The sequence below is a fragment of the Arthrobacter sp. NPDC058097 genome (assembly GCF_042884885.1).
GTDB lineage: Bacteria > Actinomycetota > Actinomycetes > Actinomycetales > Micrococcaceae > Arthrobacter.
In genome coordinates this window covers 1-56,385 of sequence record NZ_JBHVSZ010000012.1, presented here as the reverse complement: position 1 = coordinate 56,385, position 56,385 = coordinate 1, and the positions used below count along the sequence as shown (strand labels likewise).

The 56,385-nt window shown below is 65.3% G+C and carries 52 protein-coding genes and 2 pseudogenes (1 of these 54 only partly in view); 30 read left to right on the top strand and 24 right to left on the bottom strand.

All coding sequences use genetic code 11. The annotated features are described in order from the left end of the window. From ACFVTE_RS19440 to ACFVTE_RS19425, 4 genes are all read right to left on the bottom strand, one after another. Positions 1 to 180 carry the start of a phage tail protein gene (locus tag ACFVTE_RS19440; protein WP_387103208.1) on the bottom strand. The gene continues 285 nt to the left of window position 1, outside the view, so 180 of the gene's 465 nt are visible here — the first part of the coding sequence; the start codon lies at positions 178 to 180; its stop codon lies off the left edge, out of view. 91 nt (positions 181 to 271) lie between these two features. Next, positions 272 to 1,453 (bottom strand): M20 family metallopeptidase, encoded by a 1,182-nt coding sequence (locus ACFVTE_RS19435; protein WP_387103206.1) that lies wholly within the window; start codon positions 1,451 to 1,453, stop codon positions 272 to 274. A 6-nt stretch (positions 1,454 to 1,459) separates the two neighbouring features. Continuing rightward, the gene (locus tag ACFVTE_RS19430) at positions 1,460 to 2,806 is read right to left on the bottom strand and encodes a hypothetical protein (protein WP_387103203.1); all 1,347 of its coding nucleotides are present in this window, start codon (positions 2,804 to 2,806) and stop codon (positions 1,460 to 1,462) included. Positions 2,807 to 2,858: 52 nt separating this feature from the next. Continuing rightward, entirely contained in the window at positions 2,859 to 3,992 is a 1,134-nt protein-coding gene (locus ACFVTE_RS19425; protein ID WP_387103201.1) for an amidohydrolase family protein, read from the bottom strand. Between the two features lie 198 nt (positions 3,993 to 4,190). Between ACFVTE_RS19425 and ACFVTE_RS19420 the strand changes: the two are divergent. After that, positions 4,191 to 5,207 (top strand): annotated as a pseudogene (locus ACFVTE_RS19420) (aldehyde dehydrogenase family protein); the annotation flags it as partial. A 78-nt stretch (positions 5,208 to 5,285) separates the two neighbouring features. On the opposite strand, the gene ACFVTE_RS19415 reads toward ACFVTE_RS19420, so the two are convergent. Beyond that, positions 5,286 to 6,326, bottom strand: a complete 1,041-nt coding sequence (locus ACFVTE_RS19415; protein ID WP_387103200.1) for an LLM class flavin-dependent oxidoreductase — start codon at positions 6,324 to 6,326, stop codon at positions 5,286 to 5,288. A gap of 184 nt (positions 6,327 to 6,510) precedes the next feature. Here ACFVTE_RS19415 and bioB point away from each other — a divergent pair, with 184 nt between their 5' ends. The 6 genes from bioB to ACFVTE_RS19385 are packed head-to-tail and all read left to right on the top strand — an operon-like array spanning position 6,511 to position 12,229. Beyond that, the gene (gene bioB, locus ACFVTE_RS19410) at positions 6,511 to 7,560 is read left to right on the top strand and encodes a biotin synthase BioB (RefSeq protein ID WP_387103198.1); all 1,050 of its coding nucleotides are present in this window, start codon (positions 6,511 to 6,513) and stop codon (positions 7,558 to 7,560) included. A gap of 41 nt (positions 7,561 to 7,601) precedes the next feature. Further along, the gene (locus ACFVTE_RS19405) at positions 7,602 to 7,799 is read left to right on the top strand and encodes a hypothetical protein (RefSeq protein WP_387103195.1); all 198 of its coding nucleotides are present in this window, start codon (positions 7,602 to 7,604) and stop codon (positions 7,797 to 7,799) included. Positions 7,800 to 7,810: 11 nt separating this feature from the next. Next, on the top strand, positions 7,811 to 9,205 hold the full coding sequence (locus tag ACFVTE_RS19400) for an adenosylmethionine--8-amino-7-oxononanoate transaminase (protein ID WP_387103193.1): 1,395 nt from the start codon (positions 7,811 to 7,813) through the stop codon (positions 9,203 to 9,205). Positions 9,206 to 9,213: 8 nt separating this feature from the next. Further along, entirely contained in the window at positions 9,214 to 10,371 is a 1,158-nt protein-coding gene (locus ACFVTE_RS19395; RefSeq protein ID WP_387103409.1) for an 8-amino-7-oxononanoate synthase, read from the top strand. Beyond that, entirely contained in the window at positions 10,368 to 11,042 is a 675-nt protein-coding gene (gene bioD, locus ACFVTE_RS19390) for a dethiobiotin synthase (protein WP_387103190.1), read from the top strand. The genes ACFVTE_RS19395 and bioD overlap by 4 nt, the downstream gene beginning before the upstream one ends. After that, positions 11,039 to 12,229, top strand: a complete 1,191-nt coding sequence (locus ACFVTE_RS19385) for a cytochrome P450 (RefSeq protein ID WP_387103187.1) — start codon at positions 11,039 to 11,041, stop codon at positions 12,227 to 12,229. Before bioD ends, ACFVTE_RS19385 begins: the two co-directional genes overlap by 4 nt. A 40-nt stretch (positions 12,230 to 12,269) precedes the next feature. Here ACFVTE_RS19385 and ribA read toward each other — a convergent pair whose 3' ends face one another. The 3 genes from ribA to ACFVTE_RS19370 form a co-directional block, all read right to left on the bottom strand. Continuing rightward, positions 12,270 to 14,162 (bottom strand): GTP cyclohydrolase II RibA, encoded by a 1,893-nt coding sequence (gene ribA / locus ACFVTE_RS19380; RefSeq protein WP_387103185.1) that lies wholly within the window; start codon positions 14,160 to 14,162, stop codon positions 12,270 to 12,272. A gap of 70 nt (positions 14,163 to 14,232) precedes the next feature. After that, entirely contained in the window at positions 14,233 to 14,466 is a 234-nt protein-coding gene (locus ACFVTE_RS19375; protein ID WP_387103183.1) for a hypothetical protein, read from the bottom strand. A 27-nt stretch (positions 14,467 to 14,493) separates the two neighbouring features. Further along, positions 14,494 to 15,372 carry a LysR family transcriptional regulator gene (locus tag ACFVTE_RS19370; RefSeq protein WP_387103182.1) on the bottom strand — a complete coding sequence of 293 codons (879 nt, stop codon included), beginning with the start codon at positions 15,370 to 15,372 and terminating at the stop codon, positions 14,494 to 14,496. A 130-nt stretch (positions 15,373 to 15,502) separates the two neighbouring features. Between ACFVTE_RS19370 and ACFVTE_RS19365 the strand changes: the two genes are divergently transcribed. After that, positions 15,503 to 16,663 carry an FAD-dependent oxidoreductase gene (locus ACFVTE_RS19365; protein ID WP_387103179.1) on the top strand — a complete coding sequence of 387 codons (1,161 nt, stop codon included), beginning with the start codon at positions 15,503 to 15,505 and terminating at the stop codon, positions 16,661 to 16,663. 112 nt (positions 16,664 to 16,775) lie between these two features. Here ACFVTE_RS19365 and ACFVTE_RS19360 read toward each other — a convergent pair whose 3' ends face one another. Continuing rightward, on the bottom strand, positions 16,776 to 17,411 hold the full coding sequence (locus ACFVTE_RS19360; RefSeq protein ID WP_387103406.1) for a dihydrofolate reductase family protein: 636 nt from the start codon (positions 17,409 to 17,411) through the stop codon (positions 16,776 to 16,778). Positions 17,412 to 17,615: 204 nt separating this feature from the next. On the opposite strand from ACFVTE_RS19360, the gene ACFVTE_RS19355 reads away from it, so the two are divergent. Beyond that, the gene (locus tag ACFVTE_RS19355) at positions 17,616 to 18,929 is read left to right on the top strand and encodes an aspartate aminotransferase family protein (RefSeq protein WP_387103176.1); all 1,314 of its coding nucleotides are present in this window, start codon (positions 17,616 to 17,618) and stop codon (positions 18,927 to 18,929) included. A 17-nt stretch (positions 18,930 to 18,946) separates the two neighbouring features. Here the strand turns inward: ACFVTE_RS19355 and ACFVTE_RS19350 are convergent, their stop codons facing one another. After that, positions 18,947 to 19,567 carry a dihydrofolate reductase family protein gene (locus ACFVTE_RS19350; RefSeq protein WP_387103174.1) on the bottom strand — a complete coding sequence of 207 codons (621 nt, stop codon included), beginning with the start codon at positions 19,565 to 19,567 and terminating at the stop codon, positions 18,947 to 18,949. A gap of 225 nt (positions 19,568 to 19,792) precedes the next feature. Here ACFVTE_RS19350 and ACFVTE_RS19345 point away from each other — a divergent pair, with 225 nt between their 5' ends. Both ACFVTE_RS19345 and ftsW read left to right on the top strand, forming a co-directional pair. Next, the gene (locus ACFVTE_RS19345) at positions 19,793 to 20,260 is read left to right on the top strand and encodes a CHAD domain-containing protein (protein ID WP_387103171.1); all 468 of its coding nucleotides are present in this window, start codon (positions 19,793 to 19,795) and stop codon (positions 20,258 to 20,260) included. 144 nt (positions 20,261 to 20,404) lie between these two features. Then, positions 20,405 to 21,640 (top strand): putative lipid II flippase FtsW, encoded by a 1,236-nt coding sequence (gene ftsW / locus ACFVTE_RS19340; RefSeq protein ID WP_387103169.1) that lies wholly within the window; start codon positions 20,405 to 20,407, stop codon positions 21,638 to 21,640. Here ftsW and ACFVTE_RS19335 read toward each other — a convergent pair. Beyond that, positions 21,637 to 23,097 carry an MFS transporter gene (locus ACFVTE_RS19335; protein WP_387103167.1) on the bottom strand — a complete coding sequence of 487 codons (1,461 nt, stop codon included), beginning with the start codon at positions 23,095 to 23,097 and terminating at the stop codon, positions 21,637 to 21,639. The two genes, ftsW and ACFVTE_RS19335, sit on opposite strands and share 4 nt — an antisense overlap. Before the next feature lie 268 nt (positions 23,098 to 23,365). Between ACFVTE_RS19335 and ACFVTE_RS19330 the strand changes: the two genes are divergently transcribed. Further along, complete coding sequence (locus tag ACFVTE_RS19330; RefSeq protein WP_387103164.1) at positions 23,366 to 23,590, top strand: hypothetical protein; 225 nt, start codon at positions 23,366 to 23,368, stop codon at positions 23,588 to 23,590. Positions 23,591 to 23,795: 205 nt separating this feature from the next. Here the strand turns inward: ACFVTE_RS19330 and ACFVTE_RS19325 are convergent, their stop codons facing one another. From ACFVTE_RS19325 to ACFVTE_RS19315, 3 genes are all read right to left on the bottom strand, one after another. After that, on the bottom strand, positions 23,796 to 24,158 hold the full coding sequence (locus ACFVTE_RS19325) for a cupin domain-containing protein (RefSeq protein WP_354260328.1): 363 nt from the start codon (positions 24,156 to 24,158) through the stop codon (positions 23,796 to 23,798). A gap of 209 nt (positions 24,159 to 24,367) precedes the next feature. Continuing rightward, the gene (locus tag ACFVTE_RS19320) at positions 24,368 to 26,188 is read right to left on the bottom strand and encodes a glycoside hydrolase family 15 protein (RefSeq protein ID WP_387103160.1); all 1,821 of its coding nucleotides are present in this window, start codon (positions 26,186 to 26,188) and stop codon (positions 24,368 to 24,370) included. A gap of 300 nt (positions 26,189 to 26,488) precedes the next feature. Continuing rightward, positions 26,489 to 27,103, bottom strand: coding sequence for a carbonic anhydrase (locus ACFVTE_RS19315; protein ID WP_387103157.1), 615 nt, complete (start codon positions 27,101 to 27,103; stop codon positions 26,489 to 26,491). A 267-nt stretch (positions 27,104 to 27,370) separates the two neighbouring features. Here ACFVTE_RS19315 and ACFVTE_RS19310 point away from each other — a divergent pair, with 267 nt between their 5' ends. Continuing rightward, the gene (locus ACFVTE_RS19310; protein ID WP_387103155.1) at positions 27,371 to 28,042 is read left to right on the top strand and encodes a hypothetical protein; all 672 of its coding nucleotides are present in this window, start codon (positions 27,371 to 27,373) and stop codon (positions 28,040 to 28,042) included. An 83-nt stretch (positions 28,043 to 28,125) separates the two neighbouring features. On the opposite strand, the gene ACFVTE_RS19305 is transcribed toward ACFVTE_RS19310, so the two are convergent. Together ACFVTE_RS19305 and ACFVTE_RS19300 are read right to left on the bottom strand one after the other, a co-directional pair. Beyond that, on the bottom strand, positions 28,126 to 28,401 hold the full coding sequence (locus ACFVTE_RS19305) for a hypothetical protein (protein WP_387103152.1): 276 nt from the start codon (positions 28,399 to 28,401) through the stop codon (positions 28,126 to 28,128). A gap of 145 nt (positions 28,402 to 28,546) precedes the next feature. Beyond that, positions 28,547 to 29,428, bottom strand: coding sequence for a helix-turn-helix transcriptional regulator (locus tag ACFVTE_RS19300; protein WP_387103150.1), 882 nt, complete (start codon positions 29,426 to 29,428; stop codon positions 28,547 to 28,549). A gap of 102 nt (positions 29,429 to 29,530) precedes the next feature. Here ACFVTE_RS19300 and ACFVTE_RS19295 point away from each other — a divergent pair, with 102 nt between their 5' ends. From ACFVTE_RS19295 to ACFVTE_RS19275, 5 genes and pseudogenes are all read left to right on the top strand, one after another. After that, the gene (locus ACFVTE_RS19295; protein ID WP_387103148.1) at positions 29,531 to 30,418 is read left to right on the top strand and encodes an aldo/keto reductase; all 888 of its coding nucleotides are present in this window, start codon (positions 29,531 to 29,533) and stop codon (positions 30,416 to 30,418) included. 19 nt (positions 30,419 to 30,437) lie between these two features. Next, positions 30,438 to 31,371, top strand: a pseudogene (locus ACFVTE_RS19290) (aldo/keto reductase). Positions 31,372 to 31,437: 66 nt separating this feature from the next. Further along, the gene (locus ACFVTE_RS19285; RefSeq protein ID WP_387103145.1) at positions 31,438 to 32,679 is read left to right on the top strand and encodes an NAD(P)/FAD-dependent oxidoreductase; all 1,242 of its coding nucleotides are present in this window, start codon (positions 31,438 to 31,440) and stop codon (positions 32,677 to 32,679) included. Positions 32,680 to 32,997: 318 nt separating this feature from the next. Continuing rightward, complete coding sequence (locus ACFVTE_RS19280) at positions 32,998 to 33,438, top strand: CBS domain-containing protein (RefSeq protein WP_387103142.1); 441 nt, start codon at positions 32,998 to 33,000, stop codon at positions 33,436 to 33,438. 146 nt (positions 33,439 to 33,584) lie between these two features. Beyond that, positions 33,585 to 34,640, top strand: a complete 1,056-nt coding sequence (locus ACFVTE_RS19275) for an LLM class flavin-dependent oxidoreductase (RefSeq protein WP_387103140.1) — start codon at positions 33,585 to 33,587, stop codon at positions 34,638 to 34,640. Between the two features lie 86 nt (positions 34,641 to 34,726). Here the strand turns inward: ACFVTE_RS19275 and ACFVTE_RS19270 are convergent, their stop codons facing one another. Next, positions 34,727 to 34,882: a hypothetical protein gene (locus ACFVTE_RS19270; protein ID WP_387103137.1), complete on the bottom strand. Its 156-nt coding sequence runs from the start codon at positions 34,880 to 34,882 to the stop codon at positions 34,727 to 34,729. 524 nt (positions 34,883 to 35,406) lie between these two features. Between ACFVTE_RS19270 and ACFVTE_RS19265 the strand changes: the two genes are divergently transcribed. Then, positions 35,407 to 35,685, top strand: coding sequence for a hypothetical protein (locus ACFVTE_RS19265; protein WP_387103134.1), 279 nt, complete (start codon positions 35,407 to 35,409; stop codon positions 35,683 to 35,685). Positions 35,686 to 35,698: 13 nt separating this feature from the next. On the opposite strand, the gene ACFVTE_RS19260 is transcribed toward ACFVTE_RS19265, so the two are convergent. Both ACFVTE_RS19260 and ACFVTE_RS19255 read right to left on the bottom strand, forming a co-directional pair. After that, the gene (locus ACFVTE_RS19260) at positions 35,699 to 36,304 is read right to left on the bottom strand and encodes a dihydrofolate reductase family protein (RefSeq protein WP_387103131.1); all 606 of its coding nucleotides are present in this window, start codon (positions 36,302 to 36,304) and stop codon (positions 35,699 to 35,701) included. Between the two features lie 163 nt (positions 36,305 to 36,467). After that, positions 36,468 to 37,418: a cation diffusion facilitator family transporter gene (locus tag ACFVTE_RS19255; RefSeq protein WP_387103128.1), complete on the bottom strand. Its 951-nt coding sequence runs from the start codon at positions 37,416 to 37,418 to the stop codon at positions 36,468 to 36,470. A gap of 280 nt (positions 37,419 to 37,698) precedes the next feature. Here ACFVTE_RS19255 and ACFVTE_RS19250 point away from each other — a divergent pair, with 280 nt between their 5' ends. Continuing rightward, positions 37,699 to 38,898 (top strand): pyridoxal phosphate-dependent aminotransferase, encoded by a 1,200-nt coding sequence (locus tag ACFVTE_RS19250; protein ID WP_387103126.1) that lies wholly within the window; start codon positions 37,699 to 37,701, stop codon positions 38,896 to 38,898. Continuing rightward, on the top strand, positions 38,895 to 39,854 hold the full coding sequence (locus tag ACFVTE_RS19245) for a 2-hydroxyacid dehydrogenase (RefSeq protein ID WP_387103125.1): 960 nt from the start codon (positions 38,895 to 38,897) through the stop codon (positions 39,852 to 39,854). Before ACFVTE_RS19250 ends, ACFVTE_RS19245 begins: the two co-directional genes overlap by 4 nt. Positions 39,855 to 40,349: 495 nt before the next feature. Here ACFVTE_RS19245 and ACFVTE_RS19240 read toward each other — a convergent pair whose 3' ends face one another. Both ACFVTE_RS19240 and ACFVTE_RS19235 read right to left on the bottom strand, forming a co-directional pair. Continuing rightward, on the bottom strand, positions 40,350 to 41,225 hold the full coding sequence (locus ACFVTE_RS19240; protein ID WP_387103122.1) for an RNA polymerase sigma-70 factor: 876 nt from the start codon (positions 41,223 to 41,225) through the stop codon (positions 40,350 to 40,352). A 4-nt stretch (positions 41,226 to 41,229) separates the two neighbouring features. Then, on the bottom strand, positions 41,230 to 42,405 hold the full coding sequence (locus tag ACFVTE_RS19235; protein ID WP_387103119.1) for an NAD(P)/FAD-dependent oxidoreductase: 1,176 nt from the start codon (positions 42,403 to 42,405) through the stop codon (positions 41,230 to 41,232). Between the two features lie 344 nt (positions 42,406 to 42,749). On the opposite strand from ACFVTE_RS19235, the gene ACFVTE_RS19230 reads away from it, so the two are divergent. Next, positions 42,750 to 42,929 (top strand): hypothetical protein, encoded by a 180-nt coding sequence (locus ACFVTE_RS19230; RefSeq protein WP_387103117.1) that lies wholly within the window; start codon positions 42,750 to 42,752, stop codon positions 42,927 to 42,929. Between the two features lie 300 nt (positions 42,930 to 43,229). Here ACFVTE_RS19230 and ACFVTE_RS19225 read toward each other — a convergent pair whose 3' ends face one another. Together ACFVTE_RS19225 and ACFVTE_RS19220 are read right to left on the bottom strand one after the other, a co-directional pair. Next, positions 43,230 to 44,147 (bottom strand): pseudouridine-5'-phosphate glycosidase, encoded by a 918-nt coding sequence (locus ACFVTE_RS19225; RefSeq protein WP_387103114.1) that lies wholly within the window; start codon positions 44,145 to 44,147, stop codon positions 43,230 to 43,232. Between the two features lie 940 nt (positions 44,148 to 45,087). After that, positions 45,088 to 45,690, bottom strand: coding sequence for a dihydrofolate reductase family protein (locus tag ACFVTE_RS19220; RefSeq protein WP_387103112.1), 603 nt, complete (start codon positions 45,688 to 45,690; stop codon positions 45,088 to 45,090). A 63-nt stretch (positions 45,691 to 45,753) separates the two neighbouring features. Between ACFVTE_RS19220 and ACFVTE_RS19215 the strand changes: the two genes are divergently transcribed. From ACFVTE_RS19215 to ACFVTE_RS19195, 5 genes are all read left to right on the top strand, one after another. Further along, the gene (locus ACFVTE_RS19215) at positions 45,754 to 47,343 is read left to right on the top strand and encodes an ATP-dependent DNA ligase (RefSeq protein WP_387103109.1); all 1,590 of its coding nucleotides are present in this window, start codon (positions 45,754 to 45,756) and stop codon (positions 47,341 to 47,343) included. A gap of 157 nt (positions 47,344 to 47,500) precedes the next feature. Beyond that, a complete protein-coding gene (locus ACFVTE_RS19210; RefSeq protein WP_387103108.1) occupies positions 47,501 to 48,088 on the top strand; it encodes a TMEM175 family protein in 588 nt (195 codons plus the stop codon). A gap of 124 nt (positions 48,089 to 48,212) precedes the next feature. Beyond that, positions 48,213 to 48,473, top strand: a complete 261-nt coding sequence (locus ACFVTE_RS19205; protein WP_387103105.1) for a DUF429 domain-containing protein — start codon at positions 48,213 to 48,215, stop codon at positions 48,471 to 48,473. Between the two features lie 468 nt (positions 48,474 to 48,941). Further along, the gene (locus tag ACFVTE_RS19200) at positions 48,942 to 49,199 is read left to right on the top strand and encodes a helix-turn-helix transcriptional regulator (RefSeq protein WP_387103103.1); all 258 of its coding nucleotides are present in this window, start codon (positions 48,942 to 48,944) and stop codon (positions 49,197 to 49,199) included. Continuing rightward, complete coding sequence (locus ACFVTE_RS19195; RefSeq protein WP_387103101.1) at positions 49,196 to 50,446, top strand: type II toxin-antitoxin system HipA family toxin; 1,251 nt, start codon at positions 49,196 to 49,198, stop codon at positions 50,444 to 50,446. Before ACFVTE_RS19200 ends, ACFVTE_RS19195 begins: the two co-directional genes overlap by 4 nt. A 140-nt stretch (positions 50,447 to 50,586) precedes the next feature. On the opposite strand, the gene ACFVTE_RS19190 is transcribed toward ACFVTE_RS19195, so the two are convergent. Further along, a complete protein-coding gene (locus ACFVTE_RS19190) occupies positions 50,587 to 52,749 on the bottom strand; it encodes a glycogen debranching N-terminal domain-containing protein (RefSeq protein WP_387103099.1) in 2,163 nt (720 codons plus the stop codon). Between the two features lie 494 nt (positions 52,750 to 53,243). Here ACFVTE_RS19190 and ACFVTE_RS19185 point away from each other — a divergent pair, with 494 nt between their 5' ends. The 3 genes from ACFVTE_RS19185 to ACFVTE_RS19175 form a co-directional block, all read left to right on the top strand. Beyond that, positions 53,244 to 54,842, top strand: a complete 1,599-nt coding sequence (locus ACFVTE_RS19185; protein ID WP_387103097.1) for a PucR family transcriptional regulator — start codon at positions 53,244 to 53,246, stop codon at positions 54,840 to 54,842. After that, a complete protein-coding gene (locus tag ACFVTE_RS19180) occupies positions 54,839 to 55,771 on the top strand; it encodes a glutaminase (protein ID WP_387103094.1) in 933 nt (310 codons plus the stop codon). Before ACFVTE_RS19185 ends, ACFVTE_RS19180 begins: the two co-directional genes overlap by 4 nt. 111 nt (positions 55,772 to 55,882) lie before the next feature. Then, the coding region (locus tag ACFVTE_RS19175) for an amino acid permease (RefSeq protein ID WP_387103092.1) at positions 55,883 to 56,385 on the top strand (503 nt) is incomplete at its 3' end.

Here is a 56,385-nt window from a genome sequence, read left to right as displayed (position 1 = left end):
GCGGTTCACCCAGTCGAGGGTTTCCGGCGCCTCGCTGGCGGGTTCGACGGTGAACACGTGGTCGTACTTGTTCTTGTAATACCGTGCCTCGTTGGCACGCAGTCCCGCCAGCGCGTCCGCCACTGGGGACGACTCCAGGCCGATGGTGGACACGTTCTGGAAGTCTACGGTGTATGGCATGCGCCCTCCTGGTTTCGATTCATCGCACTCCTCACCCTAATTCCCCTGCAGCGGCCAGGCTTCTTGATTCCTGATTGGTTGGGCGCGTGATTCATGCCCTGCCCCGTTTGAGCACCCGGGCGGCAGCCAGGTAACCGGTGAGCATGGCTGTGGCCGCGCGGCCGACGGCCTGTGCATCCGGCGCGAAGGTGCTGGCGTGCAGGTTTCCGCTCGCTGCCGGCATCCCCGTGAAGATCATCACCGCGCGGGCCGCCGAGGCATAGAAGGCGAAGTCATCGGATCCATACGAGCGGAACTCACGAACCTCATGCCCTTGGGCGTTGAGGTGACGCACGATCTCGACGGCAAGTTCGGCGTCGTTTTCCAGAATCGGCTCCCCCTTCAGGATTTCAAGGCGTCCTGTGCAGTCGTGGGCAGTGGCGACGCCAGTTGCCACCTGGCGGAGACGGGTGTGGACCATCTGCCGTTGCGGCTCTGACATGGTGCGGATGGTTCCAGTCACTGTTGCCTTTTCCGGGATCGCATTGGGGCTGCCGCCGGCATGAATGGTCCCCACCGTGAGTACCGCGGACATGGTGGGATCGACGTTGCGCGAAACGATCTGCTGGCACGAAACCACAAAGGCGCTGGCGGCAAGAAGGGCGTCCGCAGCATGGTGCGGGTAAGCGCCGTGGGCCGGCCGGCCGGTGAGGACCAGTTCGAATTCGTCGGCGGAGGCATTGACCGGTCCCGGCGTGCAGGAATACGCCGAGGAATCCAGGGCCGGCTGCAGGTGCGCCCCGATAACCGCCCCCACCCGCTGGGCCGTCAGTACCCCGGACCGCACTACGTCGTGGGCACCCGACTCGCCGACTTCCTCGCGCGGCTGCAGAATCCCCACCAGCGGAACGGGCAGCGGCACCGTCAGTGCCAGCGTGCGGGCAACCGCGACAAATGCCGCCATGTGCACGTCGTGTCCGCAGGCGTGCATGGCGCCGATGTTCGCTGCCCAGGGCAGTCCTGTCCGTTCCACAACCGGCAGGGCATCCATCTCGGCCCTGATCGCAACCGAGACCCCGGGCGCGCCCAGACGGACGATCCCGATGTTTCCGGTGAGCGTTTCCTTTCGGAATGCGTCCGGCAGCTCATTCATCAGCGTGGCCAAGGTGTCGCCCTCATCCCCCGAGACCCGGGGCTCGGCATGCAATTGCCTGTACAGCTCCTCGGCCTTCTGCACCTCGACGGCCAGGCGGGCGAATGCTGCACCTTCATTGAAGGCTTCTGACGGGCTCACCTCGCGCTAGTAACGCCAGCGCAGGGCGGCGATGACGGACTCACGGTCGAGCTTGGCAAACCGCTCCGCTTCGCCCCGCCGCACCGCCACATAAGCGCCCACCAACTCATGGCCCAACGCTGTGCGGAGGAAACTGCTGCCGTCCAGATCGTCCAGTGCCGTGGACATATCGGGGGCAAATGCCCGGATATCCAGGCGCTCCCGCTCCTCCTCGCTCAATGTGCCGGGGTCGACCGTGATCTCAGCCGGGAGTCTCAGCTGTCCCCTGAAGCCCTCGAGTGCGGCTGCAAGAATTGCCGCCACGGCCAGGTACTGGTTGGCGGCACCGTCGCAGCATTTCACTTCCACGTTCGATTGGCGGTCCTCGTAGCCTTTGAGGCCCGGCACGAACCGGACGGCGGCCTCGCGGTTGCCCGTGCCCCAGCAGATGAAGCTGCCCGCCCACTGCTGCGGCTGAAGCCGGGCCAGGCTCAGCGCGCTTCCGCCCAGCAAGGCTGCGCTTTCGGCAAGCTTCCCGAGGACGCCTGCGACCATGCTCTCGCCTGCCGGGCTCATCTGCGTAGCGGAGGCAGCGTCGTGGAAGACGTTGCCGTCAATGTTCCTTGCGGAGAAGTGGATGTGGCATCCGTTGGTCGCAGTTTTAGAATCCGCTATCGGCGAGTAGGAGACGTTCAGTCCATGCCGGCGCGAGACCCGGGCGACGATGAACCGGGCGAGGAGGTAATCGTCCACGGCCTGGACCGGGTTGCGGGGGGCCAAAGCGATTTCCACCTGCCCCCGGCCATACTCGGGGTGGATCTGTTCCACCGGAACGCCGGCTTCCACCAGCGCTGTCAGCACGTCCAGGTTCCATGCTTCCAGCTGCAGGAAGGCGGCCGCTCCATAGCCCGGGCCATCGTGCGCCAGGACGGGCGCGTCCTGAGGGCCGCTGAACACTGTAAACTCCAGCTCGAGGCCTACGGAAACCTCCAGCCCTGCCGCGGCCCATTCGGATACCACCCGTTTGAGTGCCGTGCGCTGGCATGTTGGATAGGGAGCTCCGCGCAGGTCCACCAGGTCGGCCGGCGCCCAGGCGAGGCCGGTGGCCTTGTCGATGACAGCAACGGCCGAGCGGTCAGGCATGCCGCGCAGGTCTCCCACGATGGGATCGATCTCGGATGACCGTGTGACGTAGTCGTCAGCGGCCAACAGGACTCCGACGCTCACTGAGACGCCGCAGCCGTTGGAGAAAGCATCTTCAACCTTGGGTCCCGGCAGAACCTTGACCCTTGATACGCCTGCGTTGTCCAGGCAGGAAATGACAAGGGCCCTGACGTACTGGAGATCCATATCCGTCTTCGGATTTGAAGTCACAGCTTTCCTTTCCACGTTTCAGACGACTGGTTCAGGCGATGGGCATTGAGCTTCAGGGATTCAGGTTGTAGACGCGGTTGGCGTTTTCCGTGGCCACCATCGTGGCGATCCTTTCGGCGTCGTCAGCGGTTGCCCAGCCCGAGTCGATCCAGTCGTCCATCAGGGCTGCGAATGAAGTTCGCCAGTTGGCCGCGCTGACGGCGTAATGCTCGGCAAGGCCGTACGAATCCGATGAGTAGAGGATCTTGCTGAAAGGTGCGACCTCCATCGCCTGGCGGATTGACGTGCCAGCACTTGGGCCCAGGTAATGCGAGACCAGGCCCACGTCGAGGTAGACATGCGGGAAGACCTGGGCGAGGATGCCGGCTTCCCTGATGAAGGGGTAGCAGTGCAGCAGCATGAAATCGACTCCCCGTGACCTCGTGGCCCGAAACAGCGCATTGAGCCGGGACGGATCGGCCCGGAAGAGCTGGACGTCCGAGTCCCCGTACCCCGTGTGAAGCTGCACGGGCAAGCCGGTATCGATCCCCGACCAAAGCCCGAACCTCAACAGAATCGGATCAGTGATTCTGAACGACCCGGTTTCCTCGGCGGTATGGAACCAGGCATCAGCTGCCTGGAGCACCTCGCGCCCGGAGGGCCGTTCGGCGGGAATATCGAAACCGTGACGGTAGGCGACGATGGATTTCACCCCCACCGCCTCCCGCGCTCTGGCCGCCAGCGTTTCCGGGAACTTTGCCACGAAGCCGGCGGCAGTGGACTCCGAGGCAAAGTCCTCGGCCACTCTCTCGATGCGGACGATCTCGCGAACCCGGGCGTCAGCACTCACCGCCATGGCGTCGGGGCCAGGAAGCCGTGCATCCCGGATGCCCGTGTCAAGGAGATAGTGGGAAGTTCCGGTGCTGCGAAGCAGCAGCCTGTTGGCTTCGGCGGCGCCGATGCCCCTGCGGCGCGCCAGGTATTCATCCAGGGGCGCAAGCGGCTCGAGTCCGAGGACCGGTGCACAGAAACGCCGTACCGCAAGGCCGAAGGGCGAGTCGAGGCTGTCCGTGCCTGCCGGTGCCGGCCAGTCGGACTCCGTGGCCAGGCTCCTGAACTCGTCGTCGGTCAGTTCGGCCCCGACAACGCCGTGGCAGTGGTGGTCGACCAGTGGCAGGTCAATCCTGCGGCTGCTCCTGTCAGTCATGATCACCGCCAACCGGTCGTGTTTGGCCACACCTAGATCGAGTATGGATCCGATGTCACCGGGAGGAAAGCCGCTACGCCGTCCGGTACGTCACCATCAGCACCCCGGTCCCGGTGGTCGCGGAGTCGACAAGCCGCAGCCAGGATCATCTCGTACTGGAAGATCTGGATATCGGGGTTGTCGTCAATCAGCGACAGGATGCACTACAAGCCCATCGGCGTCGTCGGCGCCATCGGCCCCTGGAACTGGCCCATGATGATCACCATCTGGCAGATCGCCCCCGCCCTGCGCATGGGCAACACCGCCGTCGTCAAACCCTCCAAGATGACCCCGCTCTCCGTCCTGGCCCTGATCAAGGTCCTCAGCGAAGAACTCCCCGAGAACGTCCTGACCGCCATCTCCGGCAACCGCGAAGTCGGCGCCCGCCTCGCCGAACACCCCGCCGTCGGCAAAATCATGTTCACCGGCTCCACCGCCGCAGGCCGCGCCATCATTCGCTCCTCAGCCGATACCATCAAACGCCTCACCCTCGAACTCGGCGGCAACGACGCCGGCATCGTCCTGCCCGACGCCGACCCCACAACCATCGCCCAGGACCTGTTCTGGGGCGCGTTCCTGAACACCGGCCAGACCTGCGCCGCCCTCAAACGCCTCTACGTCCACGACACCATCTACGACGCCGTCTGCGACGAACTCACCACCATCGCCAAAACCATGCCCATGGGCAACGGCCTCGACGAAAACAACGTCCTCGGCCCCCTCCAAAACAAAGCCCAGTACGACATCGTCGCCGACCTCGTCCAAGCCGCCAAAGACTCCGGTGCCCGGATCCTGCTCGGCGGCAACCCCGACCCCGACCAGCCCGGCTACTTCTACCCCACCACCCTCGTGGCCGACATCGACAACAACAACCCCCTCGTCACCGAAGAACAGTTCGGCCCCGCCCTGCCCATCATCCGCTACACCACCATCGACCAGGCAGTGGAAATGGCCAACGGCCTCGACGTCGGACTCGGCGCCTCCGTCTGGTCCCCCAACCTGGCCGCAGCCCGCGAAGTCGCCGCCCGCATCCAAGCCGGCACCGTCTGGATCAACAAACACGGCGCCGTGGACCCCCGCGTCCCCTTCGGCGGCGCCAAACAATCCGGCTACGGCCTCGAATTCGGCGTCGAAGGCCTCAAACACCTCGGCGTCCCCCAAATCATCAACGGCTAAACCCCCACCAACGCAACCCGCTCACCGGAACCCAGAGGCCGCCGTCCCAACAACGCGACGGCGGCCCTTTCATCCCGGCTAGGCTGTTTTCGTTCCCATGAGCTCGCGGTTGACTGCCGGCATGATCTCGGTGGCGAGCAGTTCGATGGACCGTGCAGTCTCCGCAAAGGGCAGGCCGCCCAGGCCGACCTGCGCCATATACCGGCTGTTGCCGAGCGCCTGGTGAATTTCGATCAGTTTCTCAATGACCTGCTGGGGGCTGCCCACCAGCAGCCCGCCGCCCGGTTCGCTCCAGTCGTCGAAAGTTGAGCGCGGGAAGTGGTCCACCGGGCGTGGCATGTTCTGCTCGAAATAGGCGCGGTAGTAGGGATAGAAGGTGTCCCGTGCCTGCTGGGACGTCCGTGCCGCGTAAAAGTGGCCGCCTGCTCCGACCTGGAGGGTTTCGGCATCGTTGCCGGCCTCGGTTGCGCTCTGCCGGTAAAGCTCCACCAGGCGCCGGAACCGTTGGGGTCCGGAGAGGAGCGCAATAAACAGGGGAAGGCCCAGTCGTCCCGCCCGAACAAAGCTTGCCGGCGTACCGCCCACCCCGACCCAGACCGGTAGTTTCTCCTGCAGGGGGCGGGGGGCTATGTCCATCCCGGGAATGCTTTGCGTTAACCTTCCCTCCCAGCTGAGGTTGGCGTGCTCGCGGAGTTCGAGCAGCATCCTCAGCTTCTCGTCGAAGAGTGCGTCATAGTCCGCCGTGCTGTGGCCAAACAACGGATAGGAATCAACGAAAGCTCCGCGGCCGGCAATGATTTCGGCCCGCCCGCCGGAAATCAGGTCCAGGGTGGCGAACTGTTCAAAAAGCCGCACCGGATCCTGGGTGGAGAGAACAGTGACAGCCGTACTTAGCCTGAGGTTTGTGGTCTCCCGGGCGATGGCTGCCAGGACGATCTCCGGCGCGGACAAAGCGAAGTCCGACCGGTGATGCTCACCCAAGCCCAGGAAGCTCAGGCCGGCCTGGTCCGCGAGCTTGGCCAGTTCGATGGTGTCCGCGAGTCTCTGCTGGGGTGACAATGCTGAGCCCGTGCTGAGGCTCCGGGACAGTTCTCCGAAGGTAAAGATGCCAAAGTCCATGTTGAGTTGAACCTTCAAGTATGTGGTTTCATTCCCACTTCGGGTCTGATGCACCGCCAAAGTAGGGACCCAACTAACGTCCCGCCGGTGTCCTTGTCGGGACCCCACAAAATCTGGCCCTTGATGGGGAATTAGCGTCAGTTCGGAGGAACATCCGCAGCCATCACACGCAAAGGACCCATCAATGACGATTCAGACAGACGCGAGCGAAGCCACCAGCCACGCGACCATCCCGGCCGCTTTCCCCATCCTTGAAACCGCCAGGCAGCAGGTCCTCGAGGACGGCATCGGGCTTACCCAGGAGCAGCTCGAGGAAGTGCTTCGCCTTCCGGACGAGGCCCTTCCCGCCGCCCTGCAGCTTGCCCACGAGGTCCGCCTCAAGCACTGCGGCGAAGACGTGGAGGTGGAGGGCATCATCTCCATCAAGACCGGCGGCTGCCCGGAGGACTGCCACTTCTGCAGCCAGTCCGGCCTGTTCGACTCCCCCGTCCGCGGCGTCTGGCTGGATATCCCCGAGCTGGTCAAGGCCGCCAAGGAAACGGCCGCAACCGGCGCCACCGAGTTCTGCATCGTCGCCGCCGTCCGCGGGCCCGACATCAAGCTCATGAACCAGATCAAGTTCGCCATCGACCGCATCAACGAAGAGGTGGACATCAACATCGCCTGCTCCCTGGGGATGCTCACCCAGCGCCAGGTGGATCAGCTCGCCGAGTGGGGCGTGCACCGCTACAACCACAACCTGGAAACAGCCCGCAGCTACTTCGCCGAAGTTGTCACCACGCACAGCTACGAGGAACGCCTCGACACCTGCAACATGGTCAAGGCCGCCGGCATGGAACTGTGCTGCGGCGCCCTGATCGGCATGGGCGAAACCCTCGAACAGCGAGCCGAACTCGCCGCCCAGCTCGCGGCCCTCGAACCCCACGAGGTCCCGCTGAACTTCCTCAACCCCCGCCCCGGCACGCCGCTCGAGAACCAGGGCATCATGGACGGCAAGGATGCCCTCCGCGCCATCTCCGCCTTCCGGCTTGCCATGCCGCGCACCGTGCTGCGCTACGCCGGCGGCCGCGAACTCACCCTTGGCGACCTCGGCACCCGCGACGGCCTCCTCGGTGGCATCAACGCGGTCATCGTCGGCAACTACCTCACCACTCTGGGGCGCCCGGCGACGGCGGACCTGAACCTTTTGGTCGAGCTGAACATGCCGATCAAGGAACTCCAGAAGACGCTGTGACCGGGGTTTCTACGGGCTCAACCGGCGGGAGCTCAACCGGCGTGGCGTTTTGCGGGCTCTGCGGCGGGACGTATGACGGCGCCAGCGGGCCGCCGCCGTCCGCCCACCATGAGTGCAACGAACGGCTGGCCATGGAACCGCCGCGCTACTGCGCCGCCTGCCGGCGCCGGATGAAGGTCCAGGTCACACCGCTGGGCTGGTCCGCCGAGTGCTCCCGGCACGGGGTGCTGGTCCCGTGACGCAAGGTGCAATGGTGACGCAAGGTGCAACGGTGACGCACGATTCGCACCAGCCGGACCTGATCCTGCGGGACCGCGCCCGGCTGTGGCACCCGTACGCGCCGGCGTCGCCGGACCTTCCGCTGTGGGAGGTGGAGGCGGCCGACGGCGTGCGGTTGCGGCTCCGCGGCGAGGACGGCACCCGGCATGAGGTGATCGACGCGATGTCCTCGTGGTGGTCGGTGATCCACGGATACCGACACCCCGTGCTGGATGCCGCTGCCAAAGCGCAGCTGGAAAAGTTCAGCCACGTAATGTTTGGCGGGCTCACCCATGCCCCGGCGGTGGAACTGGCTGAGCGGCTCGTGGCTATGGCCCCTGCAGCGGCCGGCCGTCCGGGTCTGGAGCGGGTGTTCCTCGCCGACTCGGGGTCGGTTGCCGTCGAGGTGGCGCTCAAGCTGGCGGTGCAGTTCCAAACCGCAACGGGCCACCCGCGCCGGCAGCGGTTCCTCAGCCTCCGCGGCGGCTACCACGGCGACACGTTCGCGGCCATGGGGATCTGCGATCCTGTGGACGGTATGCACTCGGCCTTCCCCGGACTGCTCGCCGGCAACGTCTTTGCGTCCCGCCCTCCCGCTGCGGCGTCGGCAACCACGGAAGCGGTACAGGGATGGGCAGCCGAGGTGGCGGAGCTGGCGGCCGCCCACGCGGCGGAACTGGCGGCGATCGTCGTCGAGCCTGTGCTGCAGGGTGCCGGCGGCATGCACGCCTACCCGGCCGAATGCCTGACTGTACTGCGCGAGGTGGCGGACCGGCACGGGCTGCTGCTCATCTTCGACGAGATCGCCACCGGCTTCGGCCGCACCGGCCAACTGTTCGCAGCCGACCATGCCGGCGTCGTGCCGGACATCATGTGCGCGGGCAAGGCCCTGACGGGCGGCTACCTGACGCTCGCCGCCATGCTCTGCACGGCCGAGGTGGCCGCGGCTGTGTCCGGCGGCCAGGCAGGTGCCCTGCTGCACGGCCCCACGTTCATGGGCAACCCGCTGGCATGTGCCGTGGCCATCGCCAGCCTCGGCATCATCGAAACCGGGAGCTGGCGGGCCGATGTAGGCCGGATCGGCACCGGACTGGCGTCCGGGCTGGCGTCCGCGCTGGAACTGGGAGCCGTCCGGGACGTCCGCACTATCGGGGCCGTCGGGGTCATCGAGCTGCACGACGCCGTCGACGTCACTGCGGTCACCGCGGCAGCCATCCGCCGCGGCGTCTGGGTCCGGCCGTTCCGTAACCTCGTCTACACCATGCCGCCGTACATCAGCACGGCCACGGACATCGCAGAGATCACGGCGGGCATGATCGCAGCCGTCGCCGAGGTTCATGAAGCCCACTTCGAACGCGTCCCGGCCCGCACAGGAAGTGCGTCATGAGCCGCTCGATGACCCAGTGGCTCGAGCGGCAGGCCGCCGTCCGGGAACGCCGGGGCCAGGTCCGCCGTCCGCTTCCCCGTGCCGCGCGCGAACGGTTCATCGACCTGGCCAGCAACGACTACCTGGGCCTTGCCACGGACCCGCGGGTCACCGGGGCAGCCGCGGAGGCCGCGACACGGTGGGGCGCCGGCGCCACCTCCTCGCGCCTGGTCGCCGGAACCACAAACCTGCACCTGGACCTGGAGCGGGAACTGGCCACCGTGGCCGGGATGGAAGCGGCGCTGGTCTTCTCCTCCGGCTACCTGGCCAATATCGGGGTGATCACGGCGCTGGGCGGTCCGGGGACCCTGATCGTAGCGGACGAGCACTGCCACGCCTCGATGATCGACGGATTCCGGCTCAGCCGCTCGCGCACCGAGTCCTTCGCGCACAACAGCGTGGCGGAAGCCGGCCGGCTGCTCGCCGGCCGTAAGGAACCGCGGGCGATCATCGCCGTCGAATCCGTCTACAGCGTCCTCGGCGACGAGGCGCCGCTCGCTGCGCTGCTGGCCATGGCCGAGCAGGACGACGCCATGCTGCTCATCGACGAGGCCCACAGCCTCGGTGTCACCGGCAGCGGCGCCTTCCAGGGGCGAGGTTCTGTCGCCGGGACCGCGCTTGCCGGGCACCCCAACGTGATCGTGACGGCCACGCTGTCCAAGGCGCTGGGCAGCCAGGGCGGCGCCGTCCTGGGATCCGGGCTGCTGCGGGAGCACCTCCTCAACCGTGCCCGCAGCTTCATTTTCGACACCGGTCTGGCACCGGCGTCCGCCGCGGCCGCCCTCGCCGCGGTGCAGATCCTCACGGACGAGCCGTGGCGGGCGGGATCCGTGCACGGCAACGCGGCAGCGCTGGCCGCCGGGCTTGCGCCAGCCCTCGCCAGCCGCGGTGTCATGGCGGATCCGAGAGCAGGGGCCGTGCAGTCCATCCCCATGCCGTCCGCGGAATCGGCCCTGGCCGCCGCCGAATCTGCGCGCCGCACCGGCGTCCGGATCGGCTGTTTCCGCCCGCCGTCCGTTCCTGACGGGATCCCGCGGCTGCGGCTCACCGCCCGCGCCACCCTCACACCCGAAGAAATCGAAGACAGCTGCGCAGTGCTGCGCGGCATTTTGGAGGAGCTTCCATGAACCTGTCCCCCGTCATTCTGGTCACCGGAACGGACACCGGCGTCGGCAAAACCATCACGACGGCGGCCCTCGCCGCCGCCCTGAACGCAAAGGGACGCAGCGTGGCGGTTTACAAGCCGTGCCAGTCGGGTGCCGCCGACGGCGACTCCGACGCAGCCGAAGTCCTCCGGCTCGCCGGCGTGCCGGCCGAAGCCGGCATCGTTCTTCAGGAAGCCATGGCTCCCGTGGCGGCCGCCGCCATCGACGGAACTCCCCTGCCACCTGTGGCTTGGCATGCAGAGCGGATCCGCGGACTCACTGCAACCCACGACCACGTCCTGGTGGAGGGCGCCGGCGGCCTGCTGGTGGAGCTGGATTCGGACGGCAGCACCCTGGCTGACCTCGGATCGCTGCTGGCGGCGCCGTTTATGGTCGTCGCCCGGCCGGGGCTGGGCACCTTGAACCACACCGCCCTGACCCTCGAGGCACTGGCCGCCCGCGGGCTGGATGTCCTCGGCGTCGTGCTCGGCAGCTGGCCCGCCCGCCCCGACGCGGTACACCACAGCAACCGGCAGGTGCTCGGGTCACTGCTTGTTCCCGTCATCGGGGCCCTGCCCGAGCGCGCCTCGGAACTGTCCCCGGCCGACTTCCGCGCCGGCGCCGCCGCATGGCTGAACGGGGTGCCCGCATGACCCCGACGGCGACGACGGCCGCGACGGCGATGGCGGAGCCCCCGGCACATGCTCCCGACGGGTCCAGGTGCCCCTACCTCGTGGTCCGGGACCCGGATGCGGTCCGTGATGTCCTGCACCGGCCCGCCGACTTCAGCCCCGCTAATGCGCTGGTGGCGGTGACTGCACTGGAGGGACCGGCCCTGCGCGCTCTGCAGCGGGTGGGCTTTGCGTTACCTCCCGTCCTGGCCAGCAACGACACCGGTACCCACGGCGGAATCCGCAGGGTGGTGGCAGGCTTCTTCACACCCGCCACAGTCGCCGCGATGGAACCGCGAATCCGGGAACTGGCCCGGGAAGCGGCCGCCAAAGCCGCGGAGCAGCTCGCCAGAAACGGACATGCGGACCTCGTGCAGGCGGTGGCGGCAGTTCCGCCCGCCGTCGTGATGCTTGAACTCCTCGGGCTGCCCGTGCGGGATCTTGCCGATCTCAAGCGCTGGGGCCTGGAGTCCATGGAGCTGTTCTGGGGGTGGCCAAGCCCGGAACGGCAGCTTCAATTGGCCAGCAGTGCCGCCGAGTTCTATGTCTGGCTGCGTCGGCTCGTCGCCGAATCCGTGGCGGCCCCGGGACGCAACCTGTTCAAGTCGCTGGCCGGGCACGGCCTCTCGAGGACGGAGATGTGCTCGCTCGGCTACTTCCTGCTGATTGCCGGGCAGGAAACCACAACGCAGCTGATCAGCACCACGCTGTTCCGGCTGCTGGAGGGTGCCGCACCTGTGTGCTGGAAGGACGCGGCCTCGGAAGCCGGCGCCAAGTCAGTGGTGTGGCACGTGCTCGCCAGCGAATCATCCGTTCCGACGTGGCGCCGCGTGACCGACCACGAAACCATCCTCAGCGGCGCCCGGATCCCGGCCGGTACGGAGATACTCCTTGAACTGTCCGGCAACCGGATCACGGCGGCCGCTGACCAGGCAAGCACGTCCCCGCACGAGCAGGCCGGGCGCGGACCGTCAACCGGCCTGGTCTTCGGTTCGGGCATCCACCGTTGCCTCGGAGCGAAGCTCGCCGAGCTGGAAGCCGCCATCATCGTCCAGGAAACCGCTGCGGCACTGCCAGGGATTCAGTTGCGGGACCACGAATCGGAATGGATCCGCCTCCTGTCGTTTCAGGCACCCCGGACCGTCAGCGTGGTGAGTCCGGCAGGCTGACGGCGCCGCTGGCAAACCGTGCTGGGCGGAAGGACCCCGGCTAGAAGGAGGACACCGTTAACCCAAGCCCCAGCAAGCCCCGGCCCGCCTGCTCAAGGATCGGATCCAGGCTCAGGGTCGGGTGGTTGAGGAGCACATTCACGTCGCGCTGAATACGCTGGAGTGGATGCGACAGCCGGTGGGCACTCCCACCCGAGCCCGCGACGGTGAGCCGGACAGCTTCCTCCGCTGCCTCCCCGCTGAGCGCAAGGGAGAGCCGGTAGCCGGCGCGTTCCTCGTCCGTCAGAGTTGATGGCCGGCGCCGATGGGATTCAGCCACCGTCCTGACGGCCTCCTGCCAGTGCAGGCGCGCCGTTGCCACCGATCCGTGCGCTTTCGAGAAGCGGGCCTGCGCCAGCGGTGAATCGGCCTGGCGGTTGTCAACGGTGTTCTTCACCCTGCGCACCAGGATGTTTTCCCTGAAGACGTCGACGGCGTATTCAGCGGCTCCCAGCGCGGCCGCGGGTGCCACCAGGTTCAACAGTGTTGCCATGGGGGTGTGGATCATCGGGTCCTCGTGGATCAGGCTGCCCGGGTTGTCCGCGGCGGTCAGGAGGGTCCAGTCCATGGCACGGTACACCGGCACAAACAGATCCATCGCCCGCAGGTCGTTGCTGCCCGTTCCCCGCAGCCCGTCCGTGTGCCACATATCCAGCAGGTCCAGCTCGGCGACCGGAACGAGACACTGCAGACGGACGCCGTCGGAGTCCACCGCCAGCAGGGCCCACTCCGAATGCATGACCCCGGACGCGAAGCTCCAGTGGCCCGAAATCGAGAATCCGCCCGGCACCTTCCTGGCCGAGCCCACGGGAGCGCTCGTGGCCGCGGCCAGCGGAGCAGGCCCGTCGGCGAAGACTTCGTCCTGCACCCGTTGGGGCCAGCGGGCCAGCATCCAGACGTGCTCGATCAGGTGCCCGGCCGTCCACGCCGTCGAGGCGCAGCCCCGGGCAAGCCGGCGGATGACCTCAGCATAGGTTTCCACGCCCATGCCGTATCCGCCCAGCTCCTTCGGGGCCAGGATCCGGAACACGCCGGCGTCCTTCAGCTCATTCATCGTGGATTCCGGGAGGTGGCGCAGCCGCTCCGTTTCCTCCGCCCGCTCCCGCAGCGGGGGAACCAGGCCGTCAACGCGGCTGAGCATCTCGTCGTGGCTCGGAACGGTGCCTCCCGGCACCGGGACTACGGGTCCGACGCCGGCCCCCGGGAGTTCCAGCGTATGTGCGGTACGGTCCCGCTTTGCCGCCAGATATCCATGGTTGGCCGGCGAGAGGTACACCGCGGTGGGTACCTGTTCGGTGACGTCTATGCCGAGGGCCGTCAGCTGTTCAGCCTTGTCCGGGTTGTTGCTCAGGAGACGGATCCGGGCGGCGCCGAGAGCACCCAGCATCTGGCCGGCCGCTGTGTAGTCGCGCTCGTCCTCGCCGTGCCCCAGGGCCAGGTTGGCGTCGTACGTATCGAGGCCCGTGTCCTGCAGGGCGTATGCGTCCAGCTTGGAGTACAGCCCGATGCCGCGGCCCTCCTGGCGGAGGTATAGCAGGAATCCGCCGGCCGCGGCGATCTCCTCCACGGCCTCGCGCAGCTGCGGCCCGCAGTCACAGCGCTGGCTGCCGAACACGTCGCCGGTCATGCATTCGCTGTGCAGCCGGACCAGCGGCACATCGTGTGCCAGGAGCTGCTGTTCCCACTGACCCAGGGCGAGCAACAGATGTTCCTTGCCGTCCGCGAGGCCGCGGAACGTCAGTACCTCGGCAGTGGTGCTGAATCCGTCCGGAAAGCGCAACGGCACAGTGACCTGGCTGCGCACGCTGACCCGGCTGCGCGCCCCGCCGTCGTTAGGCGCAGCGCCAGTTGGTGGCACTGCAGCCTGCAGGGCGGTTTCAACACAAGCGGTCATCTGCGATCCTCGGCCTTCCACGAAAATTACTTGAAGCTTTTACTAACCGTAGCGCCATTTAGTTCAAGCTTCAAGTAATTTCCTCGATCCGACCGTGTGAAGCACATGAGCGGCACACCTGGAAGGCGATGGTTAACGTCGTGCTGCCGGGCGTTGCAGCGGCCCAGATGCGTTGAACCCGAACGCCGGTGCGGGTGACCGTGCCGACTTCGACGTTGGCGGCGGGCTCGCGCGGCAGAGCCTGCATCTTGTGCGCGGATGGAGTCGGTTGTCGCGTTCTTGGGGAATGCAGGTAGGTGACCATGGCTCCCGGTGTGTGATGACGCAAGGGCTAGTCGGGATTCTCTCCCCGGAGGCAGCGGACGAAGTCGTCCACGGCGGGTGACGTGCCAAAAGCGCGGGCCACGTGAAGCTCAGTCTGGGGCCTGTCTACAAACCGGCGCGTGGTGACGCCCGGCATCTGGAAGCGCTGCACCGACTCGGGGAGTACTGATACTCCCAACCCCGCGGCAACGAGGCCGAGGACAGTTTCCTGGTGGATGGCCTGCTGGACGGCGACGGGCGGGGTGGGCAGGGACTCGAAGAGCCGCAGCACCCTTGCCACGAACCCGGGCATCAGCCGGTAAGGAAACAGGATCATGGGCTCCCCTTCGAGGTCCCCGGGGCGGACCTCCGTCGCCGCCGCCAGACGGTGGGTTTCCGGAAGGACCACCACCAGGTCTTCCGTGCTCAGCAGTTCGAGGTTCAGTCCGGGCACGTCACCCGGATCCCGGATCAAACCCAGGTCGAGGTTTCCGTCCAGCAGCTGCTCAATCTGTTCCCCGCTGGTGAGCGGATGCAGCACGAGGTCAATGCGGGGACGCTGCTGCCGGAAGGCGCGGATGGCTTCGGGCACGGTGGTGTAGCTGGCGGAACTGACGAAGCCCACCCTGATCTTGCCGCTCTTGCCGGCAGCGACGTCGGCAACATCCCCGGCGGCGTCGTCCAGGTCCGCAACGGCAGCCTGGATGCGGTCCTTGAATGCTTGGCCGGCCGCCGTCAGCGTCACACGGCGGGTGGTGCGGTCGAACAGCTGGACCCCCAGTTCGCGCTCGAGCCCCTTGACGGCGACGGTCAGCGGTGGCTGGGTGATGTGCAGGCGTTCGGCGGCGCGGCCGAAGTGCAGCTCGTCCGCGACGACGAGGAAGTACCTGAGCTGTCTGAGTTCCATGAAGATTCTTTCGACAGAGGCTAATAATTACAAGTCAAATGATATTGGACCGGGGGGATAAGCGGGTGAGTTACTGGAGGGGCAGAGGGGCACTGCCCCATTGACCATCCCCGCCAAGAGGAGCCACCCCATGGAATCGACCGAATACGCCGTCGTCGGTGCAGGGCTTTCCGGAGCTGCCACCGCCTGGCATCTCGCCGCCCGCGGGCACGACGTTGCCGTGCTCGAACGTTCAACCCCCGCCAACGATGCAGGCAGCTCCCACGGCTCCGCGCGCATTTTCCGCTACGCCTATCCCGAGGAGTTCTACACGGGCCTTGTCCAGGAGGCGAAGACCGGGTGGGACGAACTGGCCGCCCTCAGCGGCAAGCAGCTCATCACCCCCACAGGCGCCGTCGATTACGGCAACATCCGCCAACCCGAACGCCTGGCGGCGGTGCTCGAAGCCCGCGGAATCGAGCACGAACTCCTCACTGCCGACGAGGCAAGGCTCCGCTGGCCGCACATTGCCTTCGACACGCAAGTCTTGTGGCACCCGGACGCCGGCGTCATCGACGCGCACGAATCCGTCGCCTCCATGGTGGACCAGGCCGTGGCCCACGGGGCCGAGCTCCACAACAACTGGGCGGTCGCCTCGATCACCGCATCAAACGGCGGCTACGTGCTGACCTCCGGGGACGGTAGGTCGCTGCGGGCCGCCAACGTGATTGTTGCGGCCGGCGGCTGGCTCCCCCAACTGCTGGGATCGCTGTCGCTGCCCTCTTCCTTCCTGGCCGGCATGCCCGCGATCGAGGTGCGGCAGGAACAGGCCTACCACTTCCCCTACGCGGAGGGCACGGACCACGACGCCTCGCCGTGGCCCACATTCATTCACAAGCGTGCAGGCTGGCAGGCGTACGGCCTGCCGGGCGGACGCGATGCCGGATTCCGCGGCCAGAAGGTCGCCGAATACAACGGCGGGAAGATCCTGCCCTCCGCTGCCGACCAGGACGGCCAGATCAACCCGGACAACCGACGCCGGGTCATCGAGTACGTGGAACAGTACCTGCCGGGCCTCGTCCCCGAGCCCTACGCAGAGACCACCTGCCTCTTCACCAACGCCCCCACGGAGGACTTCATCCTCGACCGCGCCGACGGCATCACCATCCTCTCCCCCTGCTCGGGCCACGGCGCCAAGTTTGCCCCGCTGATCGGCCGGCTCGCGGCTGACCTGGCAACCGGTACAGGCACCGTCCCGGACCAGTTCCGGCTCGCAGCCCAGGCGCAGGCAGCAACCGGGGCGCACGCATAACCCCCGGCACCACTGCCCTGCCCCCGGCATCGACAGCAACAGGCGCCGCCCGGGCTTTGCCGCGGGCAGCTTCGGGCGGGTCCCATCTTGGTCTGGGTCCGCCCGGGCTGCCCTACCCAGGACCGCCGCCCGGCGGGCCGTCAATCACCGTGGGGACGTACTCGAGGAGCTGAAGCCTGCCGTCGAAGGTCCGGCTGTCCACCATCTCCAGCGAGACGTCCGGATAGCCGTCGTAAATGCGCTCCCGCCCGGTGCGGCCCGTGATCACCGGGAAGACAACCAGCCTGAACCTGTCCACGAGACCGGCGGTCAGCAGCGACCGGCAGAGGCTGAGGCTGCCCAGGGTGCTCAAAGGCCGTGTCCCGGTCCGTTTCATCTCCCTCACGGCTTCGACGGCGTTGCCGGCCACCAGCTCCGAATTGGCCCATTCCAGGGGTGCCTGCAGGGTGGAGGAGAAGACCACCTTGGGCACGGCGTCGAGGCCCGTCAGGGCTGCTCCCTCGTCCTCGGAAAATTCAGAGCCCCCGGCCGCGGCCTCCCCGGACATGCCGGACATCACCCGGTAGGTGTTGGCGCCCAGGAGGAAGGTGTAGTTCTTCTTTCCCTCCTCCCCGAGCCAGGCCAGGTATTCCGGGCCCTCCAGTCCCCACCAGCCGGGCCACCCCTCAGCCGACGCATATCCGTCCAGGGAAATGATCAGGTCGACCATCAGTTCCGCTGATGACGTTTCTGCAGTTGTCCCGCCCATGGCCGTCTCCTCGATCTGACCGACGTTAAGGGCCACCGGAACGCTCCGGCCGTCGACGCCCGTGGCGGCAATGCTATCCACGGAGTGAGCGGCCGTTCAAGGGCCCGCGCCATCTGGAAACTGCCGCTGGAAGGTGCCAAGGTGAAGCCGTGGAGCGAAACGCCCGGCAGCAAACAACCGGGCACGCAAGCAACGGAGGATGTCATGAATCCCGACGATCTGGTCTTCCACCCGTGGGTTGTGCAGGGGCAGCGCGAGGTGCCCACGCTGGTCGGGGGCTCAGGAAGCCACGTCGTCGACGTCGACGGACGGCGCTACCTGGACTTCAGCTCGCAGCTGGTGTTCACCAACCTCGGCCACCAGCATCCGCGCATCGTTGCCGCAATCAAGGAGCAGGCCGACCGCTTGTGCACCCTCGCCCCGGGCCACGCATCCGATGTACGGGGCGAAGCGGCCCGGCTAATCATAGAGGTGGCACCGGAGCACCTGGGGCACGTGCTGTTCACCACCGGCGGGACCGAGGCCATCGAGCATGCGGTGCGGATGGCGCGACTTTATACGGGACGGCCCAAGGTGCTCGCCGCCTACCGCTCCTATCACGGCTCGACCACCACATCGATCCACCTGACGGGCGACCCGCGCCGCTGGGCGTCGGACACGGGTGCGGCGGGCGCTGTCCACTTCTTCGGTCCTTTCCTGTACCGGTCGGCCTTCGGTTCGCAGACACTGCAGGAAGAGTCCGAGCGGGCGCTGGCCCATCTCGAGCAGGTGATCCTTCTGGAAGGCCCGACGACGATCGCCGGCCTGGTCCTGGAATCAGTCGTGGGCAGTTCGGGAGTCATCGTGCCGCCGCCCGGCTACCTCCGCGGGGTTCGCGAGTTGTGCGACCGCCACGGCATCGTCTACATCGCCGACGAGGTGATGGTGGGCTTTTGCCGCACCGGAGCCTGGTTCGGCGTGGACCACGCCGGTGTGGCACCAGACCTGATGGCGTTCGCCAAGGGGGTCAACTCCGGGTACGTTCCGCTGGGCGGGGTCCTGGTGGGCGACGGAATCTATGAGGCGTTCACCAAACGCCCTTACCCGGCCGGCATGACCTACAGCGGCCACCCCCTTGCCTGCGCAGCAGCGGTCGGCGCCATCAATGCGATGCACGAGGAAGGGACCGCGGCGGCAGCTGCCCGCCTTGGCAACGATGTCCTTGGGCCGGCACTCAGAGGGTTGGCCGAGAAGCACGAGTCCGTGGGGGATGCGCGGGGCATCGGCGGCCTCTGGAGCCTGGAGCTGGTAAGGAACCGGCAGACGAAAGAGCCGCTCGTGCGCGCCGGAGCAACAGCCGCTGACAATGCGCCGATGATCGCCGTCGCCAGGGCGTGCCTGGACCGGGGGCTTTTGCCGCTGGTCCAGGGCAACCGTGTCAACGTCGCTCCACCCCTCAACGTCAGCGACGCCGATGCGGCCGCGGGCGTCGCCATCCTGGACGAGGCACTGTCTGTGGCCGACGCGTACCTGAGCTGAAACCTGAGCAGACCGGATCAGGAGAGCACACGGTAGGTCACGTGGGTGACCAGGCTCGCCGCCCGCGACTTCACCTGCTCGAGCTTCAGCGGCGGCACGCCCTCAAACAGCCGCGTGCCGGCGCCAAAGGTGAGCGGTGCTATATGCACGCGCAGCTCGTCGATCAGGCCGGCGGCGAGGTACTGGTTGATGGTCGTGGCGCCGCCCCCGATCGCGACGTCTCCGCCGCCGGCCGCCGCGCGGGCCTTAGCCAGCGCCGACTCGATGCCGTCGGTGACGAAGTGGAACGTGGTGCCGCCGTCCATCGGCTGGGGTTCGCGGGCGTGGTGCGTGAGCACGAAGACCGGGCCATGGAACGGCGGGTCCTCGCCCCACCACCCATTCCACTGCCGGTCCCACTCACCACGGACCGGGCCGAACATGTTGCGTCCCATGATGAATGCCTTGGCGGCGACGATCTGGTCGATTTCCGCCCGGTTCTCGTCGGGAGTTTTGAACATCCACGCGTGCAGTGCGTCGCCGCTGCCGTCCCCGCCGTCGTCACCGAATGGGCGCTGCTCGGTCTGGTTGAGTCCGGCCGAGTATCCGTCGGCCGTGACCGTGACGTCGCAGACCACCCGGCCCATACCTTCAGTCATTTGCGCTACCTCCCCATGGCGGCCTCCGTCGCCTCGCGGTGAGCCTGCTGGCAAGCATCAGCATAGACACCCACGGCACCGAGTCCAACGGCACTGCGGATGAGAAGACCCTCACAGGCTTCTCATGGCTGTCTCAGGTCCTCGCATCACTATGAAGATATCGAAGGCGATCAAGTCATCTGGGCCTTCTTTTGGCCCGGGCATCGGGACAGTCGGGACAGAAAAATGCTGAAAGCTCTGGAGAAAACCCACCACCAAGCGGGGCCGGTGGAGTCGTCCTTCCTTTTCGATCAGGTTGCCGCGCTGCTCCGTTACGATCCCAGCGTGCGGTCCGGCGAGCAGGACGCTTCCGCTGCCATGAGCGCCGCCGCGGGCCGGGTCTGGTCAGTTCTCGGGGACCGCAGGGTCTTTGACAGGACTGCGGTGGACGGGCTCCGTGCAGAGCTGACATGGCTCTCCGAATCCCTGGCTCCACTCAGCCGCTGCACACCGGTGCATGATCCGGACCGGTCCAACACTCGGGGCACCGCCCTGGGATCCGCCTACGAAGCCGCCTACGACAGGGCACTGGCCGCCCTCGAAACCGACAGGTATTTCCGGCTGGTCGCCGACCTCCAGCGGCTGTGTTCCGCTCCCCCGGTCACGCAGACGCGGCGCAGCCACCTCTACGGCCGGCATCTCTACCGGGGATGACGGCCGTACCCGGCACCGCACCGGAGCCAGGAAAAGCACCGCATCCAGCCCGCCAGGACGTATGATTTCTCCCCGGTGGGTTTCTCCTTCCCGGAACGGCCCGGAGCAGGGCCGGACCCGTGGAAGGAAACAAGTGATGCCCAAATGACCGTAAGACTTCCGTCAGGCACGGAGACGGGTCGCGGTGACATCCTGCCCCGCATCGGGCGCTGGCTCGGTGATGAGTCCGGGGACCGCACCCGGCCGGTCATCCTGGCAGTCGTGCTGGTCCTGGCAGCGCTCGGCCTCATCGAGGTGGCCTCCGCGTCCTCAGTGGAGTCCGTTGCGGCCGGAAAAAACCCGTACGACCTTCCGCTGAAGCAGGCCATGTGGACGGCAGCCGGGATAGCCATCATGTTCGGGCTGGCACGCCTCCGGACCCGGCATATCCGCTGGCTCGCCTGGCCTCTCCTGGGTGCCGCCGTCGTAGCCCTCGGCCTGGTGTTCACGCCCCTGGGCATGACCGTGAACGGCAACCGCAACTGGCTGGGCTTCGGCGGGTTCACGGTCCAGCCGTCCGAGTTCGCCAAGCTCGCGCTCATCGTCTGGGCGGCGGCCGTCCTGTCCCGCAAGCAGGCCCTCCTGCACGAGTCGAAGCACGCCGTCGTCCCGTTGCTGCTGCCGACCGGCGCCATCATCATCGGGCTCGTCGCCTTTGGCCATGACCTGGGCACGGCCATGATCATCATGATGATCCTCGCCGCCACAATGTTTTACGGCGGCGTACGGATGAAAGTCTTCGGTGTCGCGGGCATCGCCGCAACAGTGCTGGCACTCGTCCTGGCGGCCACCAGCGGGAACCGCGTGTCCCGCATTTCGTCCTGGCTCGGTGCGGGTTCCGCGGACGATTCCCAAGGCGTCGGCTACCAGGCGCTGCACGGCCAGTACGCCCTGGCCTCCGGCGGCTGGTTCGGCGTCGGCCTGGGGCAGAGCAGGCAAAAATGGAACTGGATCCCCGAAGCCCATAATGACTTCATCTTCACGATCCTCGGCGAGGAACTCGGCCTGGCCGGAACCCTCCTGGTGCTCGTGCTGTTTACGGTCCTCGGCATCGCAGTGTTCAAGGTCATTGCCCGGACCCGGGACACGTTTGCCCGCATTGTCTCCTCCAGCGTGATCACGTGGATCATCGGCCAGGCCGTTGTGAACATCGCCATGGTCACCGGCCTGCTTCCCGTCATTGGCGTACCCCTGCCGTTCATCTCCTACGGCGGCTCAGCGATGATCTCTTCCCTGGCCGGCATCGGCATGATCCTGGCCGTCACCCGCCCGCAGCCTGTTGAAGCTGTCCGGCCGAAGAGGCAGCGGCTGGCTGCGCCCGCGGGGCGAGTCCGGCCTTAGTCCTGTGCGGCCGACGCGCTGGCCTTGGCGGCCGCGCCGGGAGCTGCGCTCTTGCTGTCCACGGAGGGCATCGCGACAACGGCAACCACGGTGAGTACGGCACTGACCAGTACGGCGATGAATACGGCGGTCGACGCCGACACGATGGTCTGCGGAGCGGTGACGCCGCCGGGGGCACCGGCGTAGATAGCGTTGGCCACCGCGCCGAATACGGCGACGCCGATGGAGCTGCCGATCGAGCGCGCGAAAAGATTGGTGCCGGTGACGACACCGCGCTCATTCCATTCGACGCTTGACTGGGCGGCAATGAGGCTCGGGGTCGCCACCAGGCCCAGGCCAAGTCCGACGACGAAGCAGCCTCCCGCTGCCACCAAAATGTTGGGCGCCGGGGCAGCCAGGGCCAGAACGGCTGTCCCCATGACTGTGACCGTGACGCCGATCAGGGCGGTCCTCCGGAACCCGATCCGCAAATAGAACCGGCCGGCCTGGGACGCGCTGATCGGCCAGCCAATGGTCAGTGCCGCCAAGGCGAGCCCGGCCAGAATCGGGGAGGTCCGGAGGGCCCCTTCGAGGAACGTGGGGACATAGGAGGTGAGGCCAAGCATGACGGCACCGACGCCGAACGAGATCATCGCCGTCGTCGCGAGCAGTCGCCGGGACACGACCCACGGCGGCAGGACAGGCTCCGCGGCCTTCCGCTCGACGAGCAGGAACACAGCGAACAAGAGTGCCCCGACGGCAAAGACGGCGATGCTGACGGGAGAGTTCCAAGCCCACGCCTGCCCACCCTCGAGGGCACCCAGGATGAGCAGGCTGAGCGAAACTGTCAGCAGGGCCGCCCCCAGATAGTCCACCCGGTGCTTCGCGCGCTCGACATTCTCGTGGAACGTCCGGACCAGCATCCAGCCGGCCAGGAGGCACAGGGGGATGTTAACGAGGAAGATCCCGCGCCAGATGCCCAGCGAGGAGAACACGCCCCCGAGCGTCGGGCCAACAACAGAGGAGACCGCCCATACGCTGGCAAGATAGCCCTGCACCTTGGCCCGCTCGGCAAGCGAGTAGATATCACCGGCGATGGTGATCGCCACCGGCTGGACAGCTCCGGCGCCCAGGCCCTGCAGCACACGGAACGCGATCAGGGCGGGCATGCTCCAGGCCACTCCGCAGAGGATCGAACCAAGCAGGAAAAGGCCGATACCGGTGAGGATGATCGGCTTGCGGCCGACGACGTCCGAGAGTTTCGCGTAGACGGGCACGGAGACGGCCTGTGCCAGCAGGTAGGCCGAAAAGAGCCACGGAAACGACGTGAAGCCGCCAACGTCATCGACGATCGAAGGCACCGCCGTCGCAACGATGGTCGAATCGATCGCCACGAGGCCCGTCGAGAGCATCAGGGCGATGAGGATGGGTCCCCGCCGGGAACGGAATCCGACTCCTTCGGCAGCCGTCGTCGTCATTCGATCTCATTCCCGTCGTCAGTCAAGTACCGTCAGTGGGCACAGCCCAGCCCGGTCCGGTCCCAAGTTCCAGCCCCCAACCCTTTGGGCTTAACTGCGCCGGCCGCCGAATTAGTCCCGCTTCCCCGGGTGACCGACGTCACGACCTTTAGCAAAACTTGGCCGAAACCTGTCCAAATCTGGCCCGTTGCCTGACCGATTCTTGAGCCCCGCCCGGCAAAGTCTCTTATGGCAAAGCCAATGCACCAGACGAAGGAAGGGCAGGGCCATGAACACCAGGACTGTACTCACCAGTCAGCATACCGACAGCCACTGGACCGCCGATGACGTCAGGGAAAAGCTTGGCCAGGAGCTGGAATCCGATCCCGGCCTGGCCGAGTTCCTTGCCGCGGCACCCAACATGGCACGCGCCCTCAAGGCCGTCCTGAACCTGGACCTTGGCGAACTGGCGGAGCGGCTGGTCCGCGCGGAGATCAGCGCCATTCTGCACTGACCGCCTGCGGGCGTCTGCATCGGCATCTACAAGGTGAAGGGGCTCCGCAGGGTGGCAGTAGCTACCGAATGTCCGAATGCCTCGCTTAGTCCCCGCGGTTGAGAGACGCAGAAGATCCGGTAACCACTGCCCCGATGGGGAGCCCGCTCACGATCAAAACCTGTCGTCAGGCCCGGCGTGTGCACCGACCCTTCATCGGGAGCACTTAGGAATTGAAGATCACAAAGAACTTGCGGATCCGTTCCTGGATCTCCCAGGTTCCCTGCCATCCGATGGGGAAAAAGCCGGCAGTTCCGGCTTCCAGGGTGACCGGTTGCCCGCCGTCCTCGGTGACGACCATGCGTCCTTCAAGGACATGAATGACCTCACCGCGCTCCAGGAACTCCCAGCGGGAGAGGCCCGGTTCCGCTTCCCAGACTCCGGAGAGGATGCGGGAGTCGTCGCTGGTAAAGGGAACGGCGATTCGCGTCTGAATCTCGTCGCCCAGCACCTCGGCCAGCGGAGGGCCGAGCGGGGCTTCGTCGAGTTTCCCCTGGAAAAGTTCGGTGGGCTGGAAGGTTTTGCTCATGGGATCTGCCTTTCTGCAGTACTCGCCGTGTCGGCAACGGCGAAGTGATGGTCGACTTCAACCCCTCCCGGAGGGGTGGGCCTGACTCCATCATTCGCGGGTCGAGACGCAGATAAAACACCTATTCTGGATGGTTTTAGCTACCCTTTAGGACTGGTCAGGTATCGGCCCGACATACCCGGGTTTTTCCAGGGAGACCGGCAAGGCAGTCAAACTTTGGCTTCGGTAGCCAGGCTAAGGAGGTCCACGCCGTGCATGGCATCCGCTGCCCGGACCAGCGCCAGGTGAGAGAACGCCTGCGGGAAATTGCCGGCCATCCGGTCCGCCTTCGTGGCGTACTCCTCGCTCAGCAGGCCGAGTTCATTGGAGAAGCCCACCAGCTTGTCCATGAGGGTCCTCGCTTCGAACTTGCGGCCCGTGCGCGCGTACTGCTCAACCAGCCAAAAGGAACATGCGAGGAACGGGTGCTCCCCTGGGTCCAGTCCGTCGACGCCGGTCTCGGTACGGTACCGCAACAGCAGACCGTCGTCGGTGAGGAGTTCCTCCTCCAATCGCGCAACAGTGCCCAGCATTCGCTCGTCGTCGTAGGGAAGAAACCCGATCTGGGGCATGACGAGCAGGGCCGCGTCCGTCTGTCCCCCGCCGTAGGTCTGCGTGAAGGAATTGAGATCCGGATCGAACCCTTCCCGCAGAATCTCGGCCCGTAGCCTCTCGCGAAGCTGTTCCCAGTGATCTGCAGGTCCGTCCAGCCCATGGTTCCGGACCGCGCGTATTCCGCAGTCGAAGGCAGCCCACATCATCACCCGTGAGTGTGTAAAGAACTGCGGGTCGCCCCGCATTTCCCAGAGGCCAAAGTCTTTGTCCTCGATGTGCTTCTCAACGTAGCCGAGCAGGATTTGCTGCAGCGCCCAGGAGAAGTGGTCCTCCTTGCCGCCGGCCAGGCGGAGTCTTTCAAGGGCCACCATCACTTCACCCACGACGTCGGCCTGGAACTGGGCGACCGCAGCGTTACCAATGCGCACGGGCCGTGAGTTCTGGTAACCGGGCAGATGGTCCAGGACACTCTCTGGCAAGTCCCGTTCCCCGCCGATGCCATACATGATCTGCAGGTCTTCCGGTTCGCCGGCGAGGGCCCGCAGCAGCCAGTTACGCCACTGGAGGGCTTCGGTTTCATAGCCGTGGGTCAGCATCGACTCCAGCGTCAGGGCAGCGTCACGCAACCAGCAGAAGCGATAGTCCCAGTTCCGCGGACCGCCGAACTCCTCCGGCAAGGAAGTCGTGGGCGCAGCAACGATGCCACCGGTCTCATAATTTGTCAGCGCCCTCAGCACCAACAGAGAACGCTTCACCGCGCCACCGTAAGGACCGTCGGAACGGCAGTGGCTGCCCCACCGTGTCCAGTAATCGACGGACTGTTCAAGTGCGGCGTCGACGTCCACCGCCGGAGGGACAGGCCGGTGTGAAGGAAACCATGTCAGTTCAAAGTCGACCACCTCCCCCTGCGCTACATCGAATTCACCCGAGTGCCCATGCGCGTGGGCCTCAGGCAGGTGCTGTGCCCGAAGCGCTACGGCGTCCGGGCCGGCCATGGCCAGAAGCACCATTCCGCCGGGTGCTGCGCCGTCCTGGATTCGCCTGGACCAGGGCACCACCGTGCCGTACCGCGGACGGATGATGAGTTCCTGGCACATCTCGACCCGTCCCTCCAGGCCCGTGACCCGACGCAGAATCGACGAACCCGTGTGCCCCACCGGCATGAAGTCCGTGACCTGGGCCAGTCCTGTGGGCGTCTTCCAGACCGTTTCCAACACAAATGTTGAGTCGACGTAGTGCCGCTCCACCACGGCTGCGCCGGATTGGCGGGGAGCCAGGAGCCAGCGACCATGGCTTTCGACTCCAAGCAGGGAAGTGAATAACGACGGCGAGTCGAACCGAGGGAAGCAAAGCCAGTCAATGCTCCCCTCTCTGGAGATCAGGGGTCCGGTTTGCAGATCCGACAGCAGCGCATAGTCCTCAATGGGAGCAGCCATGGCTTTACTAAATCACAACTGACTTGTCCACGTTAGGCCGCATGCAGAAAATTTGCGGCAGCGGCAAGCAGGCGCCCAGGAACATGTGTCTACTCCCCTACTAACCGGTTCATGGGGCACGGACGAAATTCTTTAGGTCCACCCGTCGTTCCTGCCCCAAAGCATCAACAAGCACGAATGACCACCGGTGGGCCAGGCCGAAAAGCCCTGACCGCTTGTGCTCAACTGCCTGGCCGCGAAAATTCGTTGGACTGACGGCCTTGGCAGCTGGCTGGGCGGGTATGTGGGAATCGCAGGCTTTTAGAGGACGCCCGACGTGGATACGAGCTGCGCACGGCCTTCTTCGAGCCGGTACGCGACACCGACAACCGCAGTGGCGTAGTTGTCAACGGCATCGTAGATCATCCGTGAACTGTCCATCAGCCGGCGCACCGTCTGCTTGGCGTGCTCGACCACCATGTCGTTGATGTCGGTCTTGTGCTCATGAAGCGAGCTCAGCACCGACGGTGTGATCCGTTCCACCAGGTCGCGGATGTGGCCGTGTGGCACTTCTGCCGTTTCCACCGCTTCTTTCGCGGCCGTGACAGCGCCACAGTTGTCGTGTCCGAGGACAACGATCAGCGGTACATGGAGCACCGAGACGGCGTATTCCAGCGAGCCGAGAACGGCGTCATCGATGACATGCCCGGCCGTCCGCACGACGAAAACGTCGCCAAGGCCGACGTCGAAAATGATCTCCGCGGCGAGACGGGAGTCCGCGCAGCCGAAGATGACGGCGAACGGATTTTGGGTGTGCACCAGTTCGCTGCGCCGGGAGGCGTTCTGGTTCGGATGCTTCGAATCCCCCGCGACGAAGCGCTCATTACCTTCCAGCAGGCGTTGCCATGCGTCGTATGGGCTGATCCTGTTGCTCACCCTGCCTACTTTACGGGCGTCACGGCTCACATAGAGCCGGCCATTCAAACGGCGGTACGTGCGGTCCGATGCCAAACGGGGTGTGCACATCGCCGTCACGGACGACAGGCTGCTCCACTGCGCCGGGCCCAAGGCCCCCAGGGACCTGTCCGGCCCGGCGCCTCGGTCGAATTTCCTTCTTCTTCGGTAACTCCCGGCGAGGTTCCGGAAACCTAATTGTCGAGCGGGCAGTTCAGCCCGCCGTCACAGATACCGGGGGTACAGAAAATGAATGCACAGCGCAGCGGCTTCTTTGCGGCCGTCATCATGGCGGGTTTCGCCGCCAACCTCGTGCTTGGCGGATGCGGGTCACCGGCAGGAGGCAATCCTGCCGTCAATGAGGCGCCCGTGTCAGTGGTTGCAGCCTTATCGAAGAAGCATGCAGATCCGAAACTGAAGACCTACACCTTTCCCGACGGACACATCTCGTTCGCCTATCCGGCGTCGTGGACGGTGCGGACCGTGCTCCCCCCTGCCGGCATTCCCGGTGTGGAAGCGATCGTCACTGACGATGCCGGCAACGATCTGCTCTCCCTTGGCAATGGTTTCACCTCCGGTTGTGCCGGTGGTCCCGTGTCGCGTCGTGTGCTCGACCAGGCGGCCGTTCCGGGAATGACCGCACCGGACGGGACGGAGCCCGTTTTCGGGTTCGCCGCGGAAAGCTATGGAAACGGTAATGACGTTGCCTACGTCATGGGGCTGACCGATCCCCGGTCGCTGGAGGAAGGCGAGCACGTCGCATCATGGTGCAATCTCGTGCCAACGGGTAACGGCGGCTTGAGCACGCGTGTTGTTTTCACCGACCCGGGCTTCCGGAACGGGGGCGTGGCCAGGGCGTGGATGGCAACAGAACAATACGTCCAACTCAAGGCGCTGCTGGTAAGCCTGACCTACGCCTGAGGCGGCCCTTGCTGTGCACCGGCTCCTGCGAGTGCACACAAAAGCCCCGGACTCGCACGGTCCGGGGCTTTTCCGAGATTCAGTTAGCGCTGGATGCTGACCACGAGATCCAGGTGGATGTCCACATCGGCCACAAGGCGGTCCTGGAGGTAACGGGCAAGACTCGCGTCCGTGGCGGTGTGATCGCTTTGCGGGATGGCTCCGCGGAGAAGCGCCTTGGTGTTGGTGGACTTCACTACGTCCAACGGCGCCCAACTGCGGTGGCTGGAGGTAAGGCGTTCCAAGTCGGTGCGGAAGGAGCGCGAGCGGTCGTCGCCGACTGTGGCGCACATGGTGAACGGGATGAAAGCGGTAGGCAAATGTGGTCCTTTCACGGGGCAGCCGGTGGTCGGAGCCCGTTTGCTGCAAGGTTCTTGGGGACACTGTTATTCCTGTCCGGGCGGATAGGAGTCCAAGGTCACGGTCCGGGCAGCGCCGACGATCAGCGCTGGGGAGGTGCGTCGTTCACTTCTTCTGCTGGACGGGCACTTCTGCCGTGGCCCGTTGGGTCGCGACCCAGCTGGCCAGGACCTTCAGCGCATCCTCGGACGGGGTCCCGGGCTCGACCGTGTACACGTTGATCCGCAGCCCCGGATCAGCGGGGAGCTCGAGTGCTTCGAAGCTCAGGTCCAGATCCCCGACGACCGGGTGGTGGAGCCGTTTGCGGCCGGTGCGGTGGTACTTCACGTCGTGCCTGGCCCACCGGGTGCGGAACTCCTCGCTGCGTGTGGAGAGCTCACCGATCAGGTCTGTGAGGTCCTTGTCGTAGGGGTTCTTCCCGGCTGTGGACCTCAGGACAGCGACGATGTCGTCCGCACTCCGTTCCCAGTCGGCAAAGAATTCCCGCGCCTTTGGGTTCAGGAAGGTGAACCGGGCGCTGTTCGGCGGGGTGACCTGCTCGGCCATCAGGTCCATATAGAGAGCGCTTCCGAGCTCGTTGGAGGCCAGGACGTCCCCGCGGTCGTTGCGGACCCAGGCGGGGGCCGTGGTGATCGCGTCGAGAACGCGCTGCAGGCTGGGCCGGACTGTCTGCGGGCTGCTCCTGCGCCGCACGCGGGGGGATGCGGTGGCGGCACGGGCGAGGTCGAAAAGGTGAGCCGTTTCGGCGTCGTCGAGCTTCAACGCCCGGGCGAGTGCCTCGATGACGCTGTCCGACGCGCCGGAGAGGTTTCCGCGCTCCAGGCGTATGTAGTAGTCGATGCTCATCCCGGCGAGCAGCGCAACTTCCTCGCGGCGCAGGCCCGCGACGCGTCGGTTGCCGCCGTAGGCGGGAAGGCCGGCCTGCTCGGGCGTGATCCGGGCACGGCGGGAGGTCAGGAACTTCCGCACGTCGTCGCTGTGTGTCATGGCACCAACGCTACGCGGCGGCCGATGCGCGCGGGAGGCACTGCCATTACTTGGAACAGCAGGAACTCCCGGCCGCGCGCAGATCACGGTTGCATTGAAAGCATGAAACCGGAACTCAACCTTAACAACGGCATCACGATGCCCGCCCTTGGACTCGGTGTCTTCCAGACCCCGCCGAAGGAAACGACGGCGGCAGTCGAGGCCGCGCTCGCGGCCGGCTACCGGCACATCGACACCGCCGCAGCGTACGGCAACGAACGGGAGGTCGGCGAAGGCATCCGCCGGTCCGGCGTCGACCGTCCTGAGGTGTTCATCGAGACCAAGGTCTGGGTGAGCGATTATGGCTACGACCAAACGCTGCACGCCTGGCAGAAAGCGGCCGCCAAACTCGGCGTCGACTATCTCGACCTGTTCATCCTGCACCAGCCCGCACCCGACCGGTTCGGGAAGACCATCGCCGCCTACAAGGCGCTGGAGACCCTGCTCGGCGACGGGCGCGTCCGGGCGATCGGTGTCAGCAACTTCATGCCGCACCACCTGGAGCAGCTGCTCGCCGCAACCGATGTGGTCCCGGCGGTGAACCAGATCGAACTGCACCCGTACTTCACCCAGCAGGACGTCCAGGCCGCCAACGCCGAAAACGGCATCCTCACCCAGGCCTGGTCGCCGATCGGCGGCATCACCTTCTACCCCGGCTGGGGCGAGAACCGCCGAAACGTGATGGAAGACCCGGAGATCGCCGCCATCGGGGAAGCACACGGCAAGAGCGCGGCCCAGGTCATGCTGCGCTGGCACCTGCAGCAGGGCCGCTCAGCCATCCCCAAATCGACCAACCCGGAACGAATCGCCGAAAACTTCGACGTCTTCGACTTCGAGCTCAGCACGCAGGAGCTCGACGCCATCGACACCCTCGACGCCGGCGTGCGCAACGGTCCCGATCCGGACGAAGCCCGCGAGGAGCGCTTCGCCATGGTCATCCCCGAAGCCTAAACAGAGAGAAGGAACCAGCATGGAATACCGTTCCCTTGGCCGCACCGGTGTGCAGGTCACTCCCTTGTGCCTCGGCGCGATGATGTTCGGCCCCTGGGGCAACGACGACCGCGCCGACAGCACCCGCATTATCCACCGTGCCCTCGACGCCGGCATCAACTTCATCGACACCGCCGACGTCTACTCAGGCGGGGTGTCCGAGGAAATTGTCGGGGAAGCGCCGGCTGAACACCGACTACATCGACCTCTACCAGGTCCACCGGCCCAGTCCGGACAACGACGTCGAGGAGACCCTCGGCGCGCTCACCGACCTCGTCCGCCAAGGAAAAGTGCGGTACATCGGCTCGTCGTCGTACTCCGGATCGCAAATCGTGGAAGCCCAGTGGGCGTCCCGGGAACGCAACATGGAACGGTTCGTCACCGAGCAGCCGCCGTACTCGATCCTGGTCCGCGGCATCGAGGAAGACATCCTCCCCACAGTGCAGCGCCACGGCATGGGCACCCTCACCTACAGCCCGCTCGGCGGCGGCTGGCTGTCCGGGCGCTGGCGGAAAGACTCCGCGTCCGCGCCGACGTCGTCGGCCCGCCCCAGCGCCCGCTTCGACATGACCAGCCCCGCCAACCAGCGCAAGCTCGACATGACCAGCCCCGCCAACCAGCGCAAGCTCGACATCGTCGAGGAACTCGCCCGGCTCGCCGAGCAGGCGGGGCTCAGCCTCATCGAGCTGGCGATCTCCTTTGTCATCAACCATCCGGGCGTCACCTCCGCGATCGTCGGACCCCGGACCATGGAGCAGCTGGAGTCCTACCTTCCGGCGGCCGGCATCGCCCTGTCCGCCGACGTGCTGGACCGCATCGACAAGATCACAGCACCCGGCGTGACCGTCAACCCCGAGGACAACAGCTACGGGGCCCACGAGCTCCCTGCACAGGCGCGGCGGCGGAACCCTTAAGGATGGATGGTCCAGAACCGACATCCTGCCCTGTTGCACTGTTGCCCGGCAGGGTATGTTGCACGCATGGACGATACATATCAGGTGATCGTGGTCGGCGGCGGGTTCGCCGGCATGACAGCAGCTGAGCAGCTCGGGCGCAAAGGCATCCAGGTACTCCTCATTGACGCGAACAACTACCACCAGTTCCAGCCCCTCCTCTACCAGGTGGCGGCTTCGCAGATCGGCGTGTCCGCTGTGGCCCGGCCGCTGCGGTCGGTGTTCCGCGGCACCAAAACTGTCCGGGTCCTCACTGCGGAGGTGACGGCAATCGATTCCGCTACCCGCACCGTCACCACCGTCGACGGCTCTCGCTACCAGGCGAAGATCCTGGTCATTGCAGCGGGTGCGGTACCGAACTTCTTCAACACTCCCGGCGCCGAAGAACATGCCTATCCGCTGTACTCGGTGGCGGACGCCACCCGCCTGAGCACTGCCCTCACGACAGCCCTGGAACATGCGGACCGTGCGAACTCCGACCGGGCAGAGGTGGTAGTGGTCGGCGGCGGCCCCACCGGGGTCGAGACAGCCGGTGCCCTCTCCGAGAACATTAAGTACCTGGTTCCAAAGTACTTTTCGCCCGCGCTGGCAGCGCGGTGCAGAGTCCATCTTGTGGACATGCTGCCGAACGTGCTCATGCCCTTCTCAGCCAAGTCGCAGGCGTACACCCGTGACCGGCTGATAAAGCTCGGCGTTCAGCTGCACATGGGCCAGGGGGTTACGGAGGTCCGAGCCGACGGCGTGACCCTGGCGGACGGGACCACCATTCCTGGGCAGGTCGTCGTGTGGGCAGGTGGGCTGAAGGCCGGAAAAGTCATTGCCGAATCCGGCTTGCCACAAGGGAAGGGCGGACGCATCGATGTGCTTCCGGACCTGACCGCGCCCGGCGCCGAGGGCATCTACGTCCTGGGTGACTCGGCCAACATCACGGATGCCACCGGCGCCAAACTGCCCCAGCTTGGCTCAGTCGCCGAACAGTCCGGGAAATGGGCGGCCCGCAACATCCACGCTGACCTGACAGGCGGCACGCGGCAGCCCTTCGCCTACTGGGACAAGGGCTACATGGCCATGGTCGGCCGTGGCGCAGCAGTCGCCGAACTCGGCCGCAAACGCATCCAGCTCCAGGGACCGCTGGCGTTCCTCGCGTGGCTTGGGGTTCACCTTGCACTGCTCCCCGGCACCCAACAGAAAATCCGGGCCCTCTCCTCCTGGCTCACTGGATACGTCACACACAGCCCGTCACACGTCGTCGTCGGCAGCGCCGACTAGGCGCCTGCCCGACGGCAGCAGTTCCACACGCCCAAGAACCTGACCATGGCCCTGAACGGCGAGGCAGGCGAGCTGCTGTCCCTACTTCAGTGGCTCCGTGACGAGCAGCTCGGTGAATGGTTCAAGGAGCCGCCCAACAGAACTGCCTTCAACACCGCCCTGGCCGGCAGGTGTGCAGCGGAGAGCCAGCCACGGACCCGTCCCTTAAGGGTTCGGAACCGCCGTCGACATCTGCACTGGCCCCGGCGTAGGCTGGCACCATCGGCGCATCTGCCCGGTGACTCTTGCGTCGATACCCCAATCGATGAAGGAGGACCAATGAGTGCTGTACGTGAATTCATGACTACGGATGCACAGTGCGTAAAGGAGAACCAGTCCCTCGCAGATGCAGCACGGATGATGCTGGATCTGGACTGCGGATCGTTGCCGATCTGTGGCGACGACGGCAAGTTGAAGGGCATGATCACTGACCGGGACATTGTGCTTAAGTGCGTGGCTGCAGGCCGCGATCCCCGTGAGATGATGGCCCGCGACCTCGCCACGGGCAAGCCTTACTGGATCGACGCCGACGCGAACGTTGACGCGGCCATCGAAATGATGGAGAGGTACCAGGTCCGGCGGCTCCCGGTGATCGCTGACCACAAACTGGTTGGCATCATCAGCCAGGGCGACATCGCACGCAACTACTCAGAGGACCGTGTGGGCGAACTGGTGGAGCACATTTCCGAACGCACACGAATGCAGCCGAGCGGCTCATAAAGATAAGCCCATTCATGAGCACCCAGCGCCACGGGAATCCCCCCCGTGGCGCTACTTTGCGCCTTGGCAACACACATGGTTGGTAATCAGCCGGGGTTCGGAAGCATATTCTGGGGATCAGCCGTACCCGATTCCGAAGGAAGCCCATGCCCGACTCCTCACGACCCTTACGCAAGCTTGGATTTCTCACTATTGGCCTCTTCGATCCGGCGGATCCCGCAGCGGGACATGAATCCACTCTGCAGATCATCGAACTTGGCGAGCGGCTCGGATTCGACAGCGCATGGCTGCGCCACCGCCATCTGCAGTTCGGGATCTCCTCCCCCATCGCGATGATGGCCGCCGCCAGCCAGCGCACCTCGCGGATCGAGCTTGGAACCGCTGTCACCCCGCTGGGCTGGGAAAACCCACTTCGCCTGGCCGAGGACCTGGCCACTGTGGACCTGCTCGCCGGGGGACGAATCAACCCGGGGCTGAGCGTGGGGGAACCCATGCACTACGACACCGTGAAGCACGAGCTGTACCCGGATTCCTCCAAGGTGGAGGACTTCGGCTACACGCGCGTGGACCGGCTTGCCCGTCTGATCGCGGGCGAACCGGTGCGGGACTTTTCCGGCAAACAAGGCGTGGTCGAGGAGTACTCCAACCGCGTCGAGCCGCACTCCCCCGGGCTCCGGGACCGCCTTTGGTACGGGGCAGCCAGCAGGAAGTCGGCTGCGTGGGCCGGGGCGAACGGCTTCAATCTGCTCTCCAGCAGCGTGGTCTTTCCCGAAATGAATCAGGAACCGGACTTCGCCCATATTCAGCAAGCGCAGATTCGCGCTTTCCGCGAAGCCGCCGCCGCGTCCCCAGCGCATGCACCGGCCCGCGTCTCGCAGGGGCTGGTTGTGATCCCGACCGATTCAGCGTCCCCGGGCCAGCGGGAGAAGTACCAGCGGTACGTCGATGAACGCACTCCCCGCACACGGGCGCCGCAGGGGCCAAAGGGCATGCTGTTCGCCCCGGATCTGATCGGCACCAGCGATGAAATCGCCGGGCAGCTGTACGCGCACGCAGGATTCCAGGAAGTCGACGAGGTGGCGTTCGCGCTGCCATTCAGCTTCGACCACGACGATTACGTCCAGATCCTTACCGACATCGCCGGCAAGCTGGGTCCCGCCCTGGGGTGGACTCCGGCCCCGGTTGGGCAGGACTTGAAGTAGGCGGCGCGGCCTAAGACCATTCAGTGGTGTTTCGTTCACCGTGTGTTCCGGTGGGGATGCTTTTCCCTCCTATTGTCTGAGCGGAATCAAGGGCCTGAACCTGGGCCGTAACCGCTGAAATCCAGGATGGCCAGGCCGATGGCAACGGCGATGCCCGGGAGGACGCCCAATACGGTGATCCCCAGGAATGCTGCGAGCATCACCAGCGATTCACTGCGGCTCTTGCCGATGAGTCTCCGCACACCGGCCGGGTGTCGGCAATTCCTGCAGCCGCCGCGATGACAATAGCGGCCGGTCAAAGACAGGCCGCTTCGCTACGGCACGGGCGCCCGCTTCACTCCCGAACATTTCTACCCAACAGTGGGCGCAGCGGTGAGGGCGTTTAGCGGGAGGGCCGGGACGAATAGGCAAAATCGCTGCCCGGCTGACGCGTCCCGCCTAATGGCGAATCTCACAGGCCCCCCATGCCAACCCTGATGTGCTGGACTGGCAAAATTGGTGACAGGAGTTCAACCCGACGATGGTCATACCGAACTTCCGTGAGAAGCCTGCCCTCGATTCGGTGAAGCCCAACCCGCAGATCAATATGTGATTTGGTCCTGGCGGCTGCATGCCTCGGCGTAGCTGTTGCTTAGCTTCTGCTCGCAAGTCCCCGGCCTGAACTCCGGGAGCGCGATCTTTGGCACGGGCCTGTGGTCACCAGCGCTTCCCCGTCGGGCCCATGGTGAATGCGTAATCCCGCATCAGCCGACAGTTAGGAACCGATATGCCTGAAGAAACAATCTACTGCGACGTCTGCTGGACGAATCCGGGTCACGCCAACATCCGCGACTTGCCCATTTGCTCGTCTTGCATCGAAGAACTCAATATGACCGGCCTCCGCCGTCTGGTCTACTCGGACAGCGAACCTTACGAGACGCTGCACGGGCAGCGGATGACGGAGGCCGAGGCCAAGGTTAGCCTCGAGCCGGCCCTTTTCAACCCGCGCAACAGCGAGCAGCTTTCCTTGGCAGCTCAATTTGACGCCCTCGTAGGGACGTTCTAGTCAGCCTGCGAAGCTAGCGGACCCGGCGATAGCGGATGTGGGTGGTCAGCGGAGAGTGAAGTACCTCGGCGGGTTCGAAGCCGAAGGATTCAACTCCGTCGAAGATTCGTTCGCCCGAACCGAGCAGGACCGGTGCGATGTCGAGCGTTAGTTCATCGATCACGCCGGCGATCAGTGCCTGGCGGACGGTCGAGGCCCCACCGGCGATGTCCACGCCCTTGTCACCGGCGGCCTGGCGGGCTGCGGCGTAGGCCGCATCGAAGCCGTCCGTGACGAAGTGGAAGGTCGTCCCGCCGTCCATCCTGATGGGGTCATGTGCGTGATGGGTCAGCACGAACACCGGCGCGTGGTAGGGCGGTTCGGGGCCCCACCAACCGGTCCATTCCTCATCCCACTCCCCGCGGATCGGGCCGAACATGTTCCGGCCCATCACATAAGCGCCCCGCGGGCGCATGAGCCATTCGTTCGCGAGCTTGTCGGCATCGTTGGCTCGCGGGTCGCCGATGTGCCAGCCGTGCAGCTCCCGCCCCCGCTTGCCCAGGGGGTTCTCACGGCTCTGGTCTGGCCCGGCGACGAAGCCGTCCAGCGAGATCGACATGTGGCAGGTGGTGTCAGGCAAAGCGAACCTCCTGAGTGAAAGCGACTTGCATCCGTTCGAGTGGAATTGTGGGGAGCATAGCACGCGAGGGCATCCTCGCCGACGGCCGCGCCGCTCCTCATCCTTGCGGTCATAGCTCCCTGGCCGGGGCTATCTTCACGGCCCTCGTCATCAACAACGCTTCCTAGAACCGCAAAGCGGTTTCGTCCGGAGTCGCCAGCGTCAGCACGGCTTCCTCCACGGTTTCGTGGTCCTCCAGCTCACTCTCGATCCTGCGCAGGACAACGGCTACTTCGTGTTCCGGGTGATCGCCCTGCAGGTCCACCGCCGCCACGAGGTACAGCTTGCGCGGGCCGACGAACTCCATGTGGAGGTAGGTAAGCCGGGCAATGTCCCGGTGTTCGAGCAACCGGCGGGACATTGAACGTTCAATGTCCGGTGTTACGCCCTGGCCCACCAGGAACCGGCGGTTGCGGTCGATCAGCACAACGGCAACAACCGCCAGCAGAACGCCCACGATTATCGAGCCCACGGCGTCCGGCAGAGGCGAACCGGTGACTTGGCGCAGAAACACGCCCCCAAATGCGATCACCAGGCCGACGAGCGCGGCAGCATCTTCCGCAAACACGGCGCGCAGGGTGGGATCGGAACTGATCAGGACCTGCTCCAGGGTGTTCCGGTCCAACTCATGGGCTGCCTCGCGGGTCTGGCGGAAAGCCTGGACAAACGAAGCACCTTCGAGGACGAAGGCCACCGCCAGGACCACGTACGCCACCAGGAAGTCGGATGCGGGCTCCGGTTCGATGAACTGCTGGATGCCGTGCATTATGGACACCACCGCCCCTGCGGTGAAGAGCCCGAAAGCGGCGAACATCGACCAGACATATGCTTCCCGGCCGTAGCCCATTGGATGGCTTTTGTCCCGCGGGCGTCGGGAGCGCCGTTCCGCCATGAAGAGGAACACCTGATTGCCGGTGTCCGCCCAGGAGTGCGCGGCTTCTGCGGTCATTGAGGCAGATCCGGTGAGGACGGCCGCCACCGACTTGGCGGCCGCCACAAGGGCGTTCGCTGTAAAGGCGATGACGACAGTCAGCAGTGTGGAGCCGGGCTTTTGTCGCTTATCGGATGCCGCCATGGAGATACCGTACCCAACCGGAGAGAAATGATGCTCTGGCGGTCGTACGGTCCGGTGATCCAGTGGCGGCGGGATGAAGCGCCGGCACATAGCTTCGCAGGCCTGCGCGGGCGGGCAGGCCGATGGAGATGACATAGTCGAACCGGCCGTGCCCCAGGACCGCTCGCCACCGAAATTTCTAAAACTTCACTTGCCCATCAACTTCCGCGTTCTAATATATTAGTCCTATACTAGATGCGGTCAATGAATGATCGAACGCCAACTCGATGAGGAGTGGAATATGCAGCAACTCGCGCACCGGCTCGAACGCCTAGGCACCGAAACTGCCTTCAGCGTCGCGCAAGCCGCCGCCGCTTGGAAGGCGAAGGGGAACCTGGTATACCCCTTCCATCTGGGCGACATCAACATCCCCACCGCCCCGAACATCGTGGAGGCGATGAACCGGGCGATCGCTGACGGCTACACGGGCTACTGCCCCGGCCCCGGCATCCCGCAGCTGCGTGAAGCCCTCGCCGACGATATCGGCTCGCGCCGCGGTATCGAGTTCTCCGCCGACAACGTGGTGGTGATGACCGGCGGCAAGCCCGTGATCACAAAGTTCCTGCAGGCTGTCATGAACCCCGGCCAGGAAGTGCTCTACCCCAACCCCGGCTTCCCGATCTACGAGTCGCAGATCGAGTACCTCGGCGGAACGGCGGTGCCGTACCGCTATGTGCCCACGAGCACGGGCTTCGCGATCGACCTCGAGCAGATCCGCGCCTCGATCACCCCTAACACGGTCGCAATCATCTACAACGACCTGCAGAACCCCATCTCTGCCGAGTCGACTGCCGCTGAGCGCGAGGCCATCGCACAGCTCGCGATCGAACACGACCTGTGGGTACTCTCCGACGAGGCCTACTTCGAGACCCGGTATGAGGGCGTCTCGAGCTCGATCACATCGATTCCCGGCATGGCCGAGCGTACTGTCATCCTCTACACGTTCAGCAAGAAGTTCGCCATGACCGGTTCACGGCTCGGCTGCGCCGTCGCCCCGCGTGAGATCGCCCAGGTGCTCAGCACGCTCAACACCAACGATGAGTCCTGCACCACCCACTATGTGCAGTGGGCCGGCGTCGAAGCGCTCCGTGGCCCCCAGGATTCCGTGCAGCAGATGCTTGACACCCTGCAGACGCGCCGCGACACCGCCTGCGAGCTCGTCAATTCCATCCCCGGCATGCAAGTCGCCGTACCGCAGTCGACGTTCTACCTGTTCCCCGACGTCACCGAGGCCATGGAACGTCTGGGCTACACGGCCGTCGGCGACTTCGCCTCCGACGCCCTGTACAAGACCGGCGTCTCCTTCTGCACGCGGGAACACTTCGGCCGGCGGTTGCCGGGCGAGGACCGCCAGTACATCCGGCTAGCCTACTCGGGCATCGAAGCGGACGCGATTCGTGAGGGCCTGGGCCGTCTGCGCGATTGGATCGTGACCGCATGAGCCGCGTAGTCGTCACAGGACGCATTCCAGACGCCGCACTCGAAAAGCTTCGTGCCGAGCATGAGGTCGACGCCTGGGCCGGTCCGGAGTCGATCAGCCGCGACGAGCTCCTGAGCCGCGTCGCGGGCGCCGATGCCATCGTCAGCCTGCTCACCGAACGCATTGACGCCGAACTGCTCGACACCGCAGGCCCCCAGCTGAAGGTCGTCTCCAACGTCGCCGTCGGCTACGACAACATCGACGTGCCGGCCTGCACCGCACGCGGTGTCATCGCCACCAACACACCCGGCGTGCTGACCGAGGCCACCGCCGACATCGCCTTCGGACTCATCCTCATGGCAACCCGCCGGCTCGGTGAGGGTGAACGCCTCATCCGCGCCGGCCAGCCGTGGAAGTGGGGCATGTTCTTCCTCCTCGGCAGCAGCCTGCAGGGCAAGACCCTCGGCGTCGTCGGCATGGGCGGCATCGGCCAGGCCACGGCACGCCGGGCCAAGGCCTTCGGCATGGAAATCGTCTACCAGTCACGCAGCGAGATCGACCCCGCGATCGCCGCGGAACTGGGCGCCCGCCGGGTCGACCTCGACGAACTCCTGACTGTTTCCGATGTTATTTCGCTGCACTGCCCGTACGGACCGGCAACGCACCACCTGATCGGCGCGGAGCAGCTCTCAGCGATGAAGAGCTCCACCTACCTCGTCAACACCGCACGCGGACCCATCGTCGACGAAGCGGCGCTCGCGGCCGCGCTCCGCGAGGGCGTCATCGCCGGTGCCGGGCTGGACGTCTTCGAGCACGAGCCGCAGGTTCATCCTGAGTTGCTGGACCTGGAGAATGTGACGCTCGTGCCGCACCTCGGCTCGGCCACCGTCGAGACGCGCACCGCCATGGCAGTGCTCGCCGCCGACAACACGCTCGCCGTGCTCCGCGGCGAGCAGCCGCCCACACCGATCGGTTAATGGCGCATGGCGGACAACTAGTCCGCCGGGCATGTGACAAAGTTGGCGCCGGACTATGAGTCCGGCGCCAACTTCACTTTGGTCCGAGTGACGGGCAACAGCGGGCGGCGATGCCATCACCTATGGAGGCAACGCCGTCGTTACCGCGAGTTCAGCTCCGTCGGACGGAACCAGCGGCGGGCGAGAAAGCGATCCGGGCGAGGGGCTCATGCTGTCTTTGCTGGGCACTGCTGAGCCGGCAGTTCTCCATGATGAGCCGGCAGTTCTCCATGAGTGGTTCGACAAACTCTCTGTTGGTGGGTCGGTCGTTGTTCCCCTTGCGCCGAAGCCTTGGGGCGCGTCCGATCCCAGGTGATCGACCGTCACGGACTTAGCCTGCTGTTTGTGCCCCATAGGCTCGTCTCCCCAGATGAGCGGCCCAGTCCACGCCAGAGCCACCCGGTTCCGGCCCCGGCTAGTAGCCGGGGCCGGCAGGCACAGCCAGCCGCTCGTGCATTAGCGGCTGAGCTGCCGGGTCGTGTTGGCCGCACCGAGTTTGTCCGGATTCCGGACCAGGTATACGCCGGTCACGTGTTCGTTGTTGGACTCCACGACGACGGCGAGGTCGATCCTGTCTCCGCTGTAAATCAGGATGGCGGGCATCCCGTTTAGCGACGACATCTCTACCCGCATGTCGGGAACAGGCTTCTTGGCGATACCGAGCAGGAAGCGGGCGACGTGGTCCGCGCCGACAACGGGCCTGCGGGCAGCCGAGACCTTTCCGCCGCCGTCCGAGAGTAGGACGGCCCCGGGCGCGAGAACGTCCATGAGCTCCTGGACGTCGCCGCCAAGAGTGGCTGCGATAAACCGGTCGGTGACGGCTTTTTGCCGCTGTGCGTCCACTTCGAAGCGCGGTTGCCGTGCCTGGACGTGGGCCTTGGCCCTGCTTGCCAGCTGGCGGACGGCCGCCGGTGACTTGCCGGTCGCCTCGGCGATTTCGGAGTACGGGAAATCGAAGACCTCGCGGAGGACGAAAACCGCCCGCTCGTCCGGGGACAAGCTCTCCAGGACGACCAGCATGGCAAAGGACAACGAGTCAGCCAGCACGGCGTCTTCAGCCACATCGGGGAGAGTCACCAGCGGCTCTGGAAGCCAGGGGCCGATGTAGTCCTCCCGGCGCCGTTGCGTTGTCCGAAGGGAGTTCAGTGCCTGGCGGGTCACTGTTTTGGCCAGGTAAGCCCGCTGGTTTCCGATAGGGCCCGCGTCCACTGCCGACCATCTCAGATAGCTTTCCTGGATGACGTCTTCGGCGTCTGTGACGGTTCCGGTGATTTCGTAGGCAATGGTGAACAGCAAGGAGCGGTGTTCCTCGAAGACGCTGGCCGATCCCATCGTGCTACCTGGCTTCCACGGGCACGGAAACGTCCGCCGGCAGCGGGCCCTTGGGCCACGTAAACGAACCGCCGCGGCGCAGCTCGCTCTTTAGCCATGACAGTGTCATCCGGCATATCTGCTCTTTCGCTACCCCGGCGAGACGGCCGCGAACGACAAACCGCCGTGGCCGGTCATCAGGGGTGACGGTCTGGATGAGACCCGACTTGCGGCCCAGGCTGATGCACCGGATCATATAGCCGGCCGACAATGGGGCCGGGGCACGGTTCTCCAGGCGGGCGGTGATACTGTCCGCCGCGTGTGCGCCCAGCGGCAGGGCGGATGCGCAACTCATGCGCAGATGGCGGCCGACCGAGTCCGGAACCCGGACAGCGTCACCGGCCCCGAAAATCTCCGGGTAGTCCGGGCAGGACAGCGACTCGTCAACAATGAGCCTGGCTTCTGCATCGGTTGGCAGCCCGCTGTCCCGTGCCAGACGCGGCACCCGGAACCCGGCCGCCCAGACCGTGCAATCAGACGGCAGCGTGATCCCGCCTGAACATACGAGTGTCGAGCCCTCGCACTGTTGCACGTCCGTATTCTCCACCATTTCGACGCCTAACGCCGTCAGCCGGGTCCGCACCGCGGTCGCGCCCGATTCGGACAGGCCACCGGCAATGAGCCCGCGGGAAATAAGACGGACCCGCAACTGTGGATACTTTTGGGCTACTTCGGCAGCCAGCTCGACGCCGGTAAGACCGGCGCCGACGATGCTCACGGTGGCACCGCGGTCCAGCCGCGTAAGCCCCGCCCGGAGCCGGGCCGCAGACTCTGCATCGCCAAATCCATACGCCCCGTCGGGGGCGCCTGAAGACACCAGGCCACTGCCGACGGCGTACAGCAGCACGTCATAGCCGATCGGTTCCCGGCCGCTGGCGAAATGCACGCGCCGGTCATCCGGGTCGATTCGCGATGCGCTATCCTCAATGAAATCCACATGCCCGGCCAGGACCGACCCCATTGGCACTGCCGCTGTTGCCCTGCTCCCGGCAGCGACCTCATGCAGCCGTATCCGCTCGACAAAGTCGGCCACAGGATTGATCACGGAGACTCTGAGGTCATGGTTGCTTCCGGCAAGCCTGTTCGCCGCCATGACGCCGGCATACCCCGCTCCGATGATGACTACGTCTCGTGCTGACATGTCCACTCCCATCAATAGATTCGCTGTTGAACATAGGACACCGCTGCACCCCGGAATGTGACAACAGCGCTCTCCATGAGGCGGCGCCTGCAGGGCCAGGGCGGGGAAGATCGTTCCCGGGGCGAGGAGCCTGCGACGGACCCCTGACGCTGGCCTACCGGTAAGGGCACTGTAACCTGCTAGCCCGCAGTATGACCCGGCGCCCAGAGCTCTCACGCTTGGGTTCTTGACTAAGTCTTGAGGAAAGGCCGCGCGGCTTTTGAGCGGTCACAACCATACTGGCCGTAGCGATGAGCCTGATGGATCCCTAAAGAGGCTTCCGCAAAGGTGAAGGGGGACCAGCAATGCCGTTCCAGTCAGCCAGGGACACCGACGTCGAAGCCCAGTCGGCCGCAGGCGCAAAGCCTTCTGCGTTGCATGAGCGCGACACGGCAACCCCGCAGGCCAAGCCAGACGAAGCCCCCGTGACGCCCCGGACAAAACCAAACTTTCCGGACATCTTTCCGGTGTACCCGTTCCTCTGACACCGCTGCCATTACTAAGTGGGGGCCGGCGGCGGCTGGGGGGAGGTGCCCTGGTCTCAGAGGCACTCGTCGCCGCCGGCCTGACTACAGTCTCCGCTGAATCGGCACAGCGCACACGAGTAGTCCGTACCCGTTTCTGGAACACCACAGCTACCCAGTTGCGCAGGAGGGATTCTTTTCCTGCTGTGCCGTCGGCCATCCGAACTGCTGGCCGATACCCAGGCCTCTGCAGGATCTCGTGCCTTGTCCACCTGCCCAGGAGCTGCTCATCCATGCACTCTTAACAAGCAGATCCACATATCAGCGGGTCAGCGCGATGGCGACTTCGCCACCGAGGGACACGTTACTTCGGTACACATCGATATTTGCATTCACGCTGCGGCCGTTCGTCTCGCGCTGAATGAAGTCCAAAAGGAACGGTGTGGTGTCCTTGCCCTTAATCCCGTCCTTCTTTGCTTTCGCCCATGCCCGGGAGAGAATGTCGTCGAGCTCGGCCGGAGGTAACTGTTTGTCCTCTGCGACCGGGTTCGCCAACAGAATGGCCGATGCGATGTGCAGGTGATCGCGTGCACAGCAGATTGCCGCAACTTCGTCCGGGCTGTTGACCGCGTATTCGATCGCAAACCCCGAGTCGGAAACGAAGAACCCAGGGTACTTATTGGTCTTATAACCGACGACCGGGATGTTGAGAGTTTCGAACCGTTCGAGGGTGGCCGCGACGTCCAGAATGGACTTCACGCCGGCGCTGACGACGACGATCGGGGTGGCCGCCAAGGTAGTCATATCGGCAGACTCATCGAAGGATGTTGCCGCACCGTGGTGAACTCCACCCAAACCGCCGGTTGAAAACACTTTGATGCCGGCGCGGTGTGCCAGGAACGCCGTCGCTGCTACAGTTGTGCCGCCGTCGAGCCGAAGAGCAGCGGCCACGGGGAGATCGCGGAGGCTGACTTTCCTGACTGCCCCGTCATGGGAGAGCGAGGTGATCTGCTCACTGCTGAGCCCCACCGTCGGAACGCCGGCGACGACACCGATCGTTGCAGGAACGACCCCTTGACTGCGCAGACGTTCCTCGGCTTCCAAGGCAACTTCAAGATTGCGCGGACGCGGGAGCCCGTGAGTGAAAATGGTCGATTCCAAAGCGACGACCGGGCGCCCTCCAGCAACGGCTCCGGCCACCTCCTCCGAGATCGTGACGCTGGTGCGGGTGGATGACACGATGGTCTCCCTATACAACGTGATCTGACCTGACCCACCAAGGCTCCCGCACACGAGAACCAACAACAAGACATCACCGTGGGACGGCGCAGCCGGCGGGCCGAAAAAGGCGGAAAGCCACGAGCAGTGATCATGAAGCAGCCGGACCTGTGGGGGTCAGCCTTCAGGTCCGGCTGCTTCTGCCCGTGCGGGCCTAGGAAATCCACTCCTCCACCGCCGAGGCACAACAATCATGGCGGTGGGAGCCTAGGAAAACCTTGCGATCTTTGTTGCCTCGGCCGGACCACCAGCTGAGTTCCAGCTGCGGTCGGATCCAGGACCGCTGGGCATCGCTCACCCAGGAAGGGTGAAAAAGGCCTTCGGGTCGTCGGCACCGAGCAGGTGGTGATGGAACACGATGGCATCCACCGAGGCTAAAAATTACGCTGAGCTGGACCGGCTCTTAAACGCAGTTCCGGGGCCAGTTCTCCTTTTTGAGGAGGGGCCACTAGATGGCCCCCTCCGGGGCTTTGGCACGACGGCGAGGGTGCCGGCAGCGGGGCTGTACACCATCACTGCAGCCTGTGTTGGTGCTTCCGGTGCGAAGGTCGCCGTAGGACAGGAGCATCCCGGCGCCCCCTTCCGGCCGCTAGAGCTCGTGCTGGATTGCGCAGGGACCTCTTCGCGCGTCATTGAAGTTCAGCAGGGATACCTCTTCGCTCACCTGCTGCTGCCTGGCCCGGGCGATACCCCATGGACAGGGGCAGTATGCGGAGTCCGTGTGACGGCAGAGGTGCATCACGCCTGCTCGGCGTCCGGCTCCCCGTCGCCCGTGAAGCGGTAGGGGGTGGTTTCGCGCACCAGGCGGCCGCCGGCGTCGTACTCCTACTCTGAAACCCGAAACGGGGAGTCCCGACTCCTCGCTCCGCTGCTGGGCGGCGATGGACGCGATAATGGCCAGTCAGACGCCCGGCATGTTCTGCGTCGCCACGCTGCCCGCCCGGTCGTAGACCAGCGACACCGCCCCCTTCGGGAAGGTGCGCGCCGGCTCGGCGAGCCGGAAGGAGGCGGGGACGGTTCCGGCGTCGAAGATGCGCTTGCCCTGCCCGAGGGTGATCGGATAGAGCCAGAGGTGGAGGCGGTCGAGCACGTCCGCCGCCAGCAGCGACCGGATGAGGACGCCGCTGCCAAACATGTGCACCTCGTCGAACTCTTCACGGAGCCGGCCCGCTGCCTCTGCATTTGGCAGCACCTTGGTGCCTGCCCACGCCGGAGCAACCAGTGAATTGGAGACGACGAACTTGGGCACCCTGTTGAGCGTGCCGCCGATCTCGCCGGACTGGTGCGGCCAGTAGGACGCGAAAATGTCGTAGGTCCTCCGACCGAGGAGCAGGGCGTCGATGCGTCCAATCTCCTCGCCGATGGCAGCGCCGGCCTGGTCATCGGACACGGGTGCCTGCCAGCCACCGAAGACGAATCCGCCGGCGGTGTCTTCTTCGCTGCCGCCCGGCGCCTGGTAGACGCCGTCGAGGGTGACAAAAAGGTTGGCGACGATAATTCCCACGCGCCCATTCTGGAACAGGGCTTAATCGCTGTCCATAGCCAGCGGCCGTGACACACTGGTGCCATGCTGCTCGACGAGCTCGTGAGGACCTTGGAAACCGTCGCGGCCACCCGCTCCAGGCTCGCCAAGGTCACCGAACTGGCAGGCCTGCTGCTCCGGCTCGACCCCGCTGACATCCCGACGGCGGTCGGCTTGCTCACCGCCAAACCTCGCCAGGGCCGAGTCGGGATCGGCTGGAGCGGTATGAGGGCGGCCCGGGGCGTGCCGGCTCCTGAGCCGAACCTCACCATCGCCCACCTCGACGTTGCGTTGGACCGGCTGCTGGCAGCCGCAGGGGCTGGCTCGACCGTGGAACGCGCCGCCACCCTTCGGACTCTGATGGCGGAAGCCACCGAACGGGAGCAGGCCTTCATCGCCGGCGTGCTGCTGGGAGAACTTCGTACCGGTGCACTCGAAGGCGTCCTGACGGATGCGGTTGCCCGCGCCGCCGGCCGGCCGGTCGAGGCCGTACGCCGCGCAGCGATGCTCTCCGGCGATCTCGGCGGGACCGCCCTACTGGCGATCACGGGCACCGCAGCCCAGCTTGACGCGGTCGGCCTCGTCGTCGGGCGTCCCGTGCAGCCCATGCTCGCCGCAACCGCGGCCAGTGCCGGTGAGGCGCTGGAGGCGACGGGGGAAGCGTCGGTGGAATACAAGCTCGACGGCGCACGCATCCAGGTGCACCGCGCCGGCGACGACGTGCGCATCTACACCCGCACGCTGGCCGAGGTGACCCATCGGCTGCCTGAGGTGGTGGAGGTGGTGCGCGGACTGCCCGTGCGCGATGTGATCCTCGACGGCGAGACCCTAGCCCTCGACGAGGACGGCCGCCCCCGGCCGTTCCAGGAGACCATGTCCCGGTTCGGGGCGAACGCGGCGCGCACCACGCTGCTGCATCCGTGGTTTTTCGACGTGCTGCACATCGACGGGCGCGACCTGCTCGACGAGCCGCTGTCCACACGCATCGACGTGCTCGAGCGCATCGCCCCCGGTCACCGCATCCCGGGGAAAATCACTGCGGATGCGGCTGTTGCCGAGAGAGTGTCGCGCGATGCGCTGGCCGCCGGCCATGAGGGTGTGGTCGTGAAGGCGGTGGGCTCGGCCTACGCGGCCGGGCGGCGGGGCTCGAACTGGATCAAGGTGAAGCCGGTGCTCACCTACGACCTGGTGGTGCTCGCCTGCGAATGGGGGTCAGGACGGCGCACCGGGCTGCTGTCGAACCTGCACCTCGGAGCCCTGGACCCTGTTGGCGAGTTCGGCGAACCCGGCGGTTACGTGATGGTGGGCAAGACTTTCAAGGGCCTCACGGACGCGCTGCTGCAATGGCAGACTGAAAGGTTCCAGGAGTTGGAGGTGCGGCGTACGGCGGGTACGGTGTGGACCGAGCCGGTCACCGTGGTCGAGATCGCCATCGACGGCGTGCAGAGCTCTCCTCGCTATCCAGGTGGAATCGCCCTTCGGTTCGCACGCGTCAAGCGCTACCGTGACGACAAGACGGCCGCGGAGGCCGACACCATCCAGACGTTGCGCGCTCTGCTCCGTCCCCCACGGGGCAGCAAGGTATCGCCCGCGCCGGCGGAGCCAGCTTCGGAAAAAGACGCCCCACTCCCCTAAAGCTGATGGTTTAGCGTTTTCCGTGCAGGCGCGTGCAAGAGCTTCGGATCCTAGCAGCGGCGAAGGTCTTGATGAGCCCACGATCGTTGTGTGCCGAGCTTGCCGGGCCCTGGCTGAGGATCCGGAATTAGGATGTTGCTTAGATGGAGGGAAGCCGGTGAACAAGAACCGTCTGGAGGCGTTCAGTGATGGTGTGCTCGCCATCATCATCACAATCATGGTGCTGGAACTCCATGTGCCGGAAGAACCGACCTGGCGTGGTTTGGGGTCCGTCCTGCCCACATTCCTCAGTTACCTGCTCAGCTTCGTCTACGTCGGAATTTACTGGAACAATCACCACCACATGATCCATCTGGCAAGCAGGGTCAACGGCGCGATCCTCTGGGCCAATCTGCACCTGTTGTTCTGGCTTTCTCTCATCCCGTTCACCACCCGCTGGATGGATGAGTCCGGCTTCGTGCAGATCCCGGTTCTGACGTACGGGATCAACTTGCTTTGCGCCGCGATCGCATACTTCATCCTGGAACAGGCACTGATCCGCCAACAAGGCCGGGATGGCCCCCTCGCGCAGGCAATTGGCCGGGACTGGAAAGGCAAAGCCTCGCCATTGATTTACGTCGCAGGCCTTGGGCTGACCACAGTCCAGCCACTGCTTGGGGTTGCGGCCTACACCATCGTGGCCCTGATCTGGCTAATTCCTGACCGCCGGGTTGAGCACTTCGTCACCCGGGCTCACCGGGACTGACCCGCCCGGGGCTGCCTATGGTCCGGTACTTGAAGGTGTCATCGTTCGCTGCGTCGCCACCGTTTCCCTACCGGGGCCAGGTTCTACGGTTCCTGTTGCGTTTAGAGTGACAGCGTGAGGACCCTTGGAGTTGACCTGGCCGCAGATCCGAAGCGAACGGCTGCTGCGGTCATTGAGTGGAGTGACAGGCAGGCGCGACCTGGAGGCCTACCGCGACCACCTGGCCGCCTCGGACGATTTGCTCGATTCCGTCATCGCATCCCTGACAGCCCGCGCCACCGCACGCCAATCCACCCTGCTTCCAGCACCGGACCAGAGCCATGCAGCGAGTGAGGAGGGCTGGATCCACCTGCCAACCCGTCCGCTCACCGAGCTAAACAGATAGGGCGACCGCATGGTCCATGACACACCGTGAACCACTACCCGCAAATACCCACTCGTAAGCGCACCGACGACCCTCTCAGTGGCACAACGCATCGCTCGAAGGAGACCGCGCCCTCCTGAACGAGATCATGCCGCAACACTCTGGAACTCGCATGAAGAAGCAACACAGACACTGTAAGGTCCCCGAAGCATGCAGAGTACGGGTCAGGAAGCCACACTTTGGGAGTCATTGCGCCCTTTCCCCTGATGGCTTAGCGAATCCCGCTGTCGACGACAAAATTGATGTGGACGGGAGTGTCGGAGATCGCCACCGGCTCGCTCAGCTCAACACGAAACCCCTCGCCCGATGCGAGCTCCGCTCCCGACGGCGATCAATGAAAGCGGATGACCGAAATATCGCACATTCTGACTCAAGACCGGAAAGTGCGATATTTTGAACATTTACACCCGTAGGCAATATGATCGATATATGGAACACGACGAGCCGACGCCGTTCTACAGAGCCGTAGACGCACCCTCTCTGGGCCGGGCCATCAGTGACACGCGTAAAGAAGCCGGTCTGACACAGCAGGACCTGGCTGCCCGGCTCAAGGTGACCCGGGGAACTATTGTCAGGCTGGAGCGCGGAGAAGCCGTGTCCTTGGTCATTGCCATGCAGGCCATCAGGATCCTGGGCCGCGACGTCGCCCTGGTGCCGCGGTTCTCCAAACTACAGGTCCGCCCATGAGCGCCCGGAAAAGCCTCGACGTCTTCCTCCACGGGCATCGGATCGGTGAGCTGAAAGGCAGCGGCCTTCGACTGTCCTTTCAGTACGACCGCTCAGTCCTGGCGGAGTACGGCGCAGGCTCCATCCTGCTCTCACTCTCCTTGCCGGTAACCAGGAACCGGATCGACGGCCCGGAAGTGTACGACTTCTTCGACGGGCTCCTGCCCGAGGGCCAGGTGCGGTCGCACATCGCCAGGGAAAACGGACTGTCCACCCCGGACGCCTTCGGCCTGTTGCGGGTTCTCGGGGCCGACTGCGCCGGCGCGGTTCAAATCCTGCCGCCCGGCGAATCCCCCGACGTACCGGGCGCTGCGGCACCCATGACCGACCATCAGGTCACGACCGTCGTGGAGTCTCTGCCAACCTGGGACCTGCCCGATGACTTCCTCATCACCGCGTCCTTGGGCGGAGTCCAGTCAAAGGTGCTGCTGACCCGCCACGGCGACGGCTGGGCATGGCCCGGCCGCGGAGCCGTCTCCACCCACATCATCAAACCGGACCCCCTGGAATCAACGATCCCGGATCTCCTCGCCTCCGAGGACTGGGCGCTGCGGACGGCAGCAGCCGCCGAAATACCCGCAGCAAAGGCACACCTGCAGCTGTTCGGCACCCGCCAGGCCATCGTCGTGGACCGCTTCGACCGGCAGCCGGACGGCAGACGTCTCCACCAGGAAGACTTCACCCAGGCACTCGCACTGGCAAGCGAAGCGAAGTACGAAGGCAGCTCAGCCCCGCCATCCCGGCTGACCCGGCTGGTCACCGCAGCCGCCCCACACACACGCGACGACGCAGCGTTTCGCCGGGACCTGCTCCGGGCGGTTACCTTCAACCTGATCATCGGCAACGGGGACGCCCACTCCAAAAACTACTCGCTCATCCTGCGCGACGGCGGCGAGGTGCTCCTTGCCCCTCTCTATGATGTGGCACCCACCCTGCTGCTGTACGCTCCCAGCACCAACGCCGGCCACGCCATCTCCGGGCAAGTCCGACTCGGCTACATCACCCTTGAACATCTCGCACGGGAAGGCGCAGCCTGGGGCATGGACGAGGACGACGCACGGCAAACCGCTGTGTCGGCCCTGGAAGCCATAGCGGCCGCCGCCGCCGAATCCTGTGCGCCGGAACGACTGGACTTCCTCCGCGAACTCGTGCCAGTGCGCGCCAGTGACCTGCTCAACGGCGGTACCGCCCGCCGGTCGCTGCACTAGCTGCCATGGCCTGCGCAACCACGCTTGACGTCAAAGGCTAGCCGTAGCCGGGTCGTCCTCTGCCGGCCAGGCGTGCCAACCGCTGATCAGAGTTGGTGCATCAGTATGGCCGATTACGCCCTTCCTGCCGCGCGGAGGGGCTAACTAGGCTTTTTGATGCTTTCTGCCTGTTGGGCTAGGTCTGCAGCCCACGGCCGGATCCCGTGGTGGAAAAGCATGCCCTCGGGCAGCCCCTGAACCTTGGCATTGGAGTGTGTGATGTCTATCGTGATCCTGCCATTGGCCATGGGTGCGTTGGTGATGTGGAGATCGCCATAGGACTCGGGGAACACTGGATCCATCCACAGGCCACCGCGGGCAACGTCGGCGTAGTAGCCCATCAGCCCCTTCACTAATTGGATAGGGGTGGTTGCGGCCCATGCCTGTGGTGAGCACGCCGTGGGGTAAGGGATGGGTTCGTCGAATTGCTGGCGGCTGAAGCCGCAGAACAGTTCCGGCAGACGCCCATCGGAGTATTCCGCCGCCTCAAACAGAGCGGTGGAGATTCGCTGCGCCTGCTCAACGAAGCCGTAACGCAGAAGTCCGGCCGCGATGATGGCATTATCGTGCGGCCAAACTGACCCGTTGTGGTAGCTCGCCGGGTTATAGGCACCCATGTTACTCGCCAGCGTTCGGACACCCCAGCCACTGAACATCTCCGGGGACATCAACCGTTCGGCGACCGACGCGGCCTTGTCCGCATCAACAATGCCAAACAACAGGCATTGACCCATGTTGGACGCGCAGGCGTCGACAGGACGTTTCTGCCCGTCCAGGGCGATGGCGTAGTAGCCGCGGTCGGGGAGCCAGAACCGTTCGTTGAACTGCCGCTTCAGTTGCGCCCCGAGATCCCGGTACTCGGCCGCCAGTTCGATGTCGCCGGCGTCGCGGGCTATCCAGGAGCGGGCCATGTACGCGCTGTAAACGTAGGCCTGGACCTCGCACAAGGCGATAGGCGGCTCGGCCACCCTGCCGTCGGCAAAGTTGATGCCGTCCCATGAATCCTTCCAGCCCTGGTTGATGAGTCCCCGGTCGTTGAGCCGCTCATACTCGACGAAGCCGTCGCCGTCCCGGTCCCCGTAATTGCGAATCCAGTCCAGCGCCCGGTCAACATGCGGCAGCAGGTTGGAGACAGTTGCTGGAGCGAACCCCCAACGGCTGACTTCCCCGAAGAGTGCGACAAACAGCGGGGTGGCGTCGACACTGCCGAAGTAGGCGGATTTGCCGCCAAGAGCCAGCCTGCTGGACACATCGAACCTGACTTCGTGGAGGATCTTGCCCGGTTCCTCCTCGCTCATCTCATCCACGACCCGCCCCTGACGGTCCGCCAAAGTCTGAATGGTGCCAAAGGCCAAGGACGGGTCCACCGGCAGTGCCATGAGGGATGCCCAGAGCGAATCCCGGCCAAATAATGCCATGAACCACGGGGCGCCGGCGGCCACCACGACCCGGTCCGGGTGGTCGGGGTCCTCAATGCGGAGCGCGCCCAGGTCGTCATAACTGCGGCGCAGCGTCCGCTCGATGGAGGCGTTGCCCATTTGCAGCACGGGAATCTTGGACACCCACTCCTGCCGGCGCCGGTCGCGGGGCGAAATTTCGCCTTCATGCGGGCGCACGAAAAGTCCGGTGGAGCCGCCTGCTCCGTCGGTGACGGGCACGACGCTTATGCTCGTGCTCCACTGTCCATGGGGCGGGATAGCGAATCGGTAGATCAGGCCGTCGGGGGCGGTATCGGCGCCCTCGGCCGCAACCACTACACCTTTCCGGACGTTCTGCCAGGCTGCCCGGATGGTTAGCGAGTCTCCTGCCGCTTCACGCGTCTGCTCCCAGCGACGTTGGACGCGGGCCTCCTTCACCTCGAAGAGGTCTGCGAAGTCGGCCTCCACCCGGAGGGTAACGACGCACTCAGCGGCGGCCGCTGAGTAGTTTCGGACGGTAATGCGCTCGAGCATGCCGGCACCGACTTCGCGGACGCGTTCGACGATCAGCGGGCTGTCTGCGTGTCCGTCCGACCGGGGGACGCGGCCGTAAAACTGGGCCCGGTACGGTTCCTTCGTCTTTGTCCCCAGCGGCTCCAGCGGGGCCTCATTAATGAGTAACTGCCAGCAGGAGAGGATCCGGGTGTCCTCCACAAAAACCCCGTGCGGCGACCCGGCGTGCATGTCGCCGTTCGCCGCGGAGATACAAAACGATGAGCCCTCTACCAAAGTGACCGATCCTGGACCCGGCGAGCCTGCAGCGGTGTCGGCATTCCATCCAGCCATTCGGCGCTCCTTCCGTATCGACCTGCACACCAAGCACAAGAGGCGGCCGGCCGGTCGAATTGCACCCCGGCCTGTGGGCCGGTCCCGCTTCTTGACGCTACGCCGGTATGCCGCTTGATTCCAGCCCTCGCTTTCCCGCTGGGAGTAGCCGAATCAGCCCGTGCGTTGCCTTGATGCAGGACTAATCTTCATGCGGCATGCAGGGCACGAAGTAAGCCCGCCCGGGCCACTCCCCCTCCGGCCGCCGGAAGCCGCCGAGCAGCCGCACCGACGCAGTCCGCCCCCGCCTTTCCCTGCTTCAGGAACCCGACTCGGCTGCACCTTCGGCGCACTTTCGCTGGACACCAGGCTGTGGCACACGGGCAATTGCTTGGACTGGAAACCGAAAACCCGCCGATTCATTTGGATCCGCTCACATATTTTGGGTGAAGTTCACTCGATACCATGAGGTGACCGGACAGAGCCGTCCGGGCGGATCGACGCAGAAGGAAACCATGACCGCGGTTACGGTGGACGATATCCTTTCGGACTTCCCCCTGGGTTTCGCCACCCTCATCATGCGGCCCGCCCCCGAGCGTTCGGCGGTCGAAAAGTTCCTGATCGTCGATGCCGACGATGAAACGCCCGACGCCGGCGCAGCCTTTGTCCTGCTCATCGGCGTCCGTGGCCGCTCGGCTTTGCCGGTACTGCGCCGGCTCCTGAAAAACCCGCCGCCGGTTGTTGCGGTAAAGGGAACCCGCGAAGAGCTGACTGACGCCGAGGAACTGCTGGGCGCCGCCGGCACCGGGCTGCTGCTGGTCGACCCCGCTGCCGATTGGGACCGGCTCCTGTCGATCGCCAAGGACCGGATCCAGCCGCGCAGTTACCAGAGTGAAGTGCTGACACTGCTGGAAGAAGACCTGTTTGCCATCGCCCAGACCACCGCACGCCTGACCTCGAGCCATGTGGTGATAGAGGATGCCGCCAACAAGGTCCTGGCCTACTCCACGGTCTCCAACGACATCGACGAACTGCGGAAGGCGTCCATCCTGGCCCGGCGCGGCCCGCGGAAATACGAACTGCTGCTCAAGGACCTCGGTGCCTACCGGGAACTGCACAGAACCCGGCTCCCGGTGCGTGTGCCAGCCAGGCCGCAGGACGGCCTGAGGGAGCGCGTGGCCATCACGCTGTTTGCCGGTGACCGAATCATGGGCTACATCTGGCTTCAGGAAACCGGGGACGGCTTCACCGCCGACGTTGACTACGTGCTCACAGGATCCGCTGCCCGGGCCTCCGCCGAGCTGATCCGTTACCGCAATCAGCAGTCCGTACACATGCGCGAGGACCGCATTGCCCGGATTCTTTCCGGTCCGGCGGAGGCCGCCGCAAGTGCCCGCAGCGGGAAGATCCCCGCGGAGCGCCCCGCGGCACTGATCCTGATAGGAATGTCCCAGACCGACTCCCAGGCTGATGATGCCGCCTTGAAGCATGGCGAGCTCGCCAGCCTGGCCTCCATTCACGCCGCGGCCTACAAGGCGTCCGCCGTCGTCGGTCAGTTCAAGGGTGTCACCGCCGTCATCATCCCGGGCCTGCAGTCAGCCGCTGCGGAACCCGGTCTGCGGAGCATGGCCGAAGCCATCGTCCGCGACGCGGACAAGCACCTGGGCATCAGCCCCTTCGCCGCCGTTAGCCCGGTGGCTCCTGACCTGCTGGCCCTGCACTCCGTTACCCCGATCACCGAGGCCCTGCTGGACTGTGTCGGGACATCAGGTGAAACGTCCGTAGCCACCGTGGCGGATTTCGAGGGTGAAATCCTCTTCCGTGACGCCGTTCGGAGCTTCCTTACGTCTCCGTTCCGTCACCGCAGCCTGTCCGCCCTTTTGCGGGACGACGCCGAGCTCGCCGAAACCCTGCGTGTGTACTTCGACGTCTCGCTTGACGTTGCCGAATGCGCCAAGCGCATGGCCCTGCACAAAAACACCGTCTACTACCGGATCAGCAAGGCCACCCGTGTCACTGGGCTGGATTTCGGCAAGCCTCGCGACGCGCTGGTGGCCATCCTGCATATCCAGGCATTGGCCGATACCGCCAAAGAACGTCAAGGCAGGAAATGACCACAACACTCGATGCCCCGCCTCTGGACCCGCTACTCGATGACATCGTCCGCACCCACAGGCCTCAGCGGGAATCCGGATCCGTCCCGACCCACATCCCGTCCCTTGCGGCGGTCCCCTTCAACAGGTTCGGGATAGCCGTGGCTACCGTGTCCGGGGAGGTCGTTACTTCGGGGGACGCCCACGTTCCTTTCTCAATCCAGAGCATTTCAAAGGTGTTCACACTGGCCATGGCCCTGCAGCGGGAGGGTCCGGGGTCGGTGTGGTCCCGGGTGTTACGCGAACCGTCCGGGACTGCCTTCAATTCCCTGGTCCAGCTGGAGGTGGAGCACGGCATCCCGAGGAACCCATTTATTAACGCCGGTGCACTGGTAGTCACCGACCACCTGATGGAGGAAACTCAAGACGCGGCCTCCGCGCTCCTGCGCTTCCTCACCGAAGAGGCCGGCGGCCCAGGGCCGTTCATTGACGAAGCAGCGGCGATGAACGAGCTTTCCAACAGCAGCCGCAACCTGGCCCTGGCCCACTTCCTCAAAGACTTCGGCAACCTTCGGCGGTCCGCTAAGGCTGTGGTGGAAAACTATGTGCGCCAGTGTTCCATCATGATGACCTGCGAGGAAGTGGCCAAGGCCGCGCTCTTCCTCGCACGGGGCGGTATCGGAGCCTCCGGTGCGGTGCTGTCCCGGAGTGAAGCGAAACGTATCGGTTCCATCATGCTGACCTGCGGCATGTACGACGCGGCAGGTGAATTCGCGTACCGGGTGGGACTACCCGGAAAAAGCGGTGTGGGCGGCGGGATCGTGGTTGTCGTCCCCGGCCACTGCGCCATCTGCGTCTGGAGCCCTCGCCTGGATGCCAAAGGCAACTCCCTGGCCGGCAGTGCGGCCCTCGCCGACCTGTCCGACCGCACCGGCTGGTCCGTTTTCTGACCTGCAGCCCTTCCTTCCCGACCTGCAACCCTTCCCGGATAACCCGGGACCAGCTTCTTCCTTACTCACAGCCTTCCCCCAGCCAGATCATTCCCCATCGAAAGGAACACCATGCCTCACAACAGCCCCAATGATGCGGTTGTTTTGCACCAGGCGGTCCCGCAACAGTCACATGCTTCGGAAGCGGCATTGCATGCCGAGGACAAGGGCTACCACAAGAGCCTGAAGCCGCGGCAGATCCAGATGATCGCCATCGGCGGCGCGATCGGCACCGGGCTGTTCCTCGGCGCCGGCGGCCGGCTCAACGCCGCCGGACCGTCCCTGGTCATCGCGTACGCCGTCTGCGGCTTCTTCGCCTTCCTGATCCTGCGCGCCCTCGGCGAACTGGTGCTGCACCGGCCATCGTCGGGCTCGTTCGTCTCCTACGCCCGCGAATTCTTCGGCGAAAAAGCAGCCTTCGTCTCCGGCTGGTTCTACTGGATCAACTGGGCCACCACCACCATCGTGGACATCACCGCCGCCGCGCTCTACATGAACTTCTTCGGCAACTACATCCCCTGGATGGCCGACGTCCCCCAGTGGGTCTGGGCACTGACCGCCCTCGTCGTCGTCCT

Coding starts and splice junctions, on each gene's coding strand:
- ACFVTE_RS19240 (WP_387103122.1), bottom strand. CDS start 41,225: ATGGGATCGGCCAGCGTCTTCGAGGAACACCGCTCCTTGCTGTTCACC.
- ACFVTE_RS19350 (WP_387103174.1), bottom strand. CDS start 19,567: ATGACTGAAGGTATGGGCCGGGTGGTCTGCGACGTCACGGTCACGGCC.
- ACFVTE_RS19330 (WP_387103164.1), top strand. CDS start 23,366: ATGAACACCAGGACTGTACTCACCAGTCAGCATACCGACAGCCACTGG.
- ACFVTE_RS19280 (WP_387103142.1), top strand. CDS start 32,998: ATGAGTGCTGTACGTGAATTCATGACTACGGATGCACAGTGCGTAAAG.
- ACFVTE_RS19235 (WP_387103119.1), bottom strand. CDS start 42,405: ATGTCAGCACGAGACGTAGTCATCATCGGAGCGGGGTATGCCGGCGTC.
- ACFVTE_RS19385 (WP_387103187.1), top strand. CDS start 11,039: ATGACCCCGACGGCGACGACGGCCGCGACGGCGATGGCGGAGCCCCCG.
- ACFVTE_RS19395 (WP_387103409.1), top strand. CDS start 9,214: ATGACCCAGTGGCTCGAGCGGCAGGCCGCCGTCCGGGAACGCCGGGGC.
- bioB (WP_387103198.1), top strand. CDS start 6,511: ATGACGATTCAGACAGACGCGAGCGAAGCCACCAGCCACGCGACCATC.
- ACFVTE_RS19335 (WP_387103167.1), bottom strand. CDS start 23,097: ATGACGACGACGGCTGCCGAAGGAGTCGGATTCCGTTCCCGGCGGGGA.
- ACFVTE_RS19230 (WP_387103117.1), top strand. CDS start 42,750: ATGCCGTTCCAGTCAGCCAGGGACACCGACGTCGAAGCCCAGTCGGCC.
- ACFVTE_RS19310 (WP_387103155.1), top strand. CDS start 27,371: ATGAATGCACAGCGCAGCGGCTTCTTTGCGGCCGTCATCATGGCGGGT.
- ACFVTE_RS19345 (WP_387103171.1), top strand. CDS start 19,793: ATGCTGAAAGCTCTGGAGAAAACCCACCACCAAGCGGGGCCGGTGGAG.
- ACFVTE_RS19355 (WP_387103176.1), top strand. CDS start 17,616: ATGAATCCCGACGATCTGGTCTTCCACCCGTGGGTTGTGCAGGGGCAG.
- ACFVTE_RS19320 (WP_387103160.1), bottom strand. CDS start 26,188: ATGGCTGCTCCCATTGAGGACTATGCGCTGCTGTCGGATCTGCAAACC.
- ACFVTE_RS19200 (WP_387103103.1), top strand. CDS start 48,942: ATGGAACACGACGAGCCGACGCCGTTCTACAGAGCCGTAGACGCACCC.
- ACFVTE_RS19195 (WP_387103101.1), top strand. CDS start 49,196: ATGAGCGCCCGGAAAAGCCTCGACGTCTTCCTCCACGGGCATCGGATC.
- ACFVTE_RS19325 (WP_354260328.1), bottom strand. CDS start 24,158: ATGAGCAAAACCTTCCAGCCCACCGAACTTTTCCAGGGGAAACTCGAC.
- ACFVTE_RS19400 (WP_387103193.1), top strand. CDS start 7,811: ATGGTGACGCAAGGTGCAACGGTGACGCACGATTCGCACCAGCCGGAC.
- ACFVTE_RS19285 (WP_387103145.1), top strand. CDS start 31,438: ATGGACGATACATATCAGGTGATCGTGGTCGGCGGCGGGTTCGCCGGC.
- ACFVTE_RS19425 (WP_387103201.1), bottom strand. CDS start 3,992: ATGACTGACAGGAGCAGCCGCAGGATTGACCTGCCACTGGTCGACCAC.
- ACFVTE_RS19295 (WP_387103148.1), top strand. CDS start 29,531: ATGAAACCGGAACTCAACCTTAACAACGGCATCACGATGCCCGCCCTT.
- ACFVTE_RS19360 (WP_387103406.1), bottom strand. CDS start 17,411: ATGGGCGGGACAACTGCAGAAACGTCATCAGCGGAACTGATGGTCGAC.
- ACFVTE_RS19180 (WP_387103094.1), top strand. CDS start 54,839: ATGACCACAACACTCGATGCCCCGCCTCTGGACCCGCTACTCGATGAC.
- ACFVTE_RS19245 (WP_387103125.1), top strand. CDS start 38,895: ATGAGCCGCGTAGTCGTCACAGGACGCATTCCAGACGCCGCACTCGAA.
- ACFVTE_RS19185 (WP_387103097.1), top strand. CDS start 53,244: ATGACCGCGGTTACGGTGGACGATATCCTTTCGGACTTCCCCCTGGGT.
- ACFVTE_RS19300 (WP_387103150.1), bottom strand. CDS start 29,428: ATGACACACAGCGACGACGTGCGGAAGTTCCTGACCTCCCGCCGTGCC.
- ribA (WP_387103185.1), bottom strand. CDS start 14,162: ATGACCGCTTGTGTTGAAACCGCCCTGCAGGCTGCAGTGCCACCAACT.
- ACFVTE_RS19365 (WP_387103179.1), top strand. CDS start 15,503: ATGGAATCGACCGAATACGCCGTCGTCGGTGCAGGGCTTTCCGGAGCT.
- ACFVTE_RS19275 (WP_387103140.1), top strand. CDS start 33,585: ATGCCCGACTCCTCACGACCCTTACGCAAGCTTGGATTTCTCACTATT.
- ACFVTE_RS19190 (WP_387103099.1), bottom strand. CDS start 52,749: ATGGCTGGATGGAATGCCGACACCGCTGCAGGCTCGCCGGGTCCAGGA.
- ACFVTE_RS19265 (WP_387103134.1), top strand. CDS start 35,407: ATGCCTGAAGAAACAATCTACTGCGACGTCTGCTGGACGAATCCGGGT.
- ACFVTE_RS19250 (WP_387103126.1), top strand. CDS start 37,699: ATGCAGCAACTCGCGCACCGGCTCGAACGCCTAGGCACCGAAACTGCC.
- ACFVTE_RS19370 (WP_387103182.1), bottom strand. CDS start 15,372: ATGGAACTCAGACAGCTCAGGTACTTCCTCGTCGTCGCGGACGAGCTG.
- ACFVTE_RS19255 (WP_387103128.1), bottom strand. CDS start 37,418: ATGGCGGCATCCGATAAGCGACAAAAGCCCGGCTCCACACTGCTGACT.
- bioD (WP_387103190.1), top strand. CDS start 10,368: ATGAACCTGTCCCCCGTCATTCTGGTCACCGGAACGGACACCGGCGTC.
- ACFVTE_RS19375 (WP_387103183.1), bottom strand. CDS start 14,466: ATGGTCACCTACCTGCATTCCCCAAGAACGCGACAACCGACTCCATCC.
- ACFVTE_RS19415 (WP_387103200.1), bottom strand. CDS start 6,326: ATGGACTTTGGCATCTTTACCTTCGGAGAACTGTCCCGGAGCCTCAGC.
- ftsW (WP_387103169.1), top strand. CDS start 20,405: ATGACCGTAAGACTTCCGTCAGGCACGGAGACGGGTCGCGGTGACATC.
- ACFVTE_RS19215 (WP_387103109.1), top strand. CDS start 45,754: ATGCTGCTCGACGAGCTCGTGAGGACCTTGGAAACCGTCGCGGCCACC.